The sequence below is a fragment of the Rhizobium sp. SRI_017 genome, from assembly GCF_057586295.1.
Map to the genome: position 1 here is coordinate 1 of NZ_JBYCZP010000003.1, position 55966 is coordinate 55966.

56 protein-coding genes (1 of these 56 cut by a window edge) are annotated in these 55966 nt (G+C 61.1%); 36 read left to right on the top strand and 20 right to left on the bottom strand.

From position 1 onward, the window contains the following. Positions 1 to 244 precede the first annotated feature (244 nt). From AC2YI2_RS07730 to AC2YI2_RS07740, 3 genes are all read left to right on the top strand, one after another. Positions 245 to 1315 (top strand): OmpA family protein, encoded by a 1071-nt coding sequence (locus AC2YI2_RS07730; RefSeq protein WP_487385879.1) that lies wholly within the window; start codon positions 245 to 247, stop codon positions 1313 to 1315. Continuing rightward, positions 1305 to 2819: a caspase family protein gene (locus tag AC2YI2_RS07735; RefSeq protein ID WP_487385880.1), complete on the top strand. Its 1515-nt coding sequence runs from the start codon at positions 1305 to 1307 to the stop codon at positions 2817 to 2819. The genes AC2YI2_RS07730 and AC2YI2_RS07735 overlap by 11 nt, the downstream gene beginning before the upstream one ends. 737 nt (positions 2820 to 3556) lie before the next feature. Beyond that, the gene (locus AC2YI2_RS07740) at positions 3557 to 4594 is read left to right on the top strand and encodes a DUF2778 domain-containing protein (protein ID WP_487385881.1); all 1038 of its coding nucleotides are present in this window, start codon (positions 3557 to 3559) and stop codon (positions 4592 to 4594) included. A 50-nt stretch (positions 4595 to 4644) separates the two neighbouring features. On the opposite strand, the gene AC2YI2_RS07745 is transcribed toward AC2YI2_RS07740, so the two are convergent. Then, the gene (locus AC2YI2_RS07745; RefSeq protein ID WP_487385882.1) at positions 4645 to 5067 is read right to left on the bottom strand and encodes a hypothetical protein; all 423 of its coding nucleotides are present in this window, start codon (positions 5065 to 5067) and stop codon (positions 4645 to 4647) included. Between the two features lie 336 nt (positions 5068 to 5403). On the opposite strand from AC2YI2_RS07745, the gene AC2YI2_RS07750 reads away from it, so the two are divergent. From AC2YI2_RS07750 to AC2YI2_RS07805, 12 genes are all read left to right on the top strand, one after another. After that, positions 5404 to 5823 carry a lipocalin-like domain-containing protein gene (locus AC2YI2_RS07750; protein WP_487385883.1) on the top strand — a complete coding sequence of 140 codons (420 nt, stop codon included), beginning with the start codon at positions 5404 to 5406 and terminating at the stop codon, positions 5821 to 5823. A gap of 76 nt (positions 5824 to 5899) precedes the next feature. Beyond that, complete coding sequence (locus AC2YI2_RS07755; RefSeq protein ID WP_487385884.1) at positions 5900 to 7306, top strand: glycoside hydrolase family 15 protein; 1407 nt, start codon at positions 5900 to 5902, stop codon at positions 7304 to 7306. A 10-nt stretch (positions 7307 to 7316) separates the two neighbouring features. Beyond that, on the top strand, positions 7317 to 7772 hold the full coding sequence (locus tag AC2YI2_RS07760) for a hypothetical protein (RefSeq protein ID WP_487385885.1): 456 nt from the start codon (positions 7317 to 7319) through the stop codon (positions 7770 to 7772). Then, a complete protein-coding gene (locus AC2YI2_RS07765) occupies positions 7769 to 9559 on the top strand; it encodes a GMC family oxidoreductase (RefSeq protein WP_487385886.1) in 1791 nt (596 codons plus the stop codon). Before AC2YI2_RS07760 ends, AC2YI2_RS07765 begins: the two co-directional genes overlap by 4 nt. Before the next feature lie 88 nt (positions 9560 to 9647). Next, positions 9648 to 11501: a GMC family oxidoreductase gene (locus AC2YI2_RS07770; RefSeq protein ID WP_487385887.1), complete on the top strand. Its 1854-nt coding sequence runs from the start codon at positions 9648 to 9650 to the stop codon at positions 11499 to 11501. A gap of 44 nt (positions 11502 to 11545) precedes the next feature. Beyond that, on the top strand, positions 11546 to 12649 hold the full coding sequence (locus tag AC2YI2_RS07775) for a ferritin-like domain-containing protein (protein ID WP_487385888.1): 1104 nt from the start codon (positions 11546 to 11548) through the stop codon (positions 12647 to 12649). Next, entirely contained in the window at positions 12646 to 13170 is a 525-nt protein-coding gene (locus tag AC2YI2_RS07780) for a hypothetical protein (RefSeq protein ID WP_487385889.1), read from the top strand. Before AC2YI2_RS07775 ends, AC2YI2_RS07780 begins: the two co-directional genes overlap by 4 nt. A 23-nt stretch (positions 13171 to 13193) precedes the next feature. Then, positions 13194 to 14132 (top strand): myo-inosose-2 dehydratase, encoded by a 939-nt coding sequence (gene iolE, locus AC2YI2_RS07785; protein ID WP_487385890.1) that lies wholly within the window; start codon positions 13194 to 13196, stop codon positions 14130 to 14132. Between the two features lie 2 nt (positions 14133 to 14134). Next, positions 14135 to 15142 (top strand): sugar phosphate isomerase/epimerase family protein, encoded by a 1008-nt coding sequence (locus tag AC2YI2_RS07790; RefSeq protein ID WP_487385891.1) that lies wholly within the window; start codon positions 14135 to 14137, stop codon positions 15140 to 15142. A gap of 35 nt (positions 15143 to 15177) precedes the next feature. Beyond that, positions 15178 to 16116 carry a heme-binding protein gene (locus AC2YI2_RS07795; RefSeq protein WP_487385892.1) on the top strand — a complete coding sequence of 313 codons (939 nt, stop codon included), beginning with the start codon at positions 15178 to 15180 and terminating at the stop codon, positions 16114 to 16116. A gap of 614 nt (positions 16117 to 16730) precedes the next feature. Further along, positions 16731 to 17234, top strand: a complete 504-nt coding sequence (locus tag AC2YI2_RS07800) for a hypothetical protein (protein ID WP_487385893.1) — start codon at positions 16731 to 16733, stop codon at positions 17232 to 17234. 243 nt (positions 17235 to 17477) lie between these two features. Beyond that, positions 17478 to 17693 carry a hypothetical protein gene (locus AC2YI2_RS07805; RefSeq protein WP_487385894.1) on the top strand — a complete coding sequence of 72 codons (216 nt, stop codon included), beginning with the start codon at positions 17478 to 17480 and terminating at the stop codon, positions 17691 to 17693. A 320-nt stretch (positions 17694 to 18013) separates the two neighbouring features. On the opposite strand, the gene msrA is transcribed toward AC2YI2_RS07805, so the two are convergent. From msrA to AC2YI2_RS07840, 7 genes are all read right to left on the bottom strand, one after another. Further along, positions 18014 to 18742 (bottom strand): peptide-methionine (S)-S-oxide reductase MsrA, encoded by a 729-nt coding sequence (msrA, locus tag AC2YI2_RS07810; RefSeq protein WP_487385895.1) that lies wholly within the window; start codon positions 18740 to 18742, stop codon positions 18014 to 18016. A 114-nt stretch (positions 18743 to 18856) separates the two neighbouring features. After that, entirely contained in the window at positions 18857 to 19354 is a 498-nt protein-coding gene (gene msrB / locus AC2YI2_RS07815; protein ID WP_487385896.1) for a peptide-methionine (R)-S-oxide reductase MsrB, read from the bottom strand. Positions 19355 to 19417: 63 nt separating this feature from the next. Beyond that, positions 19418 to 19909: a DoxX family protein gene (locus AC2YI2_RS07820; protein WP_487385897.1), complete on the bottom strand. Its 492-nt coding sequence runs from the start codon at positions 19907 to 19909 to the stop codon at positions 19418 to 19420. Between the two features lie 13 nt (positions 19910 to 19922). After that, positions 19923 to 20678 carry an HvfC/BufC N-terminal domain-containing protein gene (locus AC2YI2_RS07825; RefSeq protein WP_487385898.1) on the bottom strand — a complete coding sequence of 252 codons (756 nt, stop codon included), beginning with the start codon at positions 20676 to 20678 and terminating at the stop codon, positions 19923 to 19925. A gap of 7 nt (positions 20679 to 20685) precedes the next feature. Then, a complete protein-coding gene (gene bufB, locus AC2YI2_RS07830; RefSeq protein WP_487385899.1) occupies positions 20686 to 21540 on the bottom strand; it encodes an MNIO family bufferin maturase in 855 nt (284 codons plus the stop codon). Positions 21541 to 21776: 236 nt separating this feature from the next. After that, positions 21777 to 22052, bottom strand: coding sequence for a BufA1 family periplasmic bufferin-type metallophore (locus AC2YI2_RS07835; RefSeq protein ID WP_487385900.1), 276 nt, complete (start codon positions 22050 to 22052; stop codon positions 21777 to 21779). Between the two features lie 45 nt (positions 22053 to 22097). Beyond that, the gene (locus tag AC2YI2_RS07840) at positions 22098 to 22361 is read right to left on the bottom strand and encodes a BufA1 family periplasmic bufferin-type metallophore (RefSeq protein ID WP_487385901.1); all 264 of its coding nucleotides are present in this window, start codon (positions 22359 to 22361) and stop codon (positions 22098 to 22100) included. 199 nt (positions 22362 to 22560) lie between these two features. Between AC2YI2_RS07840 and AC2YI2_RS07845 the strand changes: the two genes are divergently transcribed. Both AC2YI2_RS07845 and AC2YI2_RS07850 read left to right on the top strand, forming a co-directional pair. After that, the gene (locus tag AC2YI2_RS07845; protein ID WP_487385902.1) at positions 22561 to 23115 is read left to right on the top strand and encodes a sigma-70 family RNA polymerase sigma factor; all 555 of its coding nucleotides are present in this window, start codon (positions 22561 to 22563) and stop codon (positions 23113 to 23115) included. Beyond that, entirely contained in the window at positions 23112 to 23747 is a 636-nt protein-coding gene (locus tag AC2YI2_RS07850; RefSeq protein WP_487385903.1) for an NrsF family protein, read from the top strand. The genes AC2YI2_RS07845 and AC2YI2_RS07850 overlap by 4 nt, the downstream gene beginning before the upstream one ends. Positions 23748 to 23764: 17 nt before the next feature. Here AC2YI2_RS07850 and AC2YI2_RS07855 read toward each other — a convergent pair whose 3' ends face one another. The 3 genes from AC2YI2_RS07855 to AC2YI2_RS07865 form a co-directional block, all read right to left on the bottom strand. Then, positions 23765 to 24982: an MFS transporter gene (locus tag AC2YI2_RS07855; protein WP_487385904.1), complete on the bottom strand. Its 1218-nt coding sequence runs from the start codon at positions 24980 to 24982 to the stop codon at positions 23765 to 23767. 94 nt (positions 24983 to 25076) lie between these two features. Then, positions 25077 to 25568, bottom strand: coding sequence for a cupin domain-containing protein (locus AC2YI2_RS07860; protein WP_487385905.1), 492 nt, complete (start codon positions 25566 to 25568; stop codon positions 25077 to 25079). Between the two features lie 182 nt (positions 25569 to 25750). Next, complete coding sequence (locus AC2YI2_RS07865; protein ID WP_487385906.1) at positions 25751 to 26647, bottom strand: LysR family transcriptional regulator; 897 nt, start codon at positions 26645 to 26647, stop codon at positions 25751 to 25753. Positions 26648 to 26817: 170 nt separating this feature from the next. Between AC2YI2_RS07865 and AC2YI2_RS07870 the strand changes: the two genes are divergently transcribed. The 9 genes from AC2YI2_RS07870 to AC2YI2_RS07910 all read left to right on the top strand — a co-directional run bounded on the left by AC2YI2_RS07870 (position 26818) and on the right by AC2YI2_RS07910 (position 35164). Beyond that, positions 26818 to 27648 carry a 3-hydroxybutyrate dehydrogenase gene (locus AC2YI2_RS07870; protein ID WP_487385907.1) on the top strand — a complete coding sequence of 277 codons (831 nt, stop codon included), beginning with the start codon at positions 26818 to 26820 and terminating at the stop codon, positions 27646 to 27648. Positions 27649 to 27677: 29 nt separating this feature from the next. Beyond that, entirely contained in the window at positions 27678 to 28763 is a 1086-nt protein-coding gene (locus AC2YI2_RS07875; protein WP_487385908.1) for a patatin-like phospholipase family protein, read from the top strand. A gap of 227 nt (positions 28764 to 28990) precedes the next feature. Continuing rightward, positions 28991 to 29260, top strand: a complete 270-nt coding sequence (locus AC2YI2_RS07880; protein ID WP_487385909.1) for a BufA1 family periplasmic bufferin-type metallophore — start codon at positions 28991 to 28993, stop codon at positions 29258 to 29260. 37 nt (positions 29261 to 29297) lie between these two features. After that, positions 29298 to 30311 carry an MNIO family bufferin maturase gene (gene bufB / locus AC2YI2_RS07885; protein ID WP_487385910.1) on the top strand — a complete coding sequence of 338 codons (1014 nt, stop codon included), beginning with the start codon at positions 29298 to 29300 and terminating at the stop codon, positions 30309 to 30311. Continuing rightward, on the top strand, positions 30301 to 31092 hold the full coding sequence (locus AC2YI2_RS07890) for an HvfC/BufC family peptide modification chaperone (RefSeq protein ID WP_487385911.1): 792 nt from the start codon (positions 30301 to 30303) through the stop codon (positions 31090 to 31092). The genes bufB (AC2YI2_RS07885) and AC2YI2_RS07890 overlap by 11 nt, the downstream gene beginning before the upstream one ends. A gap of 12 nt (positions 31093 to 31104) precedes the next feature. Continuing rightward, the gene (locus AC2YI2_RS07895) at positions 31105 to 31578 is read left to right on the top strand and encodes a DoxX family protein (RefSeq protein WP_487385912.1); all 474 of its coding nucleotides are present in this window, start codon (positions 31105 to 31107) and stop codon (positions 31576 to 31578) included. A gap of 2 nt (positions 31579 to 31580) precedes the next feature. Further along, positions 31581 to 32915 (top strand): NAD(P)/FAD-dependent oxidoreductase, encoded by a 1335-nt coding sequence (locus tag AC2YI2_RS07900; RefSeq protein WP_487385913.1) that lies wholly within the window; start codon positions 31581 to 31583, stop codon positions 32913 to 32915. Next, a complete protein-coding gene (locus AC2YI2_RS07905; protein ID WP_487385914.1) occupies positions 32905 to 34767 on the top strand; it encodes an adenylate/guanylate cyclase domain-containing protein in 1863 nt (620 codons plus the stop codon). Before AC2YI2_RS07900 ends, AC2YI2_RS07905 begins: the two co-directional genes overlap by 11 nt. A gap of 13 nt (positions 34768 to 34780) precedes the next feature. Continuing rightward, a complete protein-coding gene (locus AC2YI2_RS07910; RefSeq protein ID WP_487385915.1) occupies positions 34781 to 35164 on the top strand; it encodes a DUF3307 domain-containing protein in 384 nt (127 codons plus the stop codon). Between the two features lie 129 nt (positions 35165 to 35293). On the opposite strand, the gene AC2YI2_RS07915 is transcribed toward AC2YI2_RS07910, so the two are convergent. Next, on the bottom strand, positions 35294 to 35665 hold the full coding sequence (locus AC2YI2_RS07915; RefSeq protein ID WP_487385916.1) for a hypothetical protein: 372 nt from the start codon (positions 35663 to 35665) through the stop codon (positions 35294 to 35296). A 278-nt stretch (positions 35666 to 35943) separates the two neighbouring features. On the opposite strand from AC2YI2_RS07915, the gene AC2YI2_RS07920 reads away from it, so the two are divergent. Further along, positions 35944 to 36945, top strand: coding sequence for a GlxA family transcriptional regulator (locus AC2YI2_RS07920; protein ID WP_487385917.1), 1002 nt, complete (start codon positions 35944 to 35946; stop codon positions 36943 to 36945). 45 nt (positions 36946 to 36990) lie between these two features. On the opposite strand, the gene AC2YI2_RS07925 is transcribed toward AC2YI2_RS07920, so the two are convergent. The 4 genes from AC2YI2_RS07925 to AC2YI2_RS07940 are packed head-to-tail and all read right to left on the bottom strand — an operon-like array spanning position 36991 to position 40486. Next, the gene (locus AC2YI2_RS07925; RefSeq protein WP_487385918.1) at positions 36991 to 37791 is read right to left on the bottom strand and encodes a 3-methyl-2-oxobutanoate hydroxymethyltransferase; all 801 of its coding nucleotides are present in this window, start codon (positions 37789 to 37791) and stop codon (positions 36991 to 36993) included. A 10-nt stretch (positions 37792 to 37801) separates the two neighbouring features. Further along, positions 37802 to 39013, bottom strand: a complete 1212-nt coding sequence (locus AC2YI2_RS07930) for an NAD(P)/FAD-dependent oxidoreductase (protein WP_487386346.1) — start codon at positions 39011 to 39013, stop codon at positions 37802 to 37804. A gap of 16 nt (positions 39014 to 39029) precedes the next feature. Continuing rightward, positions 39030 to 39344 (bottom strand): MocE family 2Fe-2S type ferredoxin, encoded by a 315-nt coding sequence (locus AC2YI2_RS07935; RefSeq protein WP_487385919.1) that lies wholly within the window; start codon positions 39342 to 39344, stop codon positions 39030 to 39032. Between the two features lie 35 nt (positions 39345 to 39379). Continuing rightward, positions 39380 to 40486 carry a fatty acid desaturase family protein gene (locus AC2YI2_RS07940; RefSeq protein ID WP_487385920.1) on the bottom strand — a complete coding sequence of 369 codons (1107 nt, stop codon included), beginning with the start codon at positions 40484 to 40486 and terminating at the stop codon, positions 39380 to 39382. Between the two features lie 137 nt (positions 40487 to 40623). Here AC2YI2_RS07940 and AC2YI2_RS07945 point away from each other — a divergent pair, with 137 nt between their 5' ends. The 8 genes from AC2YI2_RS07945 to AC2YI2_RS07980 all read left to right on the top strand — a co-directional run bounded on the left by AC2YI2_RS07945 (position 40624) and on the right by AC2YI2_RS07980 (position 48125). After that, positions 40624 to 41655, top strand: a complete 1032-nt coding sequence (locus tag AC2YI2_RS07945) for a LacI family DNA-binding transcriptional regulator (RefSeq protein WP_487385921.1) — start codon at positions 40624 to 40626, stop codon at positions 41653 to 41655. A 153-nt stretch (positions 41656 to 41808) separates the two neighbouring features. After that, on the top strand, positions 41809 to 42621 hold the full coding sequence (locus AC2YI2_RS07950; RefSeq protein ID WP_487385922.1) for a TIM barrel protein: 813 nt from the start codon (positions 41809 to 41811) through the stop codon (positions 42619 to 42621). Between the two features lie 206 nt (positions 42622 to 42827). Next, positions 42828 to 43751, top strand: a complete 924-nt coding sequence (locus tag AC2YI2_RS07955) for a sugar ABC transporter substrate-binding protein (RefSeq protein ID WP_487385923.1) — start codon at positions 42828 to 42830, stop codon at positions 43749 to 43751. Positions 43752 to 43840: 89 nt separating this feature from the next. Further along, positions 43841 to 45388: a sugar ABC transporter ATP-binding protein gene (locus tag AC2YI2_RS07960; protein WP_487385924.1), complete on the top strand. Its 1548-nt coding sequence runs from the start codon at positions 43841 to 43843 to the stop codon at positions 45386 to 45388. 27 nt (positions 45389 to 45415) lie between these two features. Then, positions 45416 to 46492, top strand: coding sequence for an ABC transporter permease (locus AC2YI2_RS07965; protein ID WP_487385925.1), 1077 nt, complete (start codon positions 45416 to 45418; stop codon positions 46490 to 46492). A gap of 178 nt (positions 46493 to 46670) precedes the next feature. After that, positions 46671 to 47498 (top strand): transglutaminase-like domain-containing protein, encoded by an 828-nt coding sequence (locus tag AC2YI2_RS07970; protein WP_487386347.1) that lies wholly within the window; start codon positions 46671 to 46673, stop codon positions 47496 to 47498. 72 nt (positions 47499 to 47570) lie between these two features. Next, the gene (locus tag AC2YI2_RS07975; protein WP_487385926.1) at positions 47571 to 47813 is read left to right on the top strand and encodes a DUF982 domain-containing protein; all 243 of its coding nucleotides are present in this window, start codon (positions 47571 to 47573) and stop codon (positions 47811 to 47813) included. Positions 47814 to 47876: 63 nt separating this feature from the next. Further along, complete coding sequence (locus tag AC2YI2_RS07980; protein ID WP_487385927.1) at positions 47877 to 48125, top strand: hypothetical protein; 249 nt, start codon at positions 47877 to 47879, stop codon at positions 48123 to 48125. Between the two features lie 14 nt (positions 48126 to 48139). Here AC2YI2_RS07980 and treY read toward each other — a convergent pair whose 3' ends face one another. Then, positions 48140 to 50662 (bottom strand): malto-oligosyltrehalose synthase, encoded by a 2523-nt coding sequence (gene treY, locus AC2YI2_RS07985; protein WP_487385928.1) that lies wholly within the window; start codon positions 50660 to 50662, stop codon positions 48140 to 48142. Then, positions 50655 to 51464, bottom strand: a complete 810-nt coding sequence (locus AC2YI2_RS07990) for an endonuclease/exonuclease/phosphatase family protein (RefSeq protein ID WP_487385929.1) — start codon at positions 51462 to 51464, stop codon at positions 50655 to 50657. Before AC2YI2_RS07990 ends, treY begins: the two co-directional genes overlap by 8 nt. A 61-nt stretch (positions 51465 to 51525) precedes the next feature. Here AC2YI2_RS07990 and AC2YI2_RS07995 point away from each other — a divergent pair, with 61 nt between their 5' ends. Beyond that, the gene (locus AC2YI2_RS07995) at positions 51526 to 52455 is read left to right on the top strand and encodes a lysylphosphatidylglycerol synthase domain-containing protein (RefSeq protein WP_487385930.1); all 930 of its coding nucleotides are present in this window, start codon (positions 51526 to 51528) and stop codon (positions 52453 to 52455) included. 17 nt (positions 52456 to 52472) lie between these two features. On the opposite strand, the gene AC2YI2_RS08000 is transcribed toward AC2YI2_RS07995, so the two are convergent. Both AC2YI2_RS08000 and glgX read right to left on the bottom strand, forming a co-directional pair. After that, the gene (locus tag AC2YI2_RS08000; protein WP_487385931.1) at positions 52473 to 53936 is read right to left on the bottom strand and encodes a phospholipase D-like domain-containing protein; all 1464 of its coding nucleotides are present in this window, start codon (positions 53934 to 53936) and stop codon (positions 52473 to 52475) included. Positions 53937 to 54220: 284 nt separating this feature from the next. Further along, positions 54221 to 55966, bottom strand: the 3' portion of a protein-coding gene (gene glgX, locus AC2YI2_RS08005) for a glycogen debranching protein GlgX (RefSeq protein ID WP_487385932.1). 339 nt of this gene lie beyond the right edge of the window; only the last 1746 of its 2085 coding nucleotides appear in the window; its start codon lies beyond the right edge, outside the window — the gene reads right to left on this strand; its stop codon occupies positions 54221 to 54223.

Here is a 55966-nt window from a genome sequence, read left to right on the forward strand (position 1 = left end):
CCATGTCAAAGGGGGGCTACCCCTCATGGGCCACACGCAAGTGCTGTTAACAGCAGGCACAATTTTTCCGCGCTATGGAATTTTCGGCAGTTATGCACCCGTCGACGGAGCATCAATACCGATCTCCGCACCAACGCTGGCAACCCGCAGGAGGTTGAATTACATTTGAAAATTAGTAGACTTGTGCCAGTACTTCTCAGCGGAGCATCTCTGCGGGGCGGCAAGTCGCACAATGGGGGAAGGTATGTCCACTATTCGTTCCGTGTGCTTGATTTTACTCGTTTCATTCGCTTCATCCCTCCTGCTCGCGCACCCCTCGTTCGCCCAGGAATCCCCGTTCCAAAACGGCTGGACGTTGCGGCGCGACGCGTCCTCCATCAGGTTTCAAACGGTCAAGAACGTGACGAAGGTCGAATCGAGCACATTCGCCGAATTCGAGGGTGGGATTGACGAAACGGGAGCGGCGAAAATCAGAGTATTCCTGGACTCCGTCGACACTAAGATCGATCTACGGAACGTCCGCATGCGGTTTCTCCTGTTCGAGACCTTCCAGTTTCCCGAAGCGGTGATAACCGCCCAGATCGAGCCGGCGCAACTGAGCGATCTGCCTTCCGTGAAACGCAAGTTCATTCCGCTCAAGTTCAACGTGGAACTTCATGGCGTAAAGGCATCTTTCGATACGGAGGTCTCGGCAACGCTTCTGAATGACGACCTTGTTGCCATTTCGTCGACTGTGCCCATCTCCATTCCGACCTCTGCCTTCAATCTGGACGGCGGCGTCAAGAAGCTGGAAGAAGCTGCCAAGGTGACGATCATCCCGTCCGCAACAGTCTCATTCGACTTCGTGTTCGCGCAAAATGGTGCCGAAGCAAAAGAAGCGGAGATCGTTTCAGCGACCGACTCTCAGCTCGCTGCTTCCAAAGCACTCGAGCCAAAAGGAAATCTTGACGTTGAAGCCTGCAAGGGCCGCTTTGAGATTCTTTCCCGGACCGACAACATCTACTTTGCGAGTGGTAGCGCTCGTCTCGATGCAAGGAGCGAGCCGCTTTTGAACAGTATTGTGGACATCATTTCCAGATGTCCCGAACTGATCATCGAGGTGAGCGGCCACACCGACAGTGATGGGTCGGCCGTGACAAACATGAGTCTCTCTAGACTTCGTGCGGCGGCGGTTGCGCAGTACCTGGCTTCGAAGAACATCCTCAAGGACCGGATAAGGAGCGTGGGTTATGGTGAAACGCGCCCCGTGGCCTCCAATCAGACCGCTGAGGGCAAACACAGAAACCGAAGGATCGAGTTTGCCGTTGTCCAATAGCGTTTGCATACTTTTCCGGGGCGGTGGCATTGCAGCGTTTCTGCTGCTGTTGATAACGGCTGCCTGGGCTCAGGAGCAATCCGGGGCGCGACTGGCTCTTGTCATTGGCAACGCCGCCTATACCAGCGTTACACCACTCGACAACGCCGTGAACGACGCCGTGCTGATGGCGGATTCGCTGAAAAAGGTGGGTTTCAGGGTGACGCTGCTGACCAACGCCAAGCAAGGAGAAGTGACCAAGGCTATTTCGACCTTCGGTCGCGAGTTACGCGAAGCCGGAGGAGACGCGACCGGCCTCTTTTATTATGCTGGACATGGTGTGCAGTCCTCCGGGTCCAACTTTCTGCTGCCTGTTGATGTCGAATTGAGCGACCCCGCCGACCTCAGCCTCGTCGCGGTACCGGCCCAGGCGGTCCTGCGCCAGATGTCTTCCGCGCGGAACCGCACAAATATCGTTATCCTCGATGCCTGCCGAAACAACCCTTTTACCAGTGTTCCGGGCTTCAACGACAACGGGCTGGCCGAAATGGACGCGCCAACCGGCACGTTTCTGGCCTATTCCACGGCCCCTGGAGAAACGGCTTTGGACGGCGAGAACGAAAAAAACAGCCCCTTTACCGCAGCCCTTGCGCGCGCACTTTCCATTCCTGGCAAACCGATCGAAGCTTTGTTCAGAGACGTCAGGATCGATGTTCTGAAAGCAACGGACGGCGCGCAAACCCCCTGGGATACATCCTCGCTGACAGTGGATTTCCAGTTCAATCCTGTCGAGCCCCCGTCTGCGGAAGCTCTTGAAATGCGTCAGCTTTGGGACTCGGTGAAACGGAGCAAGGATCCTGTTCAGGTCCTGCTTTTTCTGAGGGCAAATCCGGACAGTCCCTACACCAGCGAAGCCCGTGCCCTTCTAAGCGAGCTCATGTCGAACGAGACCTCGAAAACCGAGACTCAATCTGCAGATAAGGACAAGCTGAAACCTGTCGATCCCGACAAGAGCGAACGGGACATGATCGAGGCAGCGCGGCAAGCGGGAACGGTGGAGGCCTATGAGGCTTATTTCAAGGCCTTCCCCAATGGGACCTTTGCAGAGTTTGCGCGTGCAGAACTGGACACGATCAAACAGACGGAGTCGAAGCCGGTCGCCAAAGAAGAAACTCCGGTCGCGGCGAATGAGGAAAAGGCCGAACAGCCTGAGTCAAAATCGTTCGATCTACCGGACGAGATCTTCTTCGACCAACCCATTGACGCGAAGATTCCCGAAATCGCAAATCGCAGCATAGCCGATCTGATCAAGGGCTCCCCAGTGCACCCTCCGATCAAAGAGCTGCCCGAGGTGTACTGGAAAGGCAAGACCTGCAGCAACTGCCATCAATGGCAGAAGGACAATCTTTGCGACCAAGCCAAGACCTATCTGGCTGATAGCGCAGTTGCGTTCTCCAAGCCGCATCCGTATGGCGTGGAATTCAAGGCCGCCCTGCGCATTTGGGCCCGAGATGGCTGTCGTTAGAGACGTGCTCCAGCCGATCACCGAACAAATCGTTGCCCTTGTTCCTCAAGAGACGCTTCTTCGAGCAAGTCAAGTGGTGATGTCACGTTGTTCTCGCGAGACGGAATGAAGCGCTTGCCATTGTCGGCTACATCGTGTTTCAGCGCCGCAGTTTGACCGCTCAACTTCGTTCGAGTTACGCCACCCTCTCGCTGTCCCGTTGGAATTTACTCGCTTGGGGACGCGGATCATCGTGCCCATGCGGTTTGAAGCGACGACATTGCGAGCGGAACGTCAGTTACCGCCTACCAAGGCCGCTGCCGCCTTTCCACCATCCCCATTTCTTGGGACTATCGCGGACACGCCAGCGCCGCATTCTCATGAGAGGCAGGCGTTACCGGGCGCGGGGGGACTACCGCCCGCCGCATTCCTTCAAGAGATCGGGGCACCGTTTAAGATTTGTTGACCATATTTCCTCATGCTTTGCCCGTTCGGCGCAGTTGCGGGAGTCAGAGTTCCGCACTCCGTTGGCAGCGTAACGACCTGCGGACCGTGTTTTCGCGGCCGCGTCGAGTAACGAGTATCGGGTACCTTTAGTCATGGCGTCTCAGAACAAGTCCGCGCATTCCGCGTCAAAATCCCGCCGAGGTCGTTCCCTCAGCATCGCTGTAAGCGCCTTGCTTTCCTGCGGCATTATCGCCGGATCCGCTTGGGGCCTCGCTTCGGCGCTCGGTGTCATGCACGAGGCGGCTCGCTCATTGTCCGAAAACATGAGCCTCGTCGCTCCTGTCCGTCTCACGGCAGTGGTGGCTGACGACCGCCGCCGCGAACAGGCGCTCAGGGCCGACAAGTCTTCGCGCTTTTCGAAACCGTCCGACACCGAGATCCGGCGGAGGCAGCTTACTGTCGCAGCAATCCGGATGGCGCACCAGCGCAGCCTTGCCGCCCAACTCGCCTTTGCGGAAAAAAGCAAGAAAGCTGAGAAGGCAAAGATCTTGGCCGCGTTTGCGCGTGCGAAAAGTTCGGTGGAACTGGAAGAGAAGATCAACGGCACGCCATCTTTGGTAACGGCACTGGTGGAAGATGTTTCTGTCCGCAGCATTCAGCCCTTCGGCCTTGTGCTGGCGAAACCCGAAACAGACGAAGACGTGGCTCTTCCCAGCCAGATTCCGCTGCCTGAAGCCAGACCGTTGATTGAGACGGTCGTTATTGAGCAAAAGCCGGCCGACGAAAAACCTGTCGCCCGCAGAAGCCTCGACAAGAAGGACAAGAAGGACAAGACGCAAGACGTCGCCTATGCGAAACCCGATCGCTCGCTGTTCGGCGATCTGTTCAAGAGCAAGTCAAACGACACCAGTTGGCCGGGCAAGGGCACGAAGGTCGCGATCTATGACGTTTCCAATGCCACCGTCTACCTGCCCGATGGGACCAAACTGCGTGCCCATTCCGGCATAGGCAAGATGCGCGACAATCCACGCTACGAGCATGTCACTATGAGGGGCCCGACGCCTGCCGGCATCTATCGCCTTTCGATGCGCGAGAAGCGCTTCTATGGCGTCGAGGCGATCCGCATGACGTCAATCGACGGGCGCGACCCGAAGAACCGAACTGGACTCCTGACGCATACAAACTTGCTGCGCGGTCAGAAGGGCTCGCATGGCTGTGTCGCCTTCCAGAACTATCAACCGTTCCTCAAAGCCTTCAAGCGCGGTCAGATTACGATGTTGGTCGTGGTGCCAGAGCTACCGTCATCACGCACGCAACTCGCCGCGCTCTATCGCAAGGCTGGTGCCTGATAGATCTCTACGCGCCCCGCTGCGGAGGCTGCAATCTGAGATTCGAACGCTCAGCCAAACCGTCGTCGAAGTTCGGCAAGTTGCACGTTTGAAGGTGCGGCGGCGGCACTAGCGCTGCCATTTGTCTCGGCCGTCTCGGCCTCTTCTTCGTCCGTGCCCCTGGAAAGCCATTCCGAGGCCTCGACGAGATCGGCAAGCCCCCTGAGGAAGGTCACTATCCCCAGTAGGATAACCCCCTGATGGATGCCGACCACCGAATCGAAATGGGTGAAAATCTGTTCTGCGAGTTCGAACGAACCGCTGACGAACAGGCCAAAGCCGGTGATCAGCGTCATTGCCGGGTGCCGCGATATCGGCGCTACGAAACGCACCACGAAATGCCGGAAGTAGTGCCGCGTCGCATGGGCGAATGACAGGCCCTCGGAATGACTGCGTTTGCGGATATGCCTTTCGGGTATGACCTTTTCGTTCATCGGATCTCTCCCGCCGTTCAGGTGAAGCGGAGATTAGGGCGCGAGTGTTAAGGGCGTTCTAATCGACGCAGGCTGACGCCTGCTTTGGCTAATGACGCCTTAACGAGATGGCCCGCTTCCGTCCTATTTCGGGAGCCGGGGAAGCAACTTTTGCCTCCTGGCAAGTCAATTCGAACCCGATGATACTTGTGCCAGATCACTCTCCACCAAAAACGACGGTCGGGGCGTTAAGGCTTTTGTTACCATTCGATGAATGCTTGATGACGCAACATCTTTAAGCTGGATTAATTTTTGAAAGTCCCAAAGAATGCACGCAGAATGCGAAGGGGAAGAACAATGATTCGCATCCAGGGGCAGTGGAATCTCGTGGCATGGCGACGGGTGACGAGCGACGGCTCGGAAGCTTTCCCGTTCGGCAAGGATGCCACCGGCATGCTGGTCTATACCGAGACCGGGGGCATGATCGTGCAGATGACGGCCGGCGGTCGTAAACCGTTGAAGACCAATGACCCGATCGGTGGCGAGGTGGCGGATCGCGCCGCGGCCTATTCCGGCTATCTCGCCTATTTCGGCAGTTACGAAGTCAAGGGTGGAGAGGTTCACCATATTATTCAGGGAAGCTCATTTCCCAACTGGATCGGAGACACGCAGGCCCGTCCGTTCGAGTTGCAGGGCGAGCATTTGATGTTGCGGACGCCACCCGTTGAAATCGGCGGCGTGACGGTCGTCAACGAAATGTCCTGGGTTCGAGGCTGAAACGGTTTTGTAAAGTTGCTTTTCTGAGTTTGTCCGGCGTGTTTGCGCCCGTTTAGACCATTAAGTGGAGCTTCCTTTGACGAACAAGACCGCTGTTCGCGCCAAAAGTGGTGCGCCCCTCACTCTCGACAAGCACGCTCCCAAGGCGGCTTACCAGCAGACTGACCTGACGTCGCTTGCACCCTACATGTTCCTGATGATGATGCGCAACGTCACCAGCGACGGCTTCGTGGTTGAGGATCCGAGCAGCCCGGGGCAGTATTCGGTGCCCGGATGTGTCATCGCCGCGCCGTCGTTTCCGGCCAACACACCGGGTGTCGATCAGAATTACGTCTTCAATTGGGTGCGGGATGCTGCGATCACCGCGCTGGAAATTGCCGCGGCCGGATTGCCGTCGATGCCGGATGGCGGTGGAGTCCAGGCGCTCAACGACTATGTCACCTTCGCTGAGCTCTGTCAGAGCAACGCCGAGCCGACGATGGGGCATGCGTGCTTCACGATCACCGGCCATTCGCGCCCCTGGTCGGAGCAGAATGACGGACCGGCGATCCAGTCGATCGCCATGTTGCAGGCCTATGGGCAACTCGACGCGGCGACGCAGGCGATTGCCAGACAGGTGATCGAGAAGAACGTCGCCTACCTGCTCGGCTGCTACAAGGATCCCACCACCAATCTGTGGGAAGAGCATGTGGCTCTGTCGTTCTTCGCCCGCGCCATCCAGTTGCGCTGTTTCAAGGATTTTGCCGCCAACGGGCTCGGAATGGCCGTGCCGGCGGAGGTGAATGCGGCGATCGCCTGGCTGGAGAGCGCTCTTCAGGAGCACTGGAACGGCGCGTGGTACGTGTCGATGATGGCGCCCGGCACTGGCATATCCGCCGTCCCGGACGATGAGGGTTACGATCCCAACATCGACATCGTCAGCGCCGCCGTCTATGGCAACATGCCGCTCAGCGATACCAAGCTCCTGGCGACTGCGGCGCGGATGCGGCGCCAATGGGCCGATCCGGCGTCCGATTCCGTCTTTCCGATCAACGTTGCCGATCAGGAGCGGGATATCGGGCCGCTGATGGGACGCTATCCCGGCGATACCTATGACGGCGATGTCGCCCATCCGGTTCGCGGCGGACACCCCTGGCCGCTCTGCACCAGCAATTTCGCCGAGTTGTACTACAAGGTCGCGCTGGAGATCGACCGGACGCAGGCCGTGCCTTTCGATGACCTGTCGCAGGAATTCTTTTCCCAGGTCGGTGTCACCGCAGCGCAATCACCGGCCGATGCTGCCATGGCCTTGCGCAATGCAGGCGACGCCATGATGCGCAGCGTCGTCTTCCATAGCGATCACTACGAACTCAGCGAGCAATATGACGGCAATGACGGATTTGAGAAGAGCGTGCGTGATCTGACCTGGAGCTATGCAGCATTCCTCTCTGCTCTTCGTGCCAAGGCCGCTCACCTTCCCAAGGCGGCAAAAACCAAAGTTTAAGGAGCGGCCGATGAGCGAGCGACTCGAAAGCTTCGTTGCGCTGTCAGCCCTTCTGACAGGCTTCAGTGAAGTCCAGTTGTGGGGTTCGGGGGTTGCCGGCGAGCATCTCGCCGTGCTCGACGCGGTCCTGGTCGCAGATATCGTTTCCGACCTGATCGACGCCTTCGAACGTCTCCCAGCGGACGATGCGCGTGAAACTGCCGTCGCGACAACCATCCTGGCTGACCAGAGGCTCGGGCCGATCGCCCGCAATCTGATCGTTCTCTGGTATAGCGGCATCTGGACACAATTGCCTACCGCATGGCGCGAGGCGTATGGGGCGTCGCCGCTGGATGTGACGCGGACGACCTCCGGTGCGGCATACCGGGCGGGCCTGCAATGGGCAGTCGCGGGTGCCCATCCGCCGGGCGCCAAGCATCAGGGATTCGGCTCATGGGCCCTCGAACCGAAGCGGAGAAGGGCATGAGCGACGAGGCCCCATTCGACGCGGTGATCGTCGGCGCAGGAGTTGCCGGCGCTCTGATCGCCAAACGCCTGAGCAAGGCGGGGTTGCGGGTGCTGCTGCTCGAGGCCGGGCCGGCGACGACCCGCAGCTTCGATAGCTATACCGAGCATGTCGAGCGGTTCTACGGGGCGACCCACAAGGGACCGGAATCGCCATGGCCGCCCGCCATCGGCGCGCCGCAGCCGGATACCGGCGACCTGCGCGCCAACAATGGCTATTTCATCCAGCGCGGGCCTCACCTCTACGGCAGCAGCTACACGCGCGTGCTGGGCGGCTCGACCATGCATTGGCTGGGCGTCTCGCTGCGCATGCTGCCCGAGGATTTCCAGATGCGCACGCGCTACGGCGTCGGGCGCGACTGGCCGATCGGCTATGACGACATCGCGCCCTACTACGATCAAGCCGAGCACGAAATCGGCGTGTCGGCCGATGCCGCCGACCAGGATTATCTCGGGCTGAAATTTTCCGAAGGCTACGATTATCCGATGCGGCGGATACCGCCGAGCTATTCCGACCAGTTCCTGGCGTCGGCCGTCAATGGCATGGATTTCCAGGTGGGGGACGAAAGCGTCAAGCTCCAGGTCCGGACCTATCCCGCGGCGAGAAATTCGATGCCGCGCAAATCCTACAGGCCGGTCGGCGCCGTCGATGTCCAGGCGGACGGCACGCAGGGCGACGTCTATCTCGGCGAACGCTGCGAGGGAAACACGTCCTGTACGCCGATCTGTCCCGTGCAGGCCAAGTACAATGCCGGCAAGAGCTTGGCGCAGGCCGATCCGACCACTTTGACGATACTGACGCAGGCCGTCGCCTCGAAAATCCTCGTTGATGCCGTCAGCGGCGAGGTGCAGGGCATCGAGTATCAGCGTTATCAGGATAAAGGTTCGGCGGACTCGGCAACCCATGTCGCCAAGGGGCGAGTTTATATCCTTGCGGCGCATGCCATCGAGAATGCCAAGCTGATGCTGGCATCGGCCCTTGAGGGTCCGCGCCAACAGGTCGGCAAGACACTGATGGACCATCCGACGATCTATGCCTGGGGCCTGGCGCCCAAGCCGATTGGTGCGTTCCGGGGACCACAGTCCTCGTCGGGGCTAGAGGACCTGCGAGGCGGCGCCTTCCGGGCCAGACACGCGGCGTTCCGGTTCGATATCGGTAATGACGGCTGGCGGGCCAGCACCGGCGCACCCGATACCACGGTGTCGCAAGCGGTCATGAAAGAAAACCTGTTCGGCTCGGCTCTGCTCCAGCATCTGGAAGACACGCTGCCACGCCAGATGCGCTTCTCGCTGGCGGTTGAACAGCTCCCCGACGCGGCCAACAGCATCAGCATCGATCCGCGATTTCTCGACGCGTTCGGCAATCCCCGGCCGGTGATCGACTACAGGATCGACGATTATACGCTGGGGGGGATGGAAGCCGCATTTGCAGCCGCGCAGGCGGTGTTCAGCCGCGCCGGCATCACCGACTGTTCCGATCCGGCTACGGGCAACTGGTTTCCCACGGCATCCTATCAGGGCCGCGACTATCACTACCACGGCATGGGGCATTTCGCGGGCACGCATGCGATGGGCGGTGATCGCAATGTGTCGGTCATCGATTCCGATCAGCGCGCCTGGGAGCACAGCAACCTGTTCATGGTCGGGTCCGGCAGCTTTCCGACGCTTGGTACCTCCAACCCAACGCTGACACTGGCGGCGTTGGCTTTGCGGACAGCGGATCGGCTGATCGCAGGCTTTGGAAAATGAGATGAGCCGACGCGTTCTGCGTTCGCTGATTGGGGATAATACGCGATGCTGAATTCATCGATGTCGGCTATGCATGCGGGAGCTTTACGTGTCGAACCCTAATCCATCGGGACACCTGATTGATGCGGCCGTGGCGGCGGCCGATACCGGCTATGATGCGGTCATCGTCGGATCCGGCATATCCGGCGCGATCATCGCCAAGGAACTCAGCAAATCAGGCAAGCGGGTGCTGATCGTCGAGGCCGGACCGGGCACGGACCGCAGCGAGGCCGGCTACGACCAGTATATGCTGAATTTCTACAGCGCGGCCAGCAAGGACAACCAGTCTCCCTATCCCTTCAATCAGAATGCTCGCATGCCGCGCGGGTCTGAATTGCGCAAGCTCCAGCCGGGCGAAACCGATGGCGACAGCTATATCGTCCAGTCCGGCCCCTATGTCACCGACACCGTGTTTACCCGCGTGTTCGGCGGCACGACGATGCACTGGGAGGCCAAGACACCGCGCATGCTGCCCGAGGATTTTCGCGCCCGCGCGCTGTTCGGCCAGGGCGTCGACTGGCCGCTCGACTACGGGGATCTCGAGGCTGACTATGAGATGGCCGAGCATGAGATCGGCGTCTCGGCCGATGTCGAGGACCAGACCTATCTCGACCTGAAATTCCCGGAGAACTACGTCTATCCGATGAAGGGATTGCCGCTGTCCTATCTGGACCAGATGGTGTCCAAGGGCATCGACGGCACCGATGTCGAGCTTTACGGTCAGAAATATCCGATCAAGGTGCGGCCCTTCCCGCAAGGGCGAAATGGCATTCCGAACCCCGCGTATGCCGGCGGCAAGGGCTACAGGCCGACCGGCGCCGTTCACAATCATCTGATCGAGGAAGGCGGCCGCTGCCAGGGCAACACCAATTGCGTTCCCATCTGTCCCGTGCAGGCACGCTACCATGCAGGCAAGACGGTCGCCAAGGCGTTGCATACCGGCAGGGTCGATCTTCTCGTCCAGGCCGTCGCCTCGCGCATCGTGATCGATCCCGACAGCGGCCGGGTCACGGGCATCGAGGTCAAGGTCTACAAGGATCTGAACTCCGCCGAATACGAGACTGTGACTCTCAAGGCCAAGATTTTCGTCATCGCCGCCAATGCGATCGAGACGCCGCGGCTGATGCTGGCCTCCGGCTTGCAGAGCACCAGCGGTCTGGTCGGGCGCAACCTGATGGATCATTCCTATCTGCTCAGCTGGGCACTGCTGCCCGAGGTTGGCGGCACCATGCGCGGCACGACCTGCACCGGGGGTATCGTCGATCTGCGCGGCGGCCCCTTCCGCCGGCATCAGGCGGCATTTGCCGTCGACATCCACAATGACGGCTGGGGTTGGGCCACCGGCTCACCCATGTCGGATATCGAGGAGCTGGTCGATCAGCACAACCTGTTCGGTGCCGACCTGCGCCGTGGCATCATCGACCGGATTTCGCGACAGCTGCTGCTGGCTTTCATGATCGAGGTGATGCCCGATGAAAGCAACCGCGTCAGTGTCGATCCCGCCTATACCGATCATCTCGGCAACATGCGCCCGATCGTCTCTTTTTCGCTATCGGATTACACGCTGCGCGGCGCGGCCTCGGCGCGGGAATTCGCCAGGACGGTGTTTGCCCGGCTGGGCGCCGACGACCATACTCACTATGATCCAGGCGACTATGGCTATGTGACCTACGAGGGCGAAGGTTATGCCATCCGCGGCGGCAACCATCTCGCCGGAACCCATGTCATGGGCCGCGACAAGAACACATCCGTCGTCGATACCCATCAGCGTTCCTGGGATCACGACAATCTCTACCTGGTCGGCGGCGGCAGCATGCCCTCGATCGGCACGTCCAATGTCACCCTGACGCTTGCCGCCCTGTGCTTCCGCACGGCACGGGCGATGCTCAAACATCTGGGTTGACCAACAGAACACCATCGCGCCGCGCAACACGATTGGAGCACGACATGACCACCAACAAGATTGAGTCCGTGGATGAGTTGAAGGCGCATTTATACCTGGCGATGCAGCTTGAGCACGCGACGATCCCGCCATACCTGACCGCGCTTTATTCGATCAAGAACGGCACCAATATCGACGCGGTCAAGGTGCTCCGGGTGATCGCGGTCGAGGAAATGCTGCATCTGACGATCGCGGCCAACCTGATGAACGCGATCGGCGGGACGCCCGACCTGACGCTCAAGGGTTTCGTGCCGTCCTATCCTGCCTATCTCCCCGATGGAGAGACGGATTTCGAGGTAGGCCTCGCTGCATTCAACAAGGATTCACTCGCCACCTTCATGCAGATCGAGCGGCCCGGCGCTGTAATCGAGCATGGCAAGCTGGTGCATCGCAGGTACCATCCCGGGGCCACGGCCATCGCCGCCGCTCCCGGCCACGCAGAAATGCACTATTACAGTATCGGCGATTTCTACTTCGCCATCGAGCAGGGCTTCCGGCATCTGGAGAAGCAGGCGCAGGCCAGGGGCGAAACGATCTTCATCGGCGACCCCAAGCGCCAGGTGACGTCGGAATATTACTATTCCGGCGGCGGCGAGCTGCACGCGGTGGTCGACCTGAGCAGCGCGCTTGAGGGTATGCGGCTGATCATGGAACAGGGCGAAGGCGACGGCGGCGGCATCTATGACAACGAGCGCGAGCTGGCGCATTACTTCCGCTTCGAGGAACTGTCGCTCGGCCGCTATTATCAACCCGGCGATACCGCGGGCAGTCCTACGGGGCCGACCTTCACCGTCGATTGGGATGGCGCCTATCCGATCAAGCCGAACCTCAAGATGGCCGAAATTCCGACCGACTCGGCGCTCTACAAGGCGGCCCTGTCGTTCAATGCGCAGTATGCCGACTTCCTGAAGATGCTGACCGACGCCTTCAACGGGCAGCCGCAACTGCTGCTCGAAGCGGTGCCGCGGATGTTCGAATTCCGCAACCTGATGGGCGAACTGATCCGCAATCCGCTTCCCGGCAGTGGTGGCCTGCATGCGATGCCGACATTCGAAATCGACGGAGCGATGGCAGAACTGGCCGCAACAACGAAAATGGTGGACGCATGAGCGACCCGGCCCGTTTGCAGAATTTTCTGGATTTCTCCGCCGAGGCGACTGCCTTTACCCTCTTCGACCTGCAGGGCACGGGAATGGCCGAAGACTATATGAAGACTGTCGATGACGTCGCCGGGCCTGCAGTCTTGGACGCGCTGCTGGAAGCCCATGGGAAGATCTCGGCGACTGCAAACGGCGCATCGCCCGCCGACCGCAAGGCCCAAATCAGCCGCGAGATCATGGGCGACTCCAAGCTTGGCCCCGTCGCCCGCAACATCATCAAGCTCTGGTATACCGGCACCTGGAATAAGCTGCCGCACAGCTGGTCCGAGCGTTTTGGCCCGGCCCCCGGGGACCGAACATTCGTCGTCTCGCCATCGGCCTATATCGAGGGATTGCTGTGGAAGGCGATCGGCGCCCATCCGGCCGGCGCCAAGGCGCCGGGCTACGGCTCCTGGGCGGCTGCTCCGCGCATCCCCGATTTCGAGGGCGACCCGGCAGCGCCGGCCCGAACCAATCACGCTTCCGTCTGAAGCCGATCGACAGGACCATTACGATGAGCACGCAAGCCCCCAAACTGACCCCGGAAAATGTGTCGTTCGGCATCACCCCGACGCTGTGGTGGAATGACGACTTCATCAATATCGACATCGGCATCCCGTTCGAACAGGCGATCAGCGAAATGGCGCTGGCCGGTTATGTCGGTTGCAGCCTTGGCCACAAATACCCCACCGATCCGGCCGTGCTGAAGGCTGCGCTCGATCTGCGCGGCATGAATGTCTCCGAACCCTGGGTCAGCACCTATTTCACGATCAACGCGATGAAGGAGCAGACGGTCCGCAAGGTTCGTCAGCAGCTTGATTTCATGAACGCGATGGAAGCCGGCAATGTCGGCAAGCGCAAGGCGGATCTCGTGGTCGCCGAATTCGGCCGGGCGGTCAATCCGCTGCCGCTGGCCCTGATCGCCAACTGCCCGGTTTTCGATGACCGCGAATGGGGACTGCTGGTGGAGGGTCTGCACGAGATCGGCACGATCGCCAGGGATGAGGGGCGGCGGCTGTGCTATCATCCGCATCTCGGCACCGGTGTGATGCGGGCCGATGCCGTCGACCGGCTGATGGCGGCAACCGATCCGGAGCTGGTGCATCTTCTGGTCGATACCGGCCATCTCGCCGCGGTCCATTCTGATCCGCTTGAGGTCGTGCGCAAGCATGCCGCCCGCGTCCGCCACATGCATCTCAAGGACATCCGCGCCGAGGCCGTGGAAACGCTGCATGCGGAGGGCCTGTCTTTCGAGGAAGGCATCCAGGCCGGTATCTTCACGGTGCCCGGAGACGGTGCGATCAAGACCTTCCCGCAGATGTTTGAGGCGATCGCCGCCGCCGGCTTCGACGGATGGCTGATCATCGAGGCCGAACAGAATCCGGCCAAGGCCAATCCGCTGCATTATGCCAAGATGGCCCGCGCCTATCTCCGCGAAAACCTGGGATGGTGACAATGGCCAAGCCGACGAGCAGGCCCATCTATTTCAGCTTCTTCATGTTCACGGTCGATATGCGGCCGGACGATGCGGCCTATAGCCAGGTGCTGATCGATCATATCCGGGCGCTGACCGAGATCGGCTATGACGGTTTCGACCTGCCGATCCCGCCGAAGCCGACCACGGATCACCAGGCCGAAGTGGAAAGCTACATCCGCCTGAAGCGAAGGTTCGACGAGGCGGGTCTGCAAAATGTCGGCTTCACCACCAATGTCGGCGCGACGCGCGATTTCGACCCCACTTCGCCCGTGGCAGAAACGCGCAGAGCGGCGCTGGCCTATCTCAAATCCCGCGTCGATATCACCTCGGTGCTGGGGGGCGAGACGGTCATGGCAGGGCCGATCATCTTTCCCTACGGCGTCTTTCCGACAAATGAAGAAGGCATTCCGCTGTGGAGCGATCTGCTGCAGGACTGGCTCGCGCCGCGCTATGAACTGGCCACCTCGGTGATTGCCGAACTGGCCGATTACGCCACCGGAAAAGGCGTCAAGCTGGCGATCGAACCCGTCGATCATTGGGAGACTCCGGCGCCGAATATGGTTTCGGATGTGCTCGACTTCCTCAAGGGCGTAGACAGCGCGACGGCCGGCCTGACGGTCGATTGCGCCCATGTGATGCTCGGCAGTGACGGCCCTGTTGCCTATGCGCGGGACATTCACACGACGATCGCCCAGAAGCGCCTGCACTATGTGCATATTTCCTCGCTCGACCGTGGCTCGTTCGACGATACCTGGATCCCGTGGGACACATTTCTCGGACCGATATTGCCGGCCTATCAGGGCCCGTTCCTGCTGGAAGTGTTCAACGCCATTCCGGCCTTCCAGAATTCGTTGCGCCAGACGCGGCGCAAGTTCTGGATCCCCGGCGAGGACGCGCCAGAGGCCGGCTGGCCGAGTGCCTATGACGTCGCCCGCGACGGGCTTGCCATACTCCAGAACCAGTTTCAGCGACTGAGCGCCCCGTAACACCGATACGATCTAAGACACCGGAAGATCATGCTATGACCAACACCACACAATCGCCCAAGCTTGGCGGCCACAAGCCCCACACGCAGTTGCGCGGGGTGCAATCGCACAAGACCACCGCCGACCGCCTCGGCGCGCTCAAGAACCTGCCCGGATTCTGGGAAGGCACCGGCTTCAGCCTGATTGCGCGTCCTGATTTTTCGGGCCGCAGCGCCAACGGCTTCTTCCTGCAGCTCAACAATCTGCACGAGACGATCGAGTTCACGACGATCGGCTCGCCGGTGCTCAATCGCGGTAGCGCCCAGGAAGACATCGCCATCTACGGCGTGACCTACCTGCACCGGGTGACCGATGGTGAGACCGGCGGCGCCCTGCATATCGAACCCGGCATGTGGCTCAACGTGCCGGCCACGACTGCACCCCAAGCCGATGCGAGCATTGCGCGGCTCGGCACCATCCCGCATGGCAATGCCTTCTGCACGGTGGGCTTTTCAGTCACCGAGGCGATCCATGGCCAACCCGAGATTCCGCCCGCCAACATCGTGCCGTTTGCGACCGGGGCCGCTCCGCCACCGCCGGGTACGAAGAGTTCGTTTGCCGAATACGACCTATCGACGCCCACGGACTCTCGCACCACTCCCTTACCCCTCGGCATCACCCAGGCGATCATCGACGACCCGCACCAGCTGCTGCGCGACACCTGCGCCCAGCAGATCAACGCACAGGGCTGCACCTTCGTCGAAAGGACATTGCTGATCACCTCCACCTCCAAGGCAGGCGGTATCGCCAACATTCCTTTCATCTCAAGCAATGCCAACGCGCTCGACATGGTGTCCGTGTTCGCCATCCAGACCATCGTCGATTCCACCGGCAACGAGTTCCTGCAGATGCAATATTCGCAGGTGGCCATGCTGAACTTCCGCGGCATGAGTTTCCCGCACATTACCGTCGGCACGCTGGTTAAGGCGTTCTGAGGCCGTAACAACAGCCGAGCGACGATAAGTGGGGATCTGGTCGTATGACGAGGTTCAGTACCGCTCATCTCGTTGCCAAGATTCATGAAGGACTTGCCGCAGACCTTCTCAGAGGGCGCGACGATCACTTGAAAGATGCCAATTCATGTTTTGTTTTGCTCCTACTCCTCATCCGTCAGATCGAACGGGTAGGGGTCGGTCTTCTTGCCGATTTGGGCATCCGGCCGCGGCTCTGCTTGCCCACATCCACAGTCTGAATCATGAGCTGGTCTTGGACGAAATCCCAGCAGACCGATTTTCAAAACGGTCACCAAGACCATGTGGCATCCAGGTCGACACCGTTGCCGCAGGGCCCGAAACCTGCCAGGGCCTCCAGAGCAGAACCGCGATTGTTTAGAAGAAGACCGGATTGGTCCGCAATTCGAACCTTTGCTTCTCGCTTCGATACGTCAGAAGCCGTTGGCCCGCTATCGGCCCGAGACTTGTCGTTTGGGCGGTGGGATTGCAAAATGTTTCTGCCGGGCGGACACTTCCGTACCTGAGGTCCTTTTCACAAGCGGCTTGAGGCCAGGCTGTTGCAGAGCCGAGATAGTCCGAGTTTCAGAGAACGGAAAATGGCGCGCGAAGAGCAGGAGAACAAATCTCTGGCGGCAAAGGCTGCATGGCCACTGCTCGTTCTCACGGCTGTGCTGCAGGTTTATTTCGGTCTGTCGGCCGTGGCATACCCGTTCATCGGTGTGCCGACCCCCGCCTCCGGGCTCGGTGGATGGATAGCGGCCACGATAGGCGGGATCCAGGCAGCTGCAGCTGTCGTTGCTTTCATGCTGGCCGTTCGGCGCGATCTTCGCGGCACTACCCTTGCAGTCGCCGGCAGCATCATGCTGGGCTGGCTTTCGACACTGCCGTCCGTGTTTCAGCAGGGACTCGACTTTTACGGCAACAGCAAACTCACCCCGGTATACTTCGCCGCACCGCCCATCTTCGCAATCGCTGCGGCCATGCTTTCATGGCGCAACGTCTATCCGATCGCGGCCGCCCTCATTGTGAGCGCGATGACCTTTGTCGGCATTTTATTCGTCATCGCGTTCGGAATCGTCATTGCGATTTATGGCTTCTAAGTCTGGAGCTCAGGTTCGAGGCTCGAAGCCGGTCGCAAATGTCGGCTTCGGCTCGTGGTCAGCATCGCTGGGCATTGAAACACAGGATTTGCTATGGCCAGGACGACACGCATGTCATGCGAAATAGGCCGAGCAGTCACGGACCATCCGGTCGGGGGAGAAGCCTGAACAATGATCCTGTGTCGACGACATGGGTCGCTGGTGAGAAGATCAACGATTGTCATTCGCGGGGGTCATGACCCGATGACCGCCGATTGTCAGGCGAAGGTGTTCGTCCACCACGTCAATCCAGCCGTTTGCACTGGCATGGACTATCGCCTCTTCAATCTCATCGAGCCCGATGCCTTGGTCGATGGCGTATTCCGCGAGATCATCGACCGGGACGCTATCGCCGACCTTCATGTTGAGAAGGCGAAAATACTCGAGAATGACGCGGCCGCTCTGGGTGGGGTCCACTGACAACCTTTGCGCTGATATTCCCGGTAATCAGGCAACGCCTGGGCGGGTCCAATCCCCCGATTGGGTGATTGCGGGAGGGAGTAGGACATCAGTTATGTGGCCGCTGCAAGTCAAATGCGCCGCTTGCAGTAAAGGGTATTGGAGATTGCCAATGGGTCAGGGGACATCCATGGTGCTGCGGTGTTGTCCGAATTCGAGAAAGTGGGGGCAGCAATATTGGGGGTCAGTACCTTCCGCACTCTCGGTAGTCGTTGGGACACCGCGCTTCAGCGGATCTCGGCTCTGGCTTTCCCCACATTGCCTTACATTTCGCCGGCTGATCACTCCCCCAAGCCAACCTTCGCGACGAGCACTGGTTCTGCCCGATAGTCGCTCGGGAACAGCCGCTTGAGGTTCGCGATCTTCGGCATGTCGACATAGGCGATATAGGGATAGTCCGGATTGTTGGTCAGAAAGTCCTGGTGGTAGTCCTCGGCGGGATAGAACATCTTGCCCGGCTCGATGGTCGTCACGATTGCCGCTTCGTAGACTTTTGCCTTGTCGAGCTGGTCGATGTAGGCCCTGGCCACGCGCGCCTGCTCGTCGCTGGTCGGGAAGATCGTTGAGCGGTATTGCGGGCCTTTGTCGGGTCCCTGGCGGTTCAATTGGGTTGGGTCATGCGCGACCGAGAAGTAGATTTGCAGCAGATGGCCATAGCTCACCTTTTTCGGGTCAAAGGTGATCTTGACGGACTCGGCGTGGCCAGTCGTCCCACGGCCGACGAGTTCGTAGATTGCCGTGTCCTTCTCCCCGCCCGCATAGCCCGAAACCGCGTTGGTCACGCCCTCGACGCGCTGGAACACCCCCTGCACGCCCCAGAAACAGCCGCCGGCGAAAATGGCGGTTTCCTTCTCTGCCACACTCGCGGCTTCGTCGACGACTGGCGCCGGAATCGCAACGCCGTCCCGCGTCGCGGCGATCGCGATCGTTCCAAAGGCCAGGATTGCGATGACGAGGGCGGAGCCGGTAAGTGCGGCCAACTTGCCGTAGCGTTTCATCTTGCCTTGCATGGCTGTCTCCTCAATCGAAGGGAAATGCATCGCTTCCTGACCGGGCCGTGGAAGCGGGTTCGCGATCTTGATCGGCTGGCGACCCGAAGGTACGCCACCTCGGCCGGGCATGCGTTAGGCGCTCGAGGCTGTGAATTCGAGGGCCACGCCATTCATGCAATAGCGCAGGCCGGTCGGCGGCGGGCCGTCGTTGAAAACATGGCCGAGATGACCGTCGCAGCGACGGCATTCGACCGCTGTGCGCGTCATGCCGTAGGAGGTGTCTTGCTTCTCATTCACGGCGTTTTCGAGTGGCTGCCAGAAGCTCGGCCAGCCGGTCCCGCTATCGAACTTCGTCTTCGAGGAGAAGAGTGGCAGATTGCATCCCGCGCATATGAATGTTCCTCGCCGATGCTCGCCCAGAAGCGTGCTGGTGAAAGCCCGCTCGGTACCCTCTTGGCGCAGCACCTGATATTGGTCGGTGGTCAGCAACGCCTGCCATTCGGCGTCTGTATGGATCACCTTGTCGGCTGCCGCCCCGACTGAACCGGCAATGGCCGCCAGTCCACCTGCAACAGCCGGCATTGCGGCAAGTGCCGTGGCAGACTTGAGAATGCTTCGTCTCGTCAACATGCGGGTTCCTCCTCGATCTTTGTCCTATCGACATCAACGACTACGAGACACCGCGGGAAAAAGTTACACCTGCTGTGCCGGCTGCGTCCACCGCGCAATCAGATGATCGAGCGAAACGATGCCAGGCCCGCGCGCGATGATGACCAGCAGACAAGCGGCCCAGGTGCCATGGGTCGGCCAGGCATCGGGATAGACGAAGATTTGGATCACGACGGTCATGCCGAGCAGGGCCAGCGCGGCGAAGCGGCTGCCGAGGCCGAGGACGAGCAGGACCGGGAAGAGATGCTCGCTGATGGCGGCGAGATGGGCCGCGATCGTGGGGTCGACGAACGGCAGCTTGTACTCGTTCTCGAAGAGATAGACGGCAGTGTCGTTGAGCATGAAGCCATCGATCTTGGTCTGGCCCGACTGCCAGAATACGGCGGCTATGGAGAGGCGGGCGATCAGTGCGACAAAGCTGTGCGGGATGGTGCCAAGCAGGGCGAAGAGGCGTGGCACGAGGGACGTGAGGGAACGGGGCCTTGCCACTGTTTCCATGGTCTGGACGGTCTGCATGGATGTCTCCTGATTATTCGAAAGCGGCGAAGGCGCCGGCCCGAAGGATGTCGGCCAGATTGGCGGTGAGATCGAAACGGCTATCGGCGGCGAGTGCTGATTCCACCGCATCGCCCAGGATGCGGCCCGCGGCAAGCGCCGCGACGAAGACTGCACCGCCGGGGTGGAAACGATAGACATGGACGGTCATGGCCGGGCGGACGACGAGGGCGTCCTCGCCCTGCCAGTCATCGATCGGGCCGACCGGCAGCTCGCCTGCATTCATTGCCCAGATGGTGACAATGGGATGGACTGAGCGCAGCACCGAAAGCGATGGGTGTGGTCGTAAGGTAAGGGACGGCAGTCGTTCCGGTGGCATGGAAGCGAGGTCACCGGGATCAAGTGGCGGGCAATCGGCGGCGTGATAGGCATGCGAGCGGGCGGCCTCGAGGCGGATCACGTCAGCCAGGTATGGCAGGTCCGCCACCGGTTCGAAGCATTCGACGAAATCGGCCAACGTATCGCCGTAGCCGAGCAGCAGCGGCGAACGCGGCGGCTCGAGCCGGACGTATTCACCCGCCATGGCGGTGAAGAACGCGTCGCCGACAATCGTCACCGCAGCCGGAAATCGCGACTTCAACGCCTCGATGAGACCCCAGAAGACATTGTTGCGATAGACGCCGAAGCGCCGCTCGGGCCGTGGGCCGTTCCAGGCGACGAGTCCATCGGGGACCGGTTTGTGCCGGTTCGTCAGGGCTTCGGCGAAGCGATCTTGGGTGAGGCTCGACATCGACGCCTCAGGCAGCTGCGGCGCGGGAAGCGCGGTCGAGGATCGCGCCGGCTTGCTGCGCCTCCCGGCGGAGCACCGGCCAATCGGGGACGTCGTTGTCCCATTCGATCAAGGTTGCGACGCCGCCGGCCTGCGCTATGACGCTTTCATAGAGCGCCCAGACCGGATCCTTGACCGGGGTATCATGCGAGTCGATGAGCAGTGGCGCGCCGAGATCGTCGACCGTCTCTGAGTGACCGCTGAGATGAATCTCCCTGACATGGTTGACCGGGAAGCGGGCGAGATATGCGTATGGATCGAGATTTTGGTTGGTCGCCGCGACGAAGACATTGTTGACGTCGAGCAGCAGGCCGCAGCCGGTACGCTGGGCGAGCGCATGTAGGAAATCGGTCTCCTCGATCGTGCTTTCCTCGAAGAGCAAGTAAGTCGCGGGGTTTTCGAGCAGCATCTGCCGGCCGAGCGCCTCCTGCACCTCGTCGATATGGTCGGCGACCAGCGCCAGCGTCTCATCGGTATAGGGCAGTGGCAGCAGGTCGTTGAGGAAGATTTCGCCATGCGACGACCAGGCGAGATGTTCGGAGAAGCTCTCCGGCTCGTAGCGATCGCAGAGGATCTTGAGGCGCGCGAGATGGTCGCGGTCGAGCGGCTGCATGGCGCCTATCGAGAGGCCAACGCCGTGGATGGAAAGCGCGTAGTCCTCTCTCAGCCGCGCAAGTTTTGCATGCGGGGGGCCGCCTGATCCCATGTAGTTCTCCGCGTGGACCTCAAAAAAGGCGACAGGCTGGTGGCCTGCATCGATCTCAGCGAAGTGTTCGGGCTTGAAGCCGACGCCGGAGCGGCGGGGAAGGATTGAGGGCTTCATGGATGGGTCTCCGGGATGAAATCGGAAGATTGGCGAGGGACCTCTGCCGCTCATCCGCCTGTGTCCTTGGGGACCCTTCTCCCCGTCGTGACGGGGAGAAGGGAGATGTGGCGCCTCCAGTGCCTCTAGCATCCCTCTTCCCGCGAGCAGGGTCCCGAGGGGCGGGTCGAGACCGTCGGCTCGCCCACAGTGCTAGAGTGAGGGGCAATGGCGGACGAATGCGCGAAGCACTCGGATCAAACCGGAGCCGGGCCGGCTTCCAGCATGCCCATGCCGTCAGGCGTCTTCATGCTGACGCAGGTGCCGGCGGGAACCAGCTTCCAGGCGTTCTTCTGATAATCGACCTTGGAGGTGCCGGCGCAGGTGGTGCCAGCGCCAGCAGCGCAATCGTTCTGGCCCTTGAGGGCAACGCCGTAGCATTTCTCCTTGGCGTCAGTAGCATGAAGCGGTGCCGCGGCTCCGAGCGCGAGGGCGGCGGCCAGAGAGGCACCGAGAAGGTGGGTATTGGACATTTTCGTCTCCGATTTTCGATCTGTCAGGCTAGCAGGGTGAGGGGATCAGGCCGGCTCGAGCATGCCCATGCCGGTGGGGGTCTTCATGCTGACGCAAGTGCCCTTGGGCACCAGCTTGAACGATGCCGCGTCGTAGTCGACGGTCGAGTGGCCGGCGCAGTTGTGCTTGCCCGCGGCGCAATCGTTCTGGCCCTTCATGGCGACGCCGAAGCACTTTTCGGTATCGGCCGCGGCGGCCGGCGCGGCGGCTGCGGCGAGTACAGAGGCGAGCGAGCTGGCAAGAGCCAGAGTTACGATCTTGCGGTTCATGGTGGTCTCCCAAATCTGTCAGCCGTGATTGGCTCACATCCGGGACTACGCCCACCGCTTTGGCCCTGTTACAGATGACCCGAAAAAATTCTTGCGCAGCGACACGCCTCCTGCGAGTTAATGCGCCGGTTGAGGCCTTTTACGAAATTCGACCGGGCCGGTAACAAAACCGTGTTCTCACGCGTAGGGATGGTAGCGGGTGGCGAAAGCAGGCCGCGAGGAAGAGTGGGCCGGGTTGCTGCGCGCGGCGCTTGCCGGCGACGAGCAGGCGTATCGGCGCTTTCTCGTCACCGTCACTCCGCATCTGCGTGCGATGGCCGCGCGGCGATGCGCGCAATTCAATGTGCCGGCCAGCGAGACGGAGGACGTGCTGCAGGAAGTGCTGATCGCGATCCATCTGAAGCGTGGCACGTGGGATGCTGAAAGGCCGATCGGGCCGTGGCTGTCGATCATCGTGCGCAACAAGCTGATCGACATCCTCAGGCGGCGCGGCAAGCGTATCGACGTGCCGATCGAGGATGTGCTGGAGACGCTCGCCGCCGAAGACACGCCGTCCAGCCTCGATACGATGGATGCGGAACGCCTGATCGATCGGCTGCGGCCACCGCAGGATGACATCGTCCGATCGATCTCGCTGAACGGCGCATCGATCCGCGAGACAGCGGCAAGGCTGAAGATGACGGAAGTGGCGGTCAGGGTGGCGCTGCATCGGGCGTTGAAGACCCTGGCAAGTCTTTACAGGAGCGAACAGTGAAGACGGAAGACCTGATCAGCGCATTGGCGGTGGACAGCGAGTCCAAAGGACGCCTAGGTCGATCACTGCTGATCGCACTCGTGGCTGGCGCTGCCATCGCCGGGGCCGCCTTCTTCACGACGCTTGGCTTCCGGCATGACATCGAAAGCGCCATGCACACGATGCGTTTCTTGTTCAAATTCCTGGTGACGCTGTCACTGGCTGCGGCAGCAATAGGCGTTGTCTGGCGCATCGGCCGGCCGGCCGTGCCGCTCGCCCCGGCTGCATGGGCACTGGCGATCCCTGCCTTGCTGTTGATCGGAGCGGTCGCGATCGAACTTGCCGTGATGCCGGAGGCGAGCTGGGAAGCGCGGCTGGTTGGCAGGAACTGGATTCACTGCCTGATAGCGATCCCGGCGCTTTCGATCCCGATACTGGCCGGCCTGCTCTATGTGATGCGTGACGGCGCGCCGTGGAGCCCGACGCTGGCCGGCGCCATGGCAGGACTGGCCTCCGCCGGCATAGCCGCGACCTATTATGCCTCCAATTGCACGGATGACAGTCCGCTCTTTGTCGCGACCTGGTACACGCTGGCGGTGATCATCGTGACCCTCGCAGGCGCACTCGTCGGCAGGCACCTGCTGCAGTGGTAAGGCCGTGCGCACGTTGGCTAAGCGTCCTTCCTGACCTGCCGGATGCCCGGGCGAAGACCGGTGACCAGGATCGCACAGCCAAGCGCCGCTGCAAGTGCCGCAACCGTGACATTCCAGCCAAGTCGGTCGTAGACCTGACCTAAGACAAAGCTGCCGACCAGGCCGCCGGCATAGTAGGACGCGAGATAGATGCCGCTGGCGCCGGCTTTGTCGGTCACGGCGTGGCGGCCGACGAGGCCGGTCGCGATGGCCTGGGCCATGAAGGTACCGACCGCCACAAGCGCAAGGCCGGTCAAGACGACCGCCAGATGGCTGCTCAGCAGGGCCAGCAGACCCAGGATGGCAAGCGCTAGTGTCCAGACAATTGCTTGATGCGAACCTATGCTGGCAGCAATCTTGCCGGCGAGTGGCGTTGTCAGCATCGAGGGAAGGAATACGAGATAGACCAGGCCGAGCATCATCTGGGCGACACCGAGGTCGAAAAGGCGGAAATTCACATAGGTGAAGGTGCCGATGAAGACGAAGAGGATCAGGAAGCCGGATGCGAAAGCGCGTCGAAGCTCGCTGTCGGCGAAGTGATAGGTCCAGCGCCGCATGTGGAACGCACCGTCATCGCTGGTCCGCATCATGCCTGAAGTCTTTTCCAGCGCCAGCCAGACAAGCAAAGCACCTGCCAGATTGAGAGCGGCGAAGGTGAGGAAATTGATTGGCAGGCCCCCGACGCCAGCGACCGCGGCGGAGAGGAGCCGGCCGAAGAGGTTGCTCGCGACATTGCCGGTGACATAGGCCGCCAACGCGCCGGTTGCCTGGGCGGGAGAGAAATGTTCCGAGAGATAGGCCATGGTCAGCGTAAAGGCTGCCGACATGCAGAGCCCTTGCGCCACCCGCAGTATCGCGAAGATCGTCAGGTCATCGGTGAATGCGAGAAGTGTGGTCGGGATCGAGAGCAATGCAAGGCTGATCCAGATGCCGTTGCGGCGATCGATCCTACTGCCGAAGAAGGCGATGCCCAAGCCGGCGATCGCCATGCCGAAGGTGCTGGCATTGACGGCGAAGCCCATCTCGGCAGGGGTCGCCTGAAACTTCTGGACGAGCGAAGGCAGGATTGCCTGTGCGGCGAAGAGATCGACGAGCGTCAGAAAGGCAATCAGCGCGATGATCGCGAAACGCAGGCGATCGGCAGCCGCGCCTGAGGTCGCTTGTGGCGGGTTGATGACATGTTCGATGCCGGTCATGGCCTGACTTTCTGGTCGGATCTTGGGGGACGGGATAGGGATGCGTCTCCGGCGGGCGGGCCGGAGACGCTGGTCAGGTGAGCCCGGGGTGTGCTCACATGGATTCGTTAGCGGGCATGTCCTGGGTCAGGATGTCGGCGGAGTAGAGAACAGCCGGCTCGCTGCCATTGTTCTTCCACCAGTGCGACAGCATGCCGAACTCGGCGGTAACGTCGCCGGCCTTATGCTCGATCGGCACCTTGCAGGTGCTGCGGTATTCGGTGATCGCGCCGGACACGACCAGGATATTGGCCGGGCGGGCTTCGTGCGAATGCCACGGCACGACGCCACCCGGCTGCACGACGAGCTTGCGCATGCGGAAGGCGCTGTTCTTCCAGGCATCGCCCTTGGTGGAGAGGTCGATCGAGGAAATGACTTCGTCCGTGACATCCTTGGGCATCATTTCGCCGGGCTGCATGCCGTCTGCGGCGACCTGGTCGGCGGGACATTCGCCGGCGAAGGCGTGGCCTGTGGGAATGGCGGTGAAGGCGGCAAGTGCGAGAGCGGCGGACAGCGCGAGGCGGCTGGCATTGAGTTCGAGTTTCATGAATATCTCCTTGTTGGGCCCGGACGGGAGGCGTCCTCACCGGGCATGGAAGGAGCATGGAGGACGGCCGCAACGAAGAGAAATGCCGCCTTCTTCTCGATTTCATAGCTTCAGGCTATCGTGAAATTCCGGACGCACGAAAGCACCCGCCGAGGCGGGGCCAGATCTTCCTGTGTTGCTTTTCATGTGGTGCGGGCCGGTGGTGCAGCCCAGCCGTAGGATTTGACAGCATTGACGAAGGCCGAGACGGCGGGTGAAAAGCGTCGACCGGCGACTGTCACCAAGCAGACCTCTCGCGTCACAGCCGGGTCTGTCACCGGCCTGACCTGAAGGCCGGGTACGACTGCGCTATATTCCGGGATGAAGCAGATGCCGAGTCCGCCGGCGACGAGGTTCTGGATCCAGTCCTCGCGCTCGCTGGAATAGGAATCGTGCGTCTTCACACCCTGCGCGTCGCAGAGTGCGGACAGGTGGTCCCAATATTCGCAGTTGACCCGCTTGAGATAGATTTCGCCGTCGATCGCAGAGATTGGGATCTCGTCATATTGGGCGAGACGGTGGCCGGGCGGAAAGGCGAGCATGAAGCGTTCGCGGAAGAGCGGCGTGACGTCGAACCGCTCGGGAAATTTTTCCGCTGTCGACATGAGCGCCACGTCGATCGCACCCTGCTCCAGCAGTTCGGAGAGCTTGGCTGGAACGCCCTCGACGAGCTGCAGCTGAATGCCCTTGTGGCGCATGTTGAAGTCGGTGAGCAGGCCCGTGAAGCGACGCGGCCCGATCGTGCACATGATGCCGACCTTGAGATGCGCTTCATTGAGGCAAAGAAACATCGATGCCTCCTTCTTCACGCCGGTCAATTCGTCCAGCACTTGCTGGAAGCGCGGGCGCAGCAGATTGCCGAGATCGGTTATGTGGGTGAGGTTGCGCTCGCGGCGGAAGAGCAGGCCGCCGACCTCGTCTTCTAGTTGCTGGACCGCCCGGCTGAGCGCCGGCTGTGTCACATTGCACTTTTCCGCGGCCCGCGTGAAATTCCGCGTCTCGCAGACTGCGAGAAAGTAGCGGATGTGATGGATATCCATTGACGGTTCCCCCGGAGGTGTCGATGCGTCTGCATCTAGTCTCTCTTCACATACTCCACCAATGCAATCCCATTATCAATTCCATGCCAGACCGGCATTTTTAATTAGGCATGGGAGGCGGCATTCTCACTCCAGGCCGAGAGCGGCAACCTGACTTGATGGAGACGAGAATGCTGAATGCGCTTGATACCGAAACCGAAGCCATGGTCGGCCGCAAGCGGCTCGAAGGCCGCACGGCGATCGTAACGGGATCCACGAGTGGCATCGGATTGGGCATCGCCCATGCCCTGGCCCGTGCCGGCGCTGCCGTGATGCTGAATGGCTTCGGCGAGCCCAATGAGATCGAGATGCTGCGCGCCGAGATGGCGTCGGACAACGATGTCGATGTCGCCTATGACCCTGCCGACATGAGCCGGCGCGACGACATCGCGATGATGGTCCAGCGCGCGGAGAAGCGCTTCGGTCAGGTCGATATCGTCGTCAACAATGCCGGAATCCAGCACGTCTCGCCGATCGGCAAGTTCCCTGCAGAGAAGTGGGATGCGATCATGGCGATCAATCTCTCCTCCGCTTTCCACCTTGTGCAGGCGACTTTCGATGGCATGTGCGAGCGCGGCTACGGCCGGATCATCAACGTGGCATCTGCCCATGGCCTGGTCGCCTCGCCCTTCAAGTCGGCCTATGTCGCCGCCAAACATGGCATGGTGGGCTTCACCAAGACGATCGCGCTCGAAGGCGCTGAGTTCGGTGTGACCTCGAACGCAATCTGCCCTGGCTATGTCTGGACCCCGCTGGTCGAACGGCAGATCGAGGCGCAGGCGAAATCGCACAACATCGCCCGCGACGCCGTGATCCGCGATGTCTTCCTCAAGAACCAACCGACCAAGCGCTTCGCAACGGTCGAGGAAATGGGCGCGCTTGCGGTTTTCCTGTCCTGCGACCTCGCCGGATCGATTACCGGCGCGGCCATTCCTGTCGATGGCGGCTGGACGGCTCATTGACCCAACAGTGCTTTCCCGGAGGGACGAAGATGAACAAACATGCTGATCCAAAGAGCATGAAGGCCGAACCAGCCATGGCCGCGTCCGCGACCGGGCTGCGTGGCCCGCGGACGATCAATCTCGCGCTCCAGGGCGGTGGGGCGCATGGCGCCTTTACCTGGGGTGTTCTCGATCGCCTGCTCGATGAGCCGAAACTGGCTTTCGACGGTATCGTCGCAACGAGTGCCGGTGCGATGAATGCGGCGGTCATGGCCTATGGCCTGGCGGAAGGTGGCCGGAGCGGTGCCCAGACGGCGCTTGCCAATTTCTGGCGGCGCGTCAGCCATGCCTCGGCTTCCGGGCCTTTGCAGCCATCGCTGATGGATCGGATCACGGGTTCGCGCAGCCTCGAATTTTCTCCTGCCTTCGTGATGTTCGACATGATCACGCGGCTGATGTCGCCCTATCAGTTCAATCCGTTCAACTACAATCCGCTGCGGCAGGTGCTGGAGCAGTCGATCGATGTCAATGCCATCCGCATGGCGCGTTGCCCGGTCAAGCTCAATATCTGTGCCACCAATGTGCGCACCGGCAAGGTGAAGGTCTTCGACAATGACGAACTGTCGATCGAGGCCGTGATGGCGTCGGCCTGCCTGCCTTTCCTGTTCCAGGCCGTCGAGATCGATGGCGAGGCCTATTGGGACGGCGGCTATATGGGCAATCCGGCGATCTTTCCGCTGATCTACAGCTGCGACACGCCGGATGTGCTGGTCGTACACATCAATCCGATAGAGCGGGAGGAAGTGCCGAAGTCAGCATCGGAGATCCTCAACCGCATCAACGAGATCAGTTTCAACTCGTCGCTTCTGCGGGAGATGCGGGCGATCGCCTTCGTCACAGATCTGATCGACAATGCCGCCGACGATCGCCACAACCTCAAGCGCATTTTCGTGCACGGCATATCCGACGACGATACGATGCGCGGGCTGAGCGTCTCCTCGAAGATGAATGCCGATTGGGGGGCGCTTGTCGACCTTCGCGACCGCGGCCGGCAATGCGCGGACGCGTGGCTATCCGAGAACTACCAGGCCATCGGCCGGCGTTCCACCGTGGATATTCGCGACCGCTACCTCTGATCCCATCTGCAAGTTTGTCGCATGGATTCGCCGTTCCCTTCCATGCGGTACCGGGCTCCCTCTGACGAGAGGGAGCCCTTTTTGATTCAAGGGCTTAGGCGTGCATAGCCGCGACCTATCGAAACCATGCCGCAACAGCATTTCGATCGCTCGACCCCTTCTGGGAAACTCCGGTCAGTCAGATCGATGGACGGTCTGATGCCCATCAACCCAAGGAGAGTTTCCCGATGACCAATACCCGCATCCTGCTCGGTTCCGCGCTTGCCGCCATGACCTCGTTCGCTGCTTCGTCCGCCTATGCGGAGCCCGCCGCCCAGCCCGAATTCTCATTCGAGAAGTGCTACGGCGTCGTCAAGGCCGGCCTCAATGATTGCCAGACGGCGACGCATTCCTGTGCTGGCACATCCACCGCCGACAACCAGAACGATGCCTGGATCTACGTGCCGGCCGGCACCTGCGCAAAGATCAGCGGTGGCGCCATCGAGCCGAAGGCCTGATCGCCAAGCCCATCCTCTAGAACCCGGGAGAGCATCCATGTCCAAGATTTATCCAAGCCTTCCCGTGCCGGAATCAGCGGGCATCGGCCTGCGCTCCCGGCACATTTCCGAAATCCTCTCGCGCCGTCCGTGCGCGGGATGGCTCGAAGTCCATGCTGAAAACTACATGGGAGAGTCGGCTGCTGTTTCCGCGCTCGAAAGGATCCGCGAGACCTATCCGCTGTCGATGCATGGCGTAGGCCTGTCACTCGGTAGCGCCGGCGGTCTGGATCGGGACCACCTCGAGCGGCTACGCCGCACATGCCGCCGTTTCCAGCCGGCACTGTTTTCCGAGCATCTCGCCTGGAGCGTCGCCGACGGCGCCTATCTCAACGATCTCTTGCCGCTCCGCTACGACGAGCATGCACTCAGAATCGTCGCGTCGAATGTTCAACACCTGCAGGACACGCTGCAGCGGCGCGTCTTCATCGAAAATCTCTCGGCCTATGTCGAGTTCGCGGGCTCGACGATGACCGAGGCGCAGTTCCTGGCCGAGCTCGTGAGCCGCACCGGTTGCGGAATTCTGCTCGACGTCAACAACGTCTATGTCTCCGCCTGCAATCTGGGCTTCGACGCCAAGGCCTTCATCGACACGTTGCCGGCCGAGGCGATCGGCGAGATCCATCTCGCCGGCCATGCCGTCAACGAGGTCGATGGCGACATCGTGCTGATTGACGACCATGGCTCGCGCGTGCCGCCGGCTGTTTGGTCGCTCTATGCCCATGTGCTGCGCCAGATCGGCCCCCGCCCAACCCTCATCGAATGGGATACCGAGGTGCCCGCACTCGATGTGCTGCTCGGCGAAGCCATGTGGGCCGACATGATGGCCGCCTCGATCGCGTTCCAGAAATGCCCAGCCGCGCATCAGCTTGCGACACAGCTGCCGACTGCGCTGTCCACGCCGACCGATCGCGAGGCCACCCGGATGCCGGTCCTGGCTGCCCTTGCGACAATCACGCCTTCGGTCTTTGCCGCCAACTCCACCGTTCGGAGGATCCGCCATGCTGTCTAACGCTGCTCTCCAGACTTCCGTCAGGCAAGCCATCCTCGGTTCTGCAACCACCGACCTTGCGCCCGAATTCGCCAGCGGCCGCTTCGACCCGCTCCGCCGCTTCAACATTTACCGCAACAACACGTTCGCTTCCTTGACCGCTACCCTGCTTTCCGTGTTTCCGGTGACCGCGAGCCTGCTCGGCGAAGGCTACTTCCGCTTCGTCGCGGCAAGCTTTATCAAGGGCAATCCGCCGACGGAGCCGCGGCTGGTCCGCTATGGTGCGAATTTCGCGGATTTTCTTGGCCGGCTGGGCGAGCTGCACTCAATGCCCTTTGTCGCCGACGTCACCCGGCTCGAATGGCTGATCGCCGAGGCGCTCGACGCGCCGGTGGCCCAACCGCGGCCGCTTTCGGAGTTCATGGCGCGCGGCGCCGCGGCCGTGCCCGAAATCCAACTCCAGCCATCGCTCAGGCTGCTGTTCTCGCGCTGGCCGGCGCTCGACATCTGGTCCACGCATCAGCCGGGCGGTGATCTCGAGTCTCTCTCGAAGGTGAGCCGCCGTCCCGAGCGTATCGCGCTCTGGCGCAGCCATGACAGCGTTCGCTTTCTCCGTCTCGGCTCGGCGCATTACGCCTTCCTGCATGCGCTTGCGAAGCAGCGCGGCCTCGAAACCGCCGTCGGCCGCGCCGTTGCCCGCTCCGCAGACATCGATCTCGTCGCAACGCTGCACGGCCTGTTTGCCGATGGCCTCGTTGCCGCGATCCGGCCGCTCGCCGGCAACCAAACCCCCGCCCACTGAAAGGATAGGATGATGACCATGATGAACCCCGCATCCATGCCCGCGCGAGGCGGGATAACCGGCCTCTATGAGAATGTGCTCAAGCTGGCGGGTGCCGTGCCGCTCTCCGTCGTGCAGCTCACGGCGCGCCTGGCTGTCGCCAATGTCTTCTGGCAGTCGTCGCAGAGCAAGCTCGCGAGCTGGCAGGTCACGCTCCAGCTCTTCGCCTTCGAGTATCGTTTGCCTGTCATTAGTCCGGTCCTTGCAGCCTACATGGCGACGGCGGCAGAATTGACTGGAGCAGTCCTGATCTTCTTCGGCCTGTTCTCGCGCCTGGCGGCCCTGATGCTGCTCGGCGTGGTCGCGACGATCCAGATCTTCGTCTATCCCGGCCATTGGGGCGAGCACCTTACCTGGGCCGTGGCGCTGCTTCTGATCTTCGCGCGTGGCGCGGGCGTGATCTCGCTCGACCACCTCGTTCGCCTGTTCTTTCCGGCGAGGGGCTGAGCATGCGCACTGATGGTCAGGAAGTGATGACGGGCGGTACTGCCCCCACCGCTGAGGTCGTTTCAGCAGAGCCGACCGAGGCGTATGCCGGCCGGCCGCGCGTGGTGATCCTCGGCGCCGGCTTTGGTGGCCTGACGGCCGCCATGTCTCTCCGGCGGGCCGACGTCGATATCACCGTGGTCGACCGGCGCAACTATCATCTCTTCCAGCCGCTGCTCTATCAGGTGGCGACGGCTGGGCTCTCGCCCGCGCAGATCGCCATGCCGATCCGTCGCGTCCTGTCGCACCAGAAGAATGCGACCGTGCTGATGCAGCGCGTCGAGGCCATCGACGTCAGGGCACGGCTCGTCCACACGATCGATCGCACGATCGCCTATGACTATCTCATCGTGGCGACTGGCGCCCGCCACGCCTATTTCGGCCACGAGGAATGGGCCGAGACTGCACCCGGGCTCAAGACGATCGGCGATGCTACCGCCATTCGTGCCCGCATCCTTTCCGCCTTCGAGCGCGCCGAGGTCACCAAGGACGAAGCGCTGAGACGGGCGCTGCTCACCTTCGTCGTCGTGGGCGGAGGGCCGACCGGCGTCGAACTCGCCGGCGCGATCGCCGAGCTCGCCCGCAAGGTCATTGTCCGGGATTTCCGGCACATCGATGCCTCATCCGCCCAGGTCATGCTGATCGAGGCCGGCGACCGGCTGCTTCCCGCATTTCCCGCCTGTCTTTCCGGCAAGGCGCGTCGCCAGCTGGAAGCACTCGGCGTCAAGGTGGTCACGTCGGCTGCCGTGGTCCGCTGCGACGCGAACGGCGTGGCTCTGGCAGATGGCCGCGAAATCGCCTCGCACTGTCTCCTCTGGGCTGCAGGCGTCATGGCTTCCAAGGCGGCAAAATGGCTGAATGCCGAGAAGGATCGCGCCGGCCGCGTCGTGGTCGACGAGAACCTCAATCTGCCGGGCCAGGCCAACGTCTTCGTCATCGGCGACACGGCTGCGGCCATGGGGCCGGACGGCCGCTTCGTGCCGGGGATTGCGCCGGCCGCCAAGCAGATGGGCCAGCATGTCGCGGGCTCGATCCGCCGGCTCGTCGCCGGCTTGCCGGTCGACCCGTTCCGCTACCGCCACCTCGGCAACCTGGCGACGATCGGGCGCAAGGCCGCAGTCGTGGATTTCGGACGCGTCCGGCTCTCCGGTTTCTCGGCCTGGCTGGTCTGGAACCTGGCCCATCTCTGGTTTTTGGTCGGCTTTCGCAACCGGCTCGTCGTCTTCATGGACTGGGCGCTTGCCTATCTCCGCTACGAGCGCAACGCCCGTTTGATCACTGACCGCTATGAGCGCTGATGGTCTCTTCCGCATAAAGCTGGGCCGCGCCGTCACGACGCTGCTTCTGCTTGCCGTCATCTCGACCGCCGGCCCGGTGCATCTGATCTGGCTCCGGACCGCGAGCAGCAATGTCGAGAGGGTGGTGGCAAGCCTCGACACCCAGAGCGCGTCAGCTGTGCGCAACGAGCTGTCCTCGCATCTCGCACTGGTTTCGAGCACGGCCGAGATCGTGCGCTCCATCTTCTTTCAAGGGGCGATCAAACCGGACGATGAGGTCAAGCGCGAGTTCCTCTTCCTGTCGCTGCTTCGGGAGCAGCCGGCGATTGCATGGATCGGCTTCGGCTTTCCCGATGGCCGCTTCTTCGGCTCGCATGCCACGCCCGACGGGCGGATCGAGATGATCGAGATCGGCAAGACCAAGCGGGGCGACCCACGCCCACTGCGTCGCGACCGCTACAAGCCCATTCCCGGCGACATTTTCTTCGAGGATCGGCTGAAGACAGAGACGGCTTACATCGCGGAAGGTTCGCCATGGTTCCGGCTGGGCAAGGGTAGTCGCGAGCCCGCATGGGCGCTGGTCGATATTCTGCCTGGTGGTTTCGAGCCCTCGATCGTGGTTTCCAAGCGCGTGGAGCTCTTTGGCCGCTTCGAAGGTGTCGTCATGGTGGCGGTGAGCCTCGGGCGCCTGTCGCAGACACTCAAGGCACTCTCGATTCCCAAGGGGAGCAAGGTCTATCTGCTTGCCAAGAACGACATGGTGCTAGCGACATCCGATCCATCGGACAATGCCATGGCGGCACATCTCGCGGATTTTCCTTCTGCTGATGGTCTGTCCGTCGCCGTGCGAAACGCCCGAAAGACCCATCGTGAGGCTTCCTTCCGCGCCGTTGCAGAAGGCCCCGGCATCGGCCCGGTCTTCGTCTCCTCGACCGAACTTCCCTTTGAGGACTGGCGGCTGGTAACGGCGATACCGCGGGCGACATTCGCCGGCGATATCGACAGCAACACACAGCGCGTGCTCTTCATCATTGCCGGCATTGCGCTTCTGGCCGTTGTCATCGCCATCCTGTTTGCCCGGCAACTCTTCGCCCGGCCGCTCTCACGGCTGTCGCGCCAACTGCAGGCCGTCGAACAATTCGATCTCGAGTCGGTGCAGCACAGTCCCACGATGCTGGCGGAACTCGACGATTTCTCACAGGCGCTGAAGCGGATGTCGACGGGGCTTGCCGCATTCGCGCGTTTCATGCCGACGGATGTCGTCCGGCCGCTGATCGAGGGTGGGCTTGCAGCCAAGCCGGGTGGGGAGTTGCGTGACATCACGATCATGTTCGCCGACCTGCCGGGCTTCACGGAGCTCACGGAAGAGCTCGGCGCAGGCGTCGAGCCGCTGCTCACCCAGTTCCTCACACTGTCGATCGACGCCATTCATGCCGAGGGCGGCACGGTCGACAAGTTCATCGGCGACGCGGTAATGGCGATCTGGAATGCACCCAACGACCAGTCCGATCACGCGCTCCGGGCCTGCCGCGCCGCGGCCAGGATAAGCGCGGCACTGCATGCCATGCCGCCATTGGCCGAGAAGCACGACCGCATTCGCGTTCGCATCGGTATCAATTCGGGCACCGCGCTGGTTGGCAATATCGGCTCGACGGAGCGCCTGAGCTACACGGCGATCGGCGATGCCGTGAACCTCGCGAGCAGGCTGGTCGGCGTCGCCAAAGAGCACGGTGTCGAGATCGTGCTGAGCGGCGAGACGCTCGCCCGGACGAAGCACGGTCTTCAGACGCGCGCTCTTGGGGAAACGGCCATTCGCGGCAAATCAAAGCCGGTGCCGATCTTCACCATCGATGGAAAGCCCGCGACCGGTTGACGGGAGGAGAGCAATGCAAGGCGCATATCCTCTCATCGGCCTGCTGGCATGGCTGCAGTTCAAGCACTTTGTCGCAGACTACCTTATGCAGCCGGCCTGGATACTCCGCGGCAAGGGCAATCTGCTCCATCCCGGCGGTTATGCGCATGCCGGCCTTCACGCTCTCGGCAGCCTGCCGGCGCTGGTGCTGCTGGACCTGGATCGCGCCTGGATCGCTGCGCTCGTGCTTGGCGAGTTTGCCGTGCACTTTGCCATCGACCATCTAAAGGCGGTGCATGCTCACAGGAAGCCGGCCGCAATGACCACGCGCGCCTACTGGGCCGCGCACGGCGCCGATCAGCTGCTTCATCACATGACCTATACGGGGATCCTCGTTCTCATCAGCTCGCCGCCATAGTCGCGACCGGCTTGCCCGATGCGCATCGTATCAAAGCGACCTGGACTTTCGACGGCTGACGCGGACCCTTTTGCGGGAGGAAATAGTGCGGCCAGTTGGGTTCTTTCTGGTCTGGCCCGAGGTCGTCACTCAATTTTTCAATCGCTCCGCAAGGGCGACGACTTCTGCAGCAGTTTTGCCATTCAAGGCCTTTGTCATCGCCGCATAGTATTGAGCTGCCATCGGCTTCCGACGCTTGATTGCGGCCCGACCGCCTGACACGGTTCCATCTGTCGAGAATTGAACGATGACCAGCTTCTTGACATCACGCTCGAAGGCACGGCTGCCCGCGGGCGAGAATTGTGCAAAGACCCGGGCATAGCTGGCCTCGGCCGTCTTCCTCGAACTGAAGTCGAATCGCGGCTCATCTGCACGAGCTATTGAGGGTGCCACGGCGAGCGCACAAGTGATGGCTGCAACAGAGGCGATTGTCATAAAGATGGCGGTAAGAAGCGGTCTCATGTCTTGCTGTCCTGGAAAGTGAAGACCGGCTTATAGGGAGCGTAATGCGATGTGGCTGTTTCCGCAGGAACTCTTGGCGTGACACTCCATTCTTCATCACCACCCGGTTTGGCCAAATCAGATCCAGCCCGAAGACATAAACTCGGCCGTTAGGCTGACGGCGAGGCGTTGCTGGGAGCCCCAAGGCGCTCCCATCGAGGACGGAGACGCTCGCAGGACTGGAAGCCGGGCGCCGAAAGGCGTAATCGTCGTGCGGTCAATAATCTCCGAGAGCGTCGATGAAGCCCGAATCCACACAATCCAAGCAGGACCGCTTGAGAATCGGCTTCATTCTGGCCCGTTCCTTCACGCTTTCTGCTTTCGCGCTGTTTGTGGACACACTGCGTCTGGCAAGTGACGAAGCCGATCGGTCGGGCAGGCGGTTTGCCGATTGGCAGGTGCTCGGAAATACCCGGCATCTCATTTCATCGAGTTGCGGCGTGCAGGTCGCGCCGACGTCGGATTTCGTCGATCCGACGGAATTCAACTATATCGTGGTCGTCGGCGGACTCCTGAACCACGACGCGCCCGTTGACAATGAGACGGTCGCCTATCTGAAGAAGGCAGCGGCGCAGAAGATTCCGCTGATCGGGGTCTGCACGGGGACATTCATCCTTGCGGAAGCTGGGCTGATGAAGAACCACCAGACCTGTGTCAGCTGGCTTCATTACGACGCCTTCCGCGAGCGTTTTCCCGATGTGGATGTGCGGGCTGACCGGATCTTCAATCTCGATCGCAATCGCGGCTCATGTGCCGGAGGTAGCAGCGCTGCGGACATGGCGGCGTGGATTGTCGGGCGTCATATCAGCAAGGAGGCCGAACGGAACGCCATGGAGGTGTTGCAGATCGGAAAGGCGCGGACGGCGCTGGACATTCAGGCCCGACGTCCGCTGTCCATCGACTGCGATGACCCGAAGGTGAAGGCCGCGCTGATCATCATGGAACGGAATGTCGAGAACACCCTGTCGATACCGGAACTGGCGGCCTCCGTCGGGGTGTCGCGACGCCAGCTCGAACGGCTGTTCTTCGAGAATATGAACAGTTCGCCGGCGCTTGCCTACCGGCGCGTTCGCCTGGAGCGTGCGCGGCATCTGCTCATTCAAACCAAGGCGCCCTTGATAGAAATTGCCATCGAGGTGGGGTTCGAGAATGCGTCCCACTTCGCCAAGCTATTTAGAAAGACCTATGGTCAGTCTCCGACCACCTTGAGGGCCTCACTGGCCCGCAATCTGGCGAGTTAACCGGCATCTGAGGCGCGATCTCTGCTTGCCCGTTGCCTGCCGGCATTAGCCGTTGCCGACCAACTCGCGGAAACGTTCGAGCTCCTGTTCCGGGATTTTCACCAGATGCTGCGGCTCGGGATAGGCGCCAGAGGAGACGTCGTTCCGGAATTCTCGGAAAGCAGCGATGCGCTCCGCCTGCAGCCGGTCGAATTCGGCGGCGAAGTTGCGATAGATCTTGGCGTGCCGTGGGACGTGGCCGCGGTTCTGGCCGAGGACGTCGTCAGCGAAGAGATACTGGGCGTCGCAGCCTGCGCCGGCGCCCATCGAGATCATGAAAAGGCTGGTTCTCCCGCTAATCGAGGATGCGATCTCGGCGGGAACGACTTCGATCTCCGCAGCGAATGCGCCGGCGTCCTCGAGCGTCTTGACCGCCTTCCAGATCGCAATGGCGCTCTCGACGGTCTTGCCGACGGCGCGGAAACCGCCGGTCCAGGTGGCTTTCGAGGGGATGAGGCCGACATGGCTGCAGACCGGAATGCCTTCGTCGCGCAAGCGGCGGATCGTGCCGAGGCTTGCCGCGCAATAGACGGCATCGCCACCGGCGCGGATCGCCTGGAATGCAGCCCTGAGATAGTCCTCGGCGGTGATGAAGTCGCCATATTCCAGGCCGGGAACGGCGAAGACGGAGGGCGCTGCTTCGCGGAAGGCCGGACCGAGAAGAGCCGGCGGGACTGACACCAGTTCGATGCCGGCGGCTTCGGCCGCGGCGGCCTCGTCGAGGGTCGCGACACGCAGCATGCTCAGCTGGCGCCGGCCCTTGAGCGCGAGCAGGTCGGCGACGGTCGGACGGTAGGACTTCTTCACGGCATTTTCCTCATGCGGCCCTGAGCAGGGATTTCAGTTTCGATGTCGGATCGGCCAGCGTGGCAGGATCGGGCCGCGCGCCGGCGGCGACGAGCATTTCGGCGAGCCGGATATCGTGGGCGACGGCGTTTCCCGTGCCCAGTCCCGAGGCGGCCAACAGCCTGCCGTCATCAGACAGGTGGAACAGGATCACGCTGCCGTCGTCCTGCCTTCGCTCGACAGTCCCGCTTGCGCCATCAGCCAGGCCCGCGACCAGTAGCGTGAGGTCATACTGATCGGACCAGAACCAGGGCACGGCGCTGAGCGGCGTCGGCGTGCCAAGCATATTGGCGGCGGCCAGGGCGCCCTGTTCTTGGGCGCTCCGCCAGGACTCGAGCCGTACGCGTCTGCCGTCGTAGACGGAAAGCGGAAAGTTGCAGCAATCGCCGGCGGCGAAGATGTCAGGATCGGTGGTCTTGAGATGGGGATCGACGATGATACCGTTGTCGATGGAGAGGCCGGCGGCCTCGGCCAGTGCCGTATTCGGGATGGCGCCGATGCCGACGACGAGAATGTCGGCATCGATGACCGTGTCGTCTGCGAGCAAGACCGAGACACCCTCGGCGGTCCGGGACACGGTGCTTATTGCCAATCCGCAGTGGAAGGTCACGCCTTCCGACACGTGGCGTTCGTGCAGAAGCGCCGCCAGGCCCTCTGGCACGCCACGCATGAGGATGCGTGGCAGAACTTCGATGAGCGTGACATCGGCGCCGGCCTGGCGAAAGGTTGCCGCAAGTTCGAGGCCAATGAAGCCACCGCCGATGATCGCGATCTTCCTGCCGGCCGTCATCCAGCGCTGGAGTGCCATGGCATCTTCGTGATTGCGAAGGGAAAGGACGCGGTCACCGTCGAACGGCAGGCCGGGAAGCGGGCGAGGGCGCGCACCGGTGGCGATCAATAACCGTTGGTAACGGATCGCGGGCCCATCCGCGATGTCGACCGTTTTGGACTCGCGATCTACGCCGTTGACCCGCGTGCCGCGCAGGAAGCGGATGCCTGCTTCTTCATAGCGGTGCTCCTCGGCTATCAGCTTGGGGACCGCGCTCGAGCCCTTGGATAGCGGCGGCCGCTCATAGGGGAGCGCGGCCTCTTCACCAACAAGTGTAACGGGACCCGCATAACCGGCCTCGCGCAGGGCAAAGGCTGCGCGCACGCCACATTCGCCGGCTCCGACGATGACCATTCCTCGCGAAGCCACGTCAGCCCACCTGAATGAAGACGGAGCCGCCTTCCACCTTGACCGGATAGGTCTTGAGATTGACGCAGACCGGGGCGCCTCTGGCTTCGCCGGTCTTGTAGTTGAAGCGACCGTTATGCTTCGGACATTCGATGATATCGTCCATGACGAGTCCATCGGCGAGATGGATCTTTTCATGCGTGCAGAGCCCATCCGTCGCATGGAACGTGTCGTCGGGGCTGCGATAGATCGCAAAGGTCCTGCCGTCGTGATCGAAGCGGATCACATCCTCCTCGTCGATCTCGTCGCGTTCGCAGACTTCGACCCAGTTGCTCATAGTCTCCTCCAGTCCTATCTCAAAATCGGGGCCGGCTACTCGGCTGCCGATGCCATGGCCTCGCCGTGGAACTCTTCCCGATATGGCCGTGCTGTCGGCGGCAATTCACGCTTCAGGAAATAATCTTCGTTGCGAAGTTGCCGAAGAAAGGCCGGGATCATTTCGCGATAGCCATGCAGGATCGAGGGATTGGGCACCGGCAGGTCATCCTTGATCAGCGCGTGCAATCGCGGCAGCGCGTGATAGGGGATCATCGGGAACATGTGGTGCTCGACGTGATAGTTCATGTTCCAGTAGATGAAGCGGCTGACCGGGTTCATGTAGACCGTGCGGCTGTTGAGCCGGTGATCGGTCACATTGTCGGCGAGGCCGCCATGCTGCAACAGACCGGTCATCACATGGTGCCAGGCGCCGTAAAGGCGCGGTAGGCCGATCAGCATCAAGGGCAGAACCGAGCCCAGGTAAAGCGCAAGCGCGATGGTCGCAGCGTAGATGGCGAGCCAGATCCGGGCGACGCGGATCGCCCTGGGTTGCTCGCTCTCGGGAATGAAAGTCTTTTCCGCCGCGCTGATCATGCCGAAGCCGTTCTGCACCATGTCGATGACAGCATGCCAGGCGTCGAGAAGACCAAAGACGTTGAGGATCAGCCTTGCGAGGTCCGGCGGACGCATCACGGCGATCTCCGGATCGCGGCCGACGATGACCGTGTCGGTGTGATGCCGGGTATGGCTCCAGCGCCAGGTCACCGGATTGCGCATGATCATGAAGCAGGCGATCTGGTAGACGACATCGTTCATCCACATCGTCTTGAAGGCGGTGCCGTGACCGCATTCGTGCCAGCGGCTGTCGGAGGCCGAGCCGTAGAGCACGCCATAGGCCAGGAAGAGAGGGATGCACCAGAGGCTGCCCCAGAAGTAGACGCCGAGTCCACCGAAGAAGACGAGGCAGCCGAGCCAGATCGCGGTGTCGCGGATCGCCGGGCCGTCCTCACGCTTCATCAATTCCTTCATCTGCTTGCGCGGCACCTCGGTGTGGTACCACTCCGCAGCGGAGAGGCCATTGGCGACCGCGGCCGAAGCATCGCGCCCGAGAAGGCTGTAATCTCTTTTCCCCGCCATTGTGGACCTCCCTGCGACCTGCATCAAACCGCGTTCGACTTTGCGGCCGGCAGAGAATTAGCAGTTGCCAGAAAGTGCACAATGGCGTCATGATAGATTCTATCATTTCCTATCATTATTGGGGAATGTGATGATAAAATCATATCAGGAAAGGTCTGCCCATGGCGTCACGCCCGACAATTCAGGATCTCGCAAAGGCGGCGAATGTCAGTGTGGCGACGGTCGACCGCGTCCTGAATGGCCGGCACAAGGTGCGAGAGGATACGGCGCGGCGCGTCTATGATGCGGCCAATGCCATCGGCTTCCACGCCCTCAGCCTGTTGCGGCAGCGCCTCTACGAGGGCCTGCCGACCTACAAGCTCGGCTTCGTGCTGCAGAAGCCAGAGCAGCATTTCTATCAGGCCTTTGCGCGCGAGATCGAGGTTGCCGTGCAGAACAGCCAGGGCATGCGCGGAATCGTGCAGATCGAATTCTCGAGCAGCCAGACGCCGTCGGAGCTCGCCACGAAGCTTCGTGAGGTCGGCAGCCGAAACCAGGCGGTGGCCATGGCTTCGCCGGATTATCCTGCGCTGACGGTCGTCGTGGAAGAACTCAAGGGGAAGGGCGTGCCGGTCTTCTCGCTGCTGTCTGACTTCGCCTCGGGCGTGCGTGAAGGCTATGTCGGCCTGAACAACCGCAAGGCCGGACGGACGGCGGCCTGGATGATCGCCAGAATGGCGAAGAGGCCGGGGAAAGTGGCGGTTTTCGTCGGCAGCCACCGCTTCCACGGCCATGAACTTCGCGAGATCGGCTTTCGCTCCTATTTCCGCGAGAATGCGCCGGATTTCGAGGTGCTCGACACCCTGGTCAACCTCGAGACGAGCCAGATTACCCATGAAGCCACCCTCGATCTGCTGCATCGTCATCCGGATCTCATAGGCTTTTATGTCGCCGGCGGCGGCATGGAGGGTGCGATATCGGCGATTCGAGAGGAGCGGTTGAACGGCAAATATCTCGTCGCTGTGAACGAACTCACACCGGAATCGCGCTCCGCGCTTGCAGATGAGGTCGTCATGCTGGCGATCACAACGCCACTGCCGAGTCTTTGCCGTGAGCTTGTCCGCCTGATGGTGTCAGCGATTGAGAACGGTCCCGCAAGTGTTCCGGGGCAGACCTTCCTGCCCTTCGAAATGTATGTGCCGGAGAACATCTAGTCGCGCATGATAGAATACCGTCATTCGTATTTGCAAATTCTTGCATGAATGAAAGCTTCTGTCGCTCAATCCTCTTTGACCTGAGATCAGAAACCTGATGACCTGACTGTCGGCGACGGGAGGAAGCTGTCGCGCAATTCGGGAGAATTTCACATGCCTGCACCGGTCTTCGCGCTCAACCACATGGTTGCGCCCCGCTTGCCGCTGCCCCAGTTCATCGAGGCGGCAAAGGCACTCGAGATCGACAAGATCGAGATTCGCAACGATCTGGCAGGCAATGCCATCCTGGACGGAACGTCGCCGGAAGCGGTGCGCCAGCTGACAAGCGCTGCCGGCATCGAAATCATCTCCATCAACGCGCTTCAGCGCTTCAACGACTGGACGCCAGCGCGGGCTGCGGAAGCCGAAGATCTCGCGGCCTATGCCGAAGCGTGCGGCGCAAGGGCCCTTGTGCTTGTTCCTGTCAATGATGGCAGCGGCAAGCTGGAAGGCGAGCGACAGGGCAATCTGCGGGTCGCCCTGAAGGCGCTGATACCGATTCTCGAGAAGCACTCCCTGATCGGACTGGTCGAGCCGCTTGGTTTTCAGATCTGTTCGCTGCGTTCAAAGCGCGAGGCGGTCGAAGCGATCGCAGCCACTGGCGGGGAGGGCCGCTTCAAGCTGGTGCATGACACGTTCCACCACGTTCTGGCGGGTGAACCCGAGCTTTTCCCCGATCGGACCGGGCTGGTCCACATCTCCGGCGTCGAGGACCAGGCGGTCAGTATCGACGACATGCGCGATCCGCACCGCGTGATGGTGGGTATCCGCGACCGGCTCGACAATGTCAGCCAGATCAGGGCGTTGCAGGCGGCCGGCTACAGGGGGCCGTTCTCATTCGAGCCCTTTGCAGCCGAAATGCATGCCGCCAAGGATCCGGCGGCAATGGTGCGTGCGAGTATCGAGCATATAGCCGGTGCGCTTTGAATCTTTTGTGCCTGTCGTCTCGACCCGCAAGAGAGTCTATTGACAGGCGCAGAAAATGGAATAAACATTCCGAACTGTGAAATATGGAAATTTATGTTCCATTGATGCTCGGCGGGAGACGAGCGTCGGCATTTGTCCCCGGCTGTAGATCTGGGGAATCCGGCTGTTTTGGGTGAGCCGGACACCCATGTGGAGGAGAATGAAATATGAAAAAGCTACTTCTTGGAACGGCTATTGCACTGCTGACCTCTGTGTCTGCCTATGCTGGCGACATCGGCGTCTCCATGGCCAACTCGGATACGTTCCTTACCGTTCTGCGCAAGGGCATCGAAAAGTCGGCTGCCGACAACAACCAGCCGGTGCAGATCGAAATCGCCGATGACGACGTGCAGAAGCAGCTCTCGCAGATCCAGAACTTCATCGCCGCCAAGGTCGACGCTATTATCGTCAACGCTGTCGATACATCTGCAACGGCGCCGATGACCAAGCTTGCCAACGATGCCGGCATTCCGATCGTCTATGTCAACCGCCAGCCGATCGACGTCGATGCGCTCGGCCCGAAGGGTGCTTTCGTTGCTTCGAACGAAGTCGACTCCGGCACGCTCGAGACCAAGGAAGTCTGCCGTCTGCTGGGCGGCAAGGGCGACATCCTGATCATGGTCGGCGACCTTGCCAACCAGGCTGCCATCCAGCGCACCAAGGACATCCACGACGTGATCGCCACGCCGGAATGCGCGGGCCTCAAGGTTCTCGACGAGCAGACTGCCGTCTGGGATCCGGTCAAGGCGCAGGACCTGATGACCAACTGGATCGCGGCCGGCCACAAGCCCGCAGCCGTCATCGCCAACAATGACAACATGGCCATCGGTGCTATCAACGCCATGAAGTCGGCCGGTTGGGATATGAAAGATGTCGTCGTAGGCGGCATCGACGCGACCCAGGAAGCGCTTGCCTATATGAAGGCAGGCGATCTCGACGTCACGGTTTTCCAGGACGCGTTTGGCCAGGGTTCGGGTGCGGTAGACGCCGCGATCAAGCTCGCCAAGGGCGAGAAGGTCGAGTCCAAGGTCTGGATCCCCTTCCAGCTCGTCACGCCCGAAAACATGGATCAGTTCGTCACCAAGAACTGAGATAGGCTTAGCGAGCGAACCCGCCGCTTACTGCGGTGGGTTCGCAGCGATCGCCGAGCCTGCTGGCATTGCCGCGAGGAGACAGCGCCATGACCCCAGTCGTCAGCCCCACCACCATGAAGGCCGTGCGCGAGAGCGGCGCCGTGCCGGGTGCCGAGTTCCTGCTCGAAGTCGCTGATGTCCGCAAGGAATTTCCGGGCGTCGTGGCACTGGACAACGTCCAGCTTCAGCTCAAGCGCGGCACCGTACACGCGCTGATGGGCGAGAACGGCGCCGGCAAGTCGACGCTGATGAAGATCCTCGCCGGCATCTACACGCCCGATACCGGCACGTTCAAGCTCAAGGGCCAGAATATCCGCCTCAAGAGCCCGCTCGATGCGCTCGAGAATGGCATCGCGATGATCCACCAGGAACTCAACCTGATGGCGCCGATGACGGTGGCCGAGAATATCTGGATCCGCCGCGAGCCGAAGAACCGTTTCGGCCTGATCGACCACGGCAAGATGTTCCGGATGACGGAAGAGCTATTCCGCCGCCTCGATATAGATATCGACCCCGAGATCAAGATCGGCAAACTCTCCGTCGCCAACCGACAGATGGTCGAGATCGCCAAGGCGGTGTCGTTCAATTCCGACGTCCTGATCATGGACGAGCCGACCTCGGCGCTGACCGAGAAGGAAGTCAGCCATCTCTTCCGCATCATCCGGTCGCTGAAGGCCGAGGGGAAGGGGATCATCTACATCACCCACAAGATGAACGAACTCTTCGAGATCGCCGACGAGGTTTCGGTTTTCCGCGACGGCCATTACATCGCCACCAAGCCGGCGAGTGAAGTCACCCGCGACGACATCATCCGCATGATGGTCGGCCGCGAGATCACCCAGATGTTTCCGAAGGAGACGGTGCCGATCGGCGATGTCGTGCTGTCCGTGAAAGGCCTGACGCTGAAAGACGTCTTCCACGACGTTTCCTTTGACGTGAGGGCGGGGGAAATCCTCGGGCTTGCCGGCCTTGTCGGCTCGGGACGCTCGAATGTCGCCGAGACCATTTTCGGCGTCACTCCGGCCACGTCAGGCACAATCGAACTCTTCGGCAAGCAAGTGAATGTTTCGTCGCCTGCGGTCGCAATGCGCCACGGCATGGCCTTCCTGACCGAAGATCGCAAGGAAACCGGCTGTTTTCTGCTGCTCGATATCCAGGATAACGCCCAGATGGCGGTGCTGCAGAACCGCTATGTCAATTTCGGCTTCGTCCAGCAGGGCAGGCTCAGCAAGGATGCCGCGGCGATGGCCAACCGCATGCGGGTGCGCACGCCCGACATGAAGGAGCCGATCATCAATCTCTCCGGCGGCAATCAGCAGAAGGTGTTGATCGCCCGCTGGCTATTGACCGAGCCGAAAATCCTGATCCTGGACGAGCCGACGCGCGGCATCGATGTCGGCGCCAAGGCGGAAATCCATCGGCTCATTTCGCAACTCGCAGGGCAGGGTGTCGCCGTTATCATGATTTCCTCCGAAATGCCTGAGGTGCTCGGCATGAGCGATCGGATCATGGTGCTGCATGAAGGACGAATGACGGGGATCCTGGACCGCAAGGACGCAGATCAGGTGAAGATCATGGAACTGGCCTCGCATTGAGTGCGAGACAGCGGGGAGAACTATCAAATGTCGGCAAATGAACTCGGCAGCACATCCACGACAGGCCTCAAGAAGGTCCGCAGATTACCGGCGGAGGTGTCCATTCTGGGCGTGCTCTTCGGGATCGCGATCGTCTTCGAAATTCTCGGCTGGTATGTGGTCGGCGAAAGCTTTCTGGCCAACAAGCAGCGGCTCTCGATCATCGTGCTTCAGGTCGCTGTCATCGGTATCATCGCCGTTGGTGTGACCCAAGTCATCATCACCGGCGGCGTCGACCTGTCATCCGGCTCGATGGTGGGACTCATCGCCATGGTCGCGGCAAGTTTCGCGCAAACGGCGATCAATTCTCGCGCCGTGTTCCTGCAGCCGGAATGGTCGGCGTTCGGCATGTCCTGGTTCATCGATTCAAGCCCGCTTTGGGCGATCGCGGCGGGGCTATTGCTCGGATTGTCACTCGGCTTCGTCAACGGCTTCATCATCGCCAAATCAGGCATCCCGCCCTTCATCGCCACGCTGGGCATGATGGTCTCGGTCCGTGGGCTCGCCAAATGGTACACCGAGGGCCAGCCTGTCGCCCTGCTCAGCCAGGACTTTACCTGGCTAGGCCAGAGTTTCGAGGTCTGGGGCTTCCCGGTGCCGCGCACGGTCATCATCTTCTTTATCGTGGCGATCATCTGCCACATTGCGCTCAGCTACACCCGCTACGGCAAGTTCACCTATGCGATCGGCGCCAACCCGCTTGCCGCCCGCGTCTCCGGTATCGATATCGGCAAGCACCTGATCAAAGTCTACGCCGTCGCCGGCCTTCTTTCCGGCCTCGCCGGCGTGATGCTGGCTGCGCGCGCTCAATCGGGTCAGCCGAATATGGGTGTCGCCTTCGAACTCGATGCCATCGCTGCGACCGTCATCGGCGGTACCTCGCTCGCCGGTGGTGTCGGTCGGATTACGGGAACGGTGATCGGCACCATCATCCTCGGCGTGGTCACCTCAGGCTTCACCTTCCTGAAGGTCGGCGCCTACTATCAGGAGATCGTCAAGGGCATGATCATCGTTACCGCGGTCATCATCGATGTGCAGCGGCAGCGAAGGAAGTCGCGCGCTTAACCGCTCCTCCTGCGTGAAAGCTCGGCGTGGCTGTCGCAAGCCACGCTTTTTTGCCGATGCGCAAAGGAGATATTGTGCCGACCGCGCATCGAATACCGCGATGCGATGGAACCGCTCGGCGGTTCGTGAGTTTGGATGGCGCGGCGGATGCCGCATGTTCCATGCCACAGGGTTATTGATGAAAATACGCGCGGGTTTCAGAATCGGTTACGAATGTGCGCAGCCGACCCCGATGCTGTTATGCCTGAATATCCACCCATCTCGGCGGGGTGATCTGTTGTCCGAACAGATCCTGGAGTTCTCACCACCGATCGAGGCATGGGGCTATACCGACGGTTTCGGCAATGCCTGCAGCCGCATCGTCGCGCCGCCCGGCCTGATGGAAATCTCAACGCGCTTCGATGTCTATGATTCCGGATTGCCGGATCCGGTGCCAGAAGATGCGGTGCAGCATGCCATTCAGGATCTTCCCGATAATGTGCTGGTCTATCTTCTCGGCAGCCGTTACTGCGACACGGACAAGCTCAGCGATTTCGCTTGGCAGCAGTTTTCCGGAATCGAGCCTGGCTGGCCGCTGGTCAAGGCGATCACCGATTTCACGCATAATCACATCGCCTTCGACTATATGCGCGCCGACGTGCTGCGCACCGCCCATGGCGGCTATGTCGACAAAGCGGGTGTGTGTCGCGACTACGCGCATCTCGCGATTACGCTATGCCGCTGCATGAATATTCCGGCGCGCTATTGCACGGGTTATCTCGGCGATATCGGTGTTCCCAAGGATCCTGCACCGATGGATTTCTCCGCATGGTTCGAGGTCTATCTCTCGGGTCGCTGGCACACGCTCGACGCTCGCCACAACATCCCGCGGATCGGGCGCATCCTGATGGCGACCGGCCGCGATGCGACCGACGTTGCTCTCACAACCAACTTTGGGCCGACTGTGCTGCGCGTCTTCGAAGTCGTGACCGAGGAAGTCATGCCCGAAGGAAACGTCGCGGCCTGAATTCCGAACGCTTTGCGCCGGAACTCGCCCGGTATCTTGGGCGTTTAACAGCGTCCAAATCAAGGAGCCAAAATGTACGACATTCCCTGGAGCAAACCCATTCACATCGAGTATCCGCGGCGGCTTGCGCGCGTGGTCGATGGGCCGAAGGCTGCGCTCGAATTGCTCGACAATGAATGGCCGGTGCAGCGTGGCCGCCATTATGCTGCGGCCAAGGAAGTCTGTCATGCCGCCATCGCCCGCTTGACTTCGGCAGAGGCGGCGCGCGAAGTCTTCATTTCGGCGTCGATCGAGGCAGCTGTCCCGATCCGCTAGGCATGTCCGGGGATGGGGAGTATCCCTTGCGGAAATGTTGGCGACAATGGGGAGGGATACCGCATGAATGTTCATGAAATGGAAGCACGTCTCAACGCTCATCGGGAAGTGCTGATTTCTTTAATGGCATCGATGATGGCCGAAGGCCGTCATGCACGAGTCTTCGACGAGCTCCAGGAGGATGCGACCTTCCGGGATGGCGAGGAGGATCCGGGCATCGTCCCGAGCAAGGCCTTTGCCTCGGAAGCCCATGCGGCCGATGAAATTGCCAGATTACTCCATGCAGCAAGGGCGCGCGCCAAGGTCGCCTGACGAACTCACTCTTTCTATCCGATCTCGGCGTGAAGCAGTGCAAGAGGCCGACTTCTGAAGAGATCGGCGATCATTATTCTGTCTGCCTGCGGAAATTTCTGGTTACCGAGTGCATCGCGTATCGAGCGAATGCCGTCAGGCAATATGACTTCAGTGTCGCCCCAAAATGGACCCGACAGGAGCGCGCTCATGGAAAACGCGTGGTGTACGAGGCGGGGTGCTACGACAATGGCTGCCTCGCTACCATGCCTTCGGACAAACGCCACGAGGTTGGCCGCGCGCTTGCCGCTTGACTCTAGATGAGCGTAATTGCCCAGGGTGAAGAGATCGGAGTGGCGACGGCGAAGAGCCAATCCCTTTCGGATGAGCCAGGTTTTCGTCGCGGCAAAGTCGTCGAGGGATAGCGCTTCGTCCCGAGCAGCGAGGCGTTCGAAATCCGGCATTCGCCGGTTGTCGGGATCGACAAGGCTCGTATCCTCACCCTCGGAGCCCTGATAGATGTCGGGAATGCCGGGCGCGGTCAGCTTGATCAGCGTCTGGGTGAGGCTGTTGATCAACCCGGTGCGGACGAAGGGCTGAATGTCGTCCCAGAAGCGGGTCATGAAGGCATCGGACCCGAGGGCCGCCGAGGCATAGTTTTTCACAGCCTCTTCATAGCCTGCATTCACATCTGACCAATTGGTGCGGAGCTTGGCTTCGCGCAGAGCCTTTTCGACATAGGGCAGGAAGCGATCCTGCATTTCCGCGCGTGCCACGGGGTCGGACGGATCGAAATCGTGCGGCAGCATGCCGGCGAGCGCCTGGAAAATGAGCCATTCTACCGATGGCTCAGGGGCAGGGCCATCTGGAAGCGACATGACGTTCGGGGCGAGGTGCTGCCTCCAGCGCGCCGTGGCGGCGATCCAGTCCTCGGGTGCCTCGCTGATCGCATAGAGACGCGCCCGTGCATCTTCGCCGCGCTTGGTGTCGTGCGTTGAAGTGGCGGAGAGACCGTGTGGCTGGCTCTGACGTCGTAATTTCATGCGCGGATGAAAATGGTCGACGCCGGCGGCGCTGCGGAGCGGGTCTCCGCCGACTTCATTGAGGGCAATCAGCCGATTGTAGCGGTAGAAGAACGTGTCTTCGAGCGACTTGGCCAGTACCGGTCCCGTCAGGTGCTGGAGGCGGGTGCGGAAGGTGATTGCAGCTTCGCGAGATTTCTCGCCGACGCGTTCGAAAAGACTCTCCTCTAAAAAAGTGAGGGCAGGTCGGAGATCGGGCGATGACGTCCGAAGTCGTGCGAACAGTTCTTCCAGAACGCGCTTGTCTTGATCGCTCAGGCCCAGGACAGTGCAGTAGGTGCGATAGACGTCAAAGCCAGTCACTATCACACGCACGGCCTCGGCGAGCGTCTCGTAGGACAGATCTCCGCGTGCCTCGCCCTTTGCCACTGCCTGCGCCATCCTGGCAAGCGCAGTTATCTCCCCCTCGAAATTGACCTCGACCATCAGCCGTTTGGCGCTTCCGAGAGCCTGTTCGGGCTCGCCGAGATCCGGCGCCGCGTCCAGCCAAGCGCGGTCGAGCGCCGGGCTTTCAGCTGTCAGGAGGCTTGCGAGATCGGCAATGAATTCATAGCCGGTCGTGCCATCCACGGGCCAGTCAGTGGGCAGTTGTTCGTCGCCTTCAAGAATCTTTTCGACAACCAGATAGCAATCCGGACCGATAGCGGCGCGAAGGCGCTTGAGATAGGCGGCGGGGTCGGCCAGCCCGTCAATGTGGTCGACGCGAAGGCCTTGCACCCGACCCTCTGCGACGAGGTCGAGCACAAGGCGGTGCGTTGCCTCGAAGACATCAGGATCTTCGACGCGGACACCGACAAGGCCGGTGATCTCGAAAAAGCGCCGGTAGCTCAGGCCCTTCGCGGCATCCCGCCAATGGATCATGCGCCAAGGCTGCTTCCCGAGAAGCGCGATGATATCGCGCGCTTCGAATTCCTTTGCTGTCGCGCTCGGTGGAATGGCTAGCGGGTAGGTTGAGGGCGCGAGCGGATAGTGGCTGCCGCAATAGTCGAAAACGAGTTCACCGGTTTCGTGCTCCCAGAGCAGCTTGCCATTGCCTGCTTCGATCACGTCTTCGAGCGAACTATCCAGCACTGGAAGTGTCAGTTGTTGGTCCCAATCATTGTCGAAGAAGGCAGCAAATCGGCTCTCTTGTCCCCATTTCAGGACATCGCGCCAATAGGGGTTCTCCAGGGACGCCGCCATGTGATTGGGTACGATGTCAAGGATGAGGCCTAGACCCGCGGCTTGAAGACTGTTCGATAGCCTTCCGAAGTCGCCGATACCGCCAAGCTCTGGCTCGATCTCGTTGGGGTCGGTGACGTCGTAGCCATGAGTCGAACCGGTAACCGCAGCGAAGATCGGCGACGCATAGAGGTGGCTGATACCAAGCGATTTCAGATGAGGAATGAGTTCAATGGCTTTGTCGAATGTCATGCCGTTGCGGAATTGAAGCCGATAGGTCGCGACAGGTATTTGCGGAATTTTCACGTCAGCCATGTGTGGCAAGCTCTTGGACATGTTGTGAAATATTGGATTGCTCGGTTTCCGAGGCAGCCTGCGGCAGGCACTCGACGATGGCGAGCAGCGGCAGGTGGTCGGAGGCGCTCCGAGCGAGCGGGGTGTCGATCACTTCGTAGCGGACAATCCGCGCCCGCCGGTTAGTGAAGATGTGATCCAGCCGCAAGACTGGAAAGCGCGCTGGGAAGGTCGCGCGGGCCGGTATCGTCAGGACCTGCCTCGACAGGCCTTCTGCCAGTATTCCGTAGGCGCGGGAGCGCGGCACGGCGTTGAAATCGCCTGCGAGTACCGCCGGATGGTTCGCGCAGGCTGGACTACCGAGCCAGTCGTTCCCCGAAAGCGTTGCGGCCTGGATCATGCGTTCGCGGCGGCGCAGACCGAAATGGGTGTTCACCATCTGAAGCTGGACATTTCCTATGAGAACTTCGACCCAGATCGCCCCACGCGGTTCGCCAAATGAAGGCAGTTGATCTGCCTTGATCACACGCGAGGGCAGGGCCGTCAGGATCGCATCACCATACTTCTCTTCGTCGACATGGAGTGCCGGGTGGAAATGCGCCAGTACCCGCAGGTGTTGGGCGATCGTATGGGCTTGATCAATGCCGCCGGTCCGCATGCGGCCGACATCCAGTTCCTGAAGCGCGATAACGTCAGGCTCGGCGGAGGCAATGACGTCGGCAATCCGCCGAGGATCGGGACGGCCACCGCGTCCACGGCAACTATGGACGTTGTAGGTCAGGATCCTCAGTTGCACGCCGGATCCACTCGATTGTGCTTGCATCGCCAAGGAACCCGTGACGGCCGCATTTCGTTCCGCCGATGTCAGTCAAACGGGAATGTCGATGCTCCTCCGCTACGCCTTCAAGCTTCTCTTCGTCGCGGCCGTCTTGGGCGCCGGTTATCTGCTTTACCGCACCTGGAGCCAGTATTCGTTCGATGACGTGATGCGTGCGCTGAAATCGATCCCGAAGACCAATCTCGCCCTTGGGCTCCTCTTTGCAGCCTGCTCCTATTTCTGTCTTGCCTGGAACGATTGGCTGGGCGTGCGCTATGCCGGTAAGCCGCTGCCGTTTCGGCAGACGGCGCTTGCCTCGTTCACGGGGCTGTCGATCGGGCACAATGTCGGGCTCGCTGCGCTCAGCAGCGGTGCAGTGCGTTACCGGTTCTATTCGCGATGGGGGCTGGCCGCTGAGGAGATTGCCAAGATCATCGTCTTCTGCGGTGCAACAGTTGCGCTCGGCCTCTCGACGCTTGGAGCAATAAGCCTTTACCTCCGCCCGGACGATGCGGCCAAGATGACGGGGCTCAGTCCGTCGGCGGTCTCCGGCGTGGCGATTGCGTGCCTTGCTTTCCCGATCATCTATCTGGTGCTGTCGGCGACGCTGAGGAAGCCGCTCAGGATCAGACGGTGGCATTTTGACATGCCGATATTCCGGCTGGCCGTCGGGCAGGTTATCGTCGGTACAGTCAATTTCGCTTTCGTCGCAGCCTGCCTGCACCAGATGCTGTCGGCGCTCGGCGACGCGCCCTATCTCAAGGTTGCGACGGCATCGATCACGGCCAATATCGCGGCCATCATCAGCCATATACCCGGGGGACTGGGTGTGCTGGAGGCGACGGTCGTGCACGTTATGCCGGGCGCCGAATCGATCGCCGCTGTCGTTGCCTACCGCGTCATTTACTATTTCATTCCACTGGCCATCGGCATTCCGCTTTTTATCGCGAGCGAGGTCATCCTCAAATCTGAGGAAGCGCCAGATCCGTCGCATTAGACTGCGCGTGCGTCATGTTAGATGAATATACCCGCGAGCCGGGTCATGAGCGCATTGACGCCCCGACGAATGCCGCGGAAAGGGCGAAAGGGGCGGGCAGGATCGACGATATCGGTCCCCCAGACCGGTTGAACTTCACCCTCCGAAACGGATACCACCATGTCCCTGAGGCCTCTGGGCCTGACATTCAGTTCGGCTATCGTTCGGATCAGCGAGCCTGTGCGCGTCATCGTCTGGTGAATGAGTTCTTCGCTCGCGTCGAGATGCTCGGCAAGCAACCTGTCGCGCAGCGCAATGATCGACTGCGAGCAGCCTTCGCCCCCTGCCTCAATGCCGATGTCCGCTTCCGTATCTAGGCCCTCGGAGCGATTGTTGAGGTTTGAGGAGCCAATCCGGACGAATCGGTCGTCGACCACAAGCAGCTTCGAATGGATCAGTACGTCCTGTTCCGTGCCGTCGTCTTTCGGCACGACGGGATAGGTGACTTTCAGCCGGCCGAAGCGATCGGCGCGTTTGAGGCGCCGAATGAGGCGATCGCGGTTTCCGCCCATGATGACCTTTTCAATGAAGCCGTGGGAGGCGCGGGTCAGAACGATCACGACCTCCGGACCATTGATCTCCGCGAGCCGGCGCGTCAAGCAATCGGCGATGCCGAAAAACGCCAGATATTGGGTTTCCATGTAGATGTGGCGCTTCGCCGACCAGAGGGCGTCGAGTGTCAGGCGCATTGCCTGTCGCTTGCTCTTACGCCGTCCACGGCCCGGCTCCGTCAGCGACAGAGCGACCTGGCAGCCAGCGAGCGCGGGGTCGACCTTGTCGGGCCATAGGTCGCCGGGAACGGAAACGCGGCTTTGTTTTTCTCCCGTCGCGCGGGCCCAGCGCCGGCGCGCAAGGTCGCCAAGGTCGCGGGCGACATCGCCGGTCACTGCAGCTTGCAGATCGTGGACAGGATCGTAGGGCGTGCCATCAGGCGACACGCGGAAGGGATTCGACACGGCATGGGACTGATCATCCCAGCGGCGGGCGGTCAGATCGATGCCGCCGACAAAGGCCAAACGGTCGTCGATCACGACGATTTTCTGGTGGTGCGAGCCGCGCAACGGATGACGAGCGTCGAAGCGGAGATGGATTCGCTCATGGCTCGACCAGCCGCTTTCGCTGAACAGCTTCAGTGACTTCCCGGAATAGATCGGCCCCATGGCCCAGACCAGAATTCGGATCTCCAGGTCAGGCTTTGCTTCGGCCAGCGAGAATAGAAAGGCGCCAAGTGTTTCGTCGGAATTCCGCGGATCGAGGCGGATATCGGGATCGAAGTCCCATCCGATGATCCAGATGCTCTTCTCCGCCTGCGGCATCACATCCTTGAGCGCGAGATAATAATCCGCGCCATCGACGATGAAACCCAGCCTTTCGGCGGCGTCGGAGCGCCATGCATTGTTCTCGAGATCGATGATTTTGGTTGATGAGCCGTCGGCCTGCATGAATTTCCCGTTACCTTGGATGACGCGGCACCGCTAAGGTGCGATGAACAAACGGAAATGGCGCCTTCGCGGTTCCACCGCACCAGAACACAACAGAGCCCGGCGGCCGTCGATCCGGAACCGCGTGCCCCCGACCGGATCGAGACAGGAAATGCTACTGCGTCCGCGACGTCGCGGCTCTCGCCCGAAGCCCCGCCGGAGATCGGGATATCGCCTTCCGGCCATTCCCTCGACAATATTGGCATACAGGTCGCGAGTGACGCCACGGGAGAGATCGCGGGCGCTCATGCTTTGCCGTTGCGGTGAAACAGCATGAAACTGCGGGCCCTGGCCAGTACCGGCTTGCGTGCCTTCACTGGGCCTTCCGACAGAGGCGTGGGCGCTGTGGCGAGCGCAAAGCTCCAGTCCTCTTCGCCAAAGTCGGGCAGGTTGAAGGAGATGTCTTCATTTTGCGGATTGAAGATCATCAGCACTTCTGCCCAGCAATCCGGCTTGTCGCGCAGGTCCTTGCGCTCGAGGTGAAGACAGAGTGTCGGCTCGTCATGCCAATGCTCGGGGAGTTGTTCGCCGCCTGCCGAGGTGAACCAGTTGACGTTCATTCCGTCGCGCCAGTTTTCGCGCCGGAGCAGAGGCTGCGCGTTGCGCAGCGCGATGACCTTCTTCGTGAATTCAAGCAGTTCGGCATTGGCGCCGTTGAGATCGCCCCAATTCAACCAGGTCAACTCATTGTCCTGGCAATAGCAATTGTTGTTGCCGGACTGGCTGTGGCCAATTTCATCGCCGGCGAGCAGCATCGGTGTGCCATGCGAGAAGAACAGGGTTGCCAGGAAATTGCGCTTCTGACGCTCCCTGATGTCGTTGATTTCAGGATCGTCTGTCGGACCTTCCGCACCGTAATTGTGGCTGCGGTTGTGGTCGTGGCCGTCTTTGTTGTGCTCGCCGTTCGCTTCGTTATGCTTATGGTCGTAGGAGACGAGGTCGCCCAGCGTAAAGCCGTCATGGGCGGTGATGAAGTTGACGCTCGACCATGGCCGCCGACCGCGTTGGTCGTAGTAGTCACCGGAGCCGAGGATGCGCGCGGCGAAGTCGGATGCGGTATGCTCGTCGCCTTTCCAGTACTCGCGTACACTGTCGCGATATTTGTCGTTCCATTCGGCCCAGCCGGGCGGGAAGCCACCAACTTGATAACCACCCGGGCCGATATCCCAGGGTTCTCCGATCAACTTGACCTGTGCGAGCACCGGATCCTGCATGATCGCGTCGAAGAAGCCGCCACGCTGGTCGAATCCCTCGGGCTCTCTGCCGAGGATGGTGCCGAGATCGAAGCGGAAGCCATCGACCTCCATGTCCTCCACCCAGTAGCGGAGCGAATCCATCACCATTTGCAGCACGCGCGGATGCGAGGTGTTGAGCGTGTTTCCCGTGCCGGTATCATTGACGTAGTAGCGATGCTGGTCCGACAGGGTGCGGTAGTAGGAGAAATTGTCGAGGCCCTTGAAGCTCAGCGTCGGGCCGAGTTCGTTGCCTTCGGCGGTGTGATTGTAGACTACGTCGAGGATCACCTCGATGCCGGCGTCGTGGTAGGCGCGCACCATGCTGACGAAGCCGTCGCGTCCGGCAGGTCCGAAATAGCGCGATGCCGGCGCGAAGAAGCCGAAGGTATTGTAGCCCCAGTAATTGGTTAGCCCGTTGTCGGCGAGGTGGAAGTCATCGAAGAACTCGTGGACCGGCATGAGCTCGACCGAAGTGATGCCGAGACTCTTGATGTAGTCGATAGCCGCCTTGTGACCGAGGCCCTCGAACGTGCCGCGCAATTCCTCGGGAATATCAGGATTGAGCTTGGTGAAACCCTTCACATGGGTTTCATAGATCATGGTCCGCGGCCAGGAGATTTTTGGCGTCATAAGGTTGGTCTGACGTCGCGGTGCCAGGACCCGGCATTTCGGCATGAAGCGGGCATTGTCGCGCTCGTCGAAGGTCAGGTCCCTTTCTTCTGCCAGCAGGTCGTAGCCAAAATGCGTATCCGATTT

What these genes read in the sequence shown, in the direction of transcription:
- AC2YI2_RS07730 (WP_487385879.1), top strand. Translation starts at nt 245, where the DNA reads ATGTCCACTATTCGTTCCGTGTGCTTGATTTTACTCGTTTCATTCGCT.
- AC2YI2_RS07745 (WP_487385882.1), bottom strand. Translation starts at nt 5,067, where the DNA reads ATGAACGAAAAGGTCATACCCGAAAGGCATATCCGCAAACGCAGTCAT.
- AC2YI2_RS07750 (WP_487385883.1), top strand. Translation starts at nt 5,404, where the DNA reads ATGATTCGCATCCAGGGGCAGTGGAATCTCGTGGCATGGCGACGGGTG.
- AC2YI2_RS07760 (WP_487385885.1), top strand. Translation starts at nt 7,317, where the DNA reads ATGAGCGAGCGACTCGAAAGCTTCGTTGCGCTGTCAGCCCTTCTGACA.
- AC2YI2_RS07765 (WP_487385886.1), top strand. Translation starts at nt 7,769, where the DNA reads ATGAGCGACGAGGCCCCATTCGACGCGGTGATCGTCGGCGCAGGAGTT.
- AC2YI2_RS07775 (WP_487385888.1), top strand. Translation starts at nt 11,546, where the DNA reads ATGACCACCAACAAGATTGAGTCCGTGGATGAGTTGAAGGCGCATTTA.
- AC2YI2_RS07780 (WP_487385889.1), top strand. Translation starts at nt 12,646, where the DNA reads ATGAGCGACCCGGCCCGTTTGCAGAATTTTCTGGATTTCTCCGCCGAG.
- iolE (WP_487385890.1), top strand. Translation starts at nt 13,194, where the DNA reads ATGAGCACGCAAGCCCCCAAACTGACCCCGGAAAATGTGTCGTTCGGC.
- AC2YI2_RS07790 (WP_487385891.1), top strand. Translation starts at nt 14,135, where the DNA reads ATGGCCAAGCCGACGAGCAGGCCCATCTATTTCAGCTTCTTCATGTTC.
- AC2YI2_RS07795 (WP_487385892.1), top strand. Translation starts at nt 15,178, where the DNA reads ATGACCAACACCACACAATCGCCCAAGCTTGGCGGCCACAAGCCCCAC.
- AC2YI2_RS07800 (WP_487385893.1), top strand. Translation starts at nt 16,731, where the DNA reads ATGGCGCGCGAAGAGCAGGAGAACAAATCTCTGGCGGCAAAGGCTGCA.
- AC2YI2_RS07805 (WP_487385894.1), top strand. Translation starts at nt 17,478, where the DNA reads ATGACCGCCGATTGTCAGGCGAAGGTGTTCGTCCACCACGTCAATCCA.
- msrA (WP_487385895.1), bottom strand. Translation starts at nt 18,742, where the DNA reads ATGCAAGGCAAGATGAAACGCTACGGCAAGTTGGCCGCACTTACCGGC.
- msrB (WP_487385896.1), bottom strand. Translation starts at nt 19,354, where the DNA reads ATGTTGACGAGACGAAGCATTCTCAAGTCTGCCACGGCACTTGCCGCA.
- AC2YI2_RS07820 (WP_487385897.1), bottom strand. Translation starts at nt 19,909, where the DNA reads ATGCAGACCGTCCAGACCATGGAAACAGTGGCAAGGCCCCGTTCCCTC.
- AC2YI2_RS07825 (WP_487385898.1), bottom strand. Translation starts at nt 20,678, where the DNA reads ATGTCGAGCCTCACCCAAGATCGCTTCGCCGAAGCCCTGACGAACCGG.
- bufB (WP_487385899.1), bottom strand. Translation starts at nt 21,540, where the DNA reads ATGAAGCCCTCAATCCTTCCCCGCCGCTCCGGCGTCGGCTTCAAGCCC.
- AC2YI2_RS07835 (WP_487385900.1), bottom strand. Translation starts at nt 22,052, where the DNA reads ATGTCCAATACCCACCTTCTCGGTGCCTCTCTGGCCGCCGCCCTCGCG.
- AC2YI2_RS07840 (WP_487385901.1), bottom strand. Translation starts at nt 22,361, where the DNA reads ATGAACCGCAAGATCGTAACTCTGGCTCTTGCCAGCTCGCTCGCCTCT.
- AC2YI2_RS07855 (WP_487385904.1), bottom strand. Translation starts at nt 24,982, where the DNA reads ATGACCGGCATCGAACATGTCATCAACCCGCCACAAGCGACCTCAGGC.
- AC2YI2_RS07860 (WP_487385905.1), bottom strand. Translation starts at nt 25,568, where the DNA reads ATGAAACTCGAACTCAATGCCAGCCGCCTCGCGCTGTCCGCCGCTCTC.
- AC2YI2_RS07865 (WP_487385906.1), bottom strand. Translation starts at nt 26,647, where the DNA reads ATGGATATCCATCACATCCGCTACTTTCTCGCAGTCTGCGAGACGCGG.
- AC2YI2_RS07870 (WP_487385907.1), top strand. Translation starts at nt 26,818, where the DNA reads ATGCTGAATGCGCTTGATACCGAAACCGAAGCCATGGTCGGCCGCAAG.
- AC2YI2_RS07875 (WP_487385908.1), top strand. Translation starts at nt 27,678, where the DNA reads ATGAACAAACATGCTGATCCAAAGAGCATGAAGGCCGAACCAGCCATG.
- AC2YI2_RS07880 (WP_487385909.1), top strand. Translation starts at nt 28,991, where the DNA reads ATGACCAATACCCGCATCCTGCTCGGTTCCGCGCTTGCCGCCATGACC.
- bufB (WP_487385910.1), top strand. Translation starts at nt 29,298, where the DNA reads ATGTCCAAGATTTATCCAAGCCTTCCCGTGCCGGAATCAGCGGGCATC.
- AC2YI2_RS07890 (WP_487385911.1), top strand. Translation starts at nt 30,301, where the DNA reads ATGCTGTCTAACGCTGCTCTCCAGACTTCCGTCAGGCAAGCCATCCTC.
- AC2YI2_RS07895 (WP_487385912.1), top strand. Translation starts at nt 31,105, where the DNA reads ATGACCATGATGAACCCCGCATCCATGCCCGCGCGAGGCGGGATAACC.
- AC2YI2_RS07900 (WP_487385913.1), top strand. Translation starts at nt 31,581, where the DNA reads ATGCGCACTGATGGTCAGGAAGTGATGACGGGCGGTACTGCCCCCACC.
- AC2YI2_RS07905 (WP_487385914.1), top strand. Translation starts at nt 32,905, where the DNA reads ATGAGCGCTGATGGTCTCTTCCGCATAAAGCTGGGCCGCGCCGTCACG.
- AC2YI2_RS07910 (WP_487385915.1), top strand. Translation starts at nt 34,781, where the DNA reads ATGCAAGGCGCATATCCTCTCATCGGCCTGCTGGCATGGCTGCAGTTC.
- AC2YI2_RS07915 (WP_487385916.1), bottom strand. Translation starts at nt 35,665, where the DNA reads ATGAGACCGCTTCTTACCGCCATCTTTATGACAATCGCCTCTGTTGCA.
- AC2YI2_RS07920 (WP_487385917.1), top strand. Translation starts at nt 35,944, where the DNA reads ATGAAGCCCGAATCCACACAATCCAAGCAGGACCGCTTGAGAATCGGC.
- AC2YI2_RS07930 (WP_487386346.1), bottom strand. Translation starts at nt 39,013, where the DNA reads ATGGTCATCGTCGGAGCCGGCGAATGTGGCGTGCGCGCAGCCTTTGCC.
- AC2YI2_RS07935 (WP_487385919.1), bottom strand. Translation starts at nt 39,344, where the DNA reads ATGAGCAACTGGGTCGAAGTCTGCGAACGCGACGAGATCGACGAGGAG.
- AC2YI2_RS07940 (WP_487385920.1), bottom strand. Translation starts at nt 40,486, where the DNA reads ATGCAGGTCGCAGGGAGGTCCACAATGGCGGGGAAAAGAGATTACAGC.
- AC2YI2_RS07945 (WP_487385921.1), top strand. Translation starts at nt 40,624, where the DNA reads ATGGCGTCACGCCCGACAATTCAGGATCTCGCAAAGGCGGCGAATGTC.
- AC2YI2_RS07950 (WP_487385922.1), top strand. Translation starts at nt 41,809, where the DNA reads ATGCCTGCACCGGTCTTCGCGCTCAACCACATGGTTGCGCCCCGCTTG.
- AC2YI2_RS07955 (WP_487385923.1), top strand. Translation starts at nt 42,828, where the DNA reads ATGAAAAAGCTACTTCTTGGAACGGCTATTGCACTGCTGACCTCTGTG.
- AC2YI2_RS07960 (WP_487385924.1), top strand. Translation starts at nt 43,841, where the DNA reads ATGACCCCAGTCGTCAGCCCCACCACCATGAAGGCCGTGCGCGAGAGC.
- AC2YI2_RS07965 (WP_487385925.1), top strand. Translation starts at nt 45,416, where the DNA reads ATGTCGGCAAATGAACTCGGCAGCACATCCACGACAGGCCTCAAGAAG.
- AC2YI2_RS07970 (WP_487386347.1), top strand. Translation starts at nt 46,671, where the DNA reads ATGAAAATACGCGCGGGTTTCAGAATCGGTTACGAATGTGCGCAGCCG.
- AC2YI2_RS07975 (WP_487385926.1), top strand. Translation starts at nt 47,571, where the DNA reads ATGTACGACATTCCCTGGAGCAAACCCATTCACATCGAGTATCCGCGG.
- AC2YI2_RS07980 (WP_487385927.1), top strand. Translation starts at nt 47,877, where the DNA reads ATGAATGTTCATGAAATGGAAGCACGTCTCAACGCTCATCGGGAAGTG.
- treY (WP_487385928.1), bottom strand. Translation starts at nt 50,662, where the DNA reads ATGGCTGACGTGAAAATTCCGCAAATACCTGTCGCGACCTATCGGCTT.
- AC2YI2_RS07990 (WP_487385929.1), bottom strand. Translation starts at nt 51,464, where the DNA reads ATGCAAGCACAATCGAGTGGATCCGGCGTGCAACTGAGGATCCTGACC.
- AC2YI2_RS07995 (WP_487385930.1), top strand. Translation starts at nt 51,526, where the DNA reads ATGCTCCTCCGCTACGCCTTCAAGCTTCTCTTCGTCGCGGCCGTCTTG.
- AC2YI2_RS08000 (WP_487385931.1), bottom strand. Translation starts at nt 53,936, where the DNA reads ATGCAGGCCGACGGCTCATCAACCAAAATCATCGATCTCGAGAACAAT.